Origin of the sequence: Caenimonas koreensis DSM 17982, from assembly GCF_009646335.1 — a bacterium.
Classification (GTDB): Bacteria; Pseudomonadota; Gammaproteobacteria; order Burkholderiales; family Burkholderiaceae_C; genus Ramlibacter; species Ramlibacter koreensis.
In genome coordinates this window covers 113,569-170,185 of sequence record NZ_WJBU01000001.1, presented here as the reverse complement: position 1 = coordinate 170,185, position 56,617 = coordinate 113,569, and the positions used below count along the sequence as shown (strand labels likewise).

The following is a 56,617-nucleotide window of genomic DNA, read 5'->3' as shown; positions in this document are numbered from 1 at the left end:
GTACGAAAACTATCTCGCCAACCCGACCAGCGTGCCCGAGACGTGGCGCGACTACTTCGATGCGCTGCAGCATGTGCCTGCCGTTGACGGCTCGGAGTCCAAGGACGTTCCCCACCTGCCTGTGATCAACGCTTTCGCCGAACGGGCGAAGCAGGGCGCAGGCCGCGTGCTGGTTGCCAGCGGCGCTGAGTCTGACCTCGGGCGCAAGCGCACTGCAGTGCAACAGCTCATTGCCGCGTACCGCAACGTGGGCTGCCGCTGGGCCGACCTCGATCCGCTCAAGCGCACCGAGCGCGAAAAGATTCCCGAACTTGAAGCCGGCTTCTATGGCTTCAACGACGCCGACCAGGAAGCGGTGTTCAACATCAGCAACACGTTCTTCGGCAAAGAGTCGATGTCGCTGCGCGAGCTGACGAACGCGCTGCGCGAGACGTACTGCGGCTCCATCGGCGCCGAATACATGTACATCAGCGACCAGCACCGCAAGCGCTGGTGGCAGCAAAAGCTCGAGTCGATCCGCAGCAAGCCGAACTTCTCTGCCGACCAGAAAAAGCACATCCTCGACCGCGTCACGGCCGCTGAAGGCCTTGAGCGCTTCCTGCACACCAAGTACGTCGGCCAAAAGCGGTTTTCGCTCGAAGGCGGCGAGAGCTTCATCGCCTCGATCGACGCCTTGATCCAGGGCGCGGGCAGCAAGGGCGTGCAGGAAATCGTGATTGGCATGGCCCACCGTGGCCGCCTGAATGTGCTCGTGAATGCACTGGGCAAGATGCCGGCCGACCTGTTCGCAGAGTTCGACCACACCGCCAAGGAAGACCTGCCCGCCGGCGATGTGAAGTACCACCAGGGCTTCAGCTCCGACGTGACCACCGCCGGTGGCCCGGTTCACCTGACGCTGGCGTTCAACCCCTCGCACCTTGAAATCGTGAACCCGGTGGTCGAAGGCTCGGTGCGCGCCCGCATGGACCGCCGCTCGGACCCGCATGGCAAGCAAGTGCTTCCGGTGCTGGTGCACGGCGACGCGGCCATTGCCGGCCAGGGCGTCGTGATGGAAACGCTGGCGCTGTCGGAAACGCGCGGCTACTTCACGGGCGGCACGGTCCACATCGTGATCAATAACCAGATCGGCTTCACGACCTCCGACCCGCGCGATGCACGCTCCACGCTGTATTGCACCGACATCGTCAAGATGATCGAAGCACCAGTGCTGCACGTGAACGGCGACGACCCTGAGGCCGTGGTGCTGGCCACGCAGCTCGCGCTCGAATACCGCATGGAATTCCAGCGCGATGTGGTTGTGGACATCGTCTGCTTCCGCAAGCTCGGCCACAACGAGCAGGACACGCCTGCGCTGACCCAGCCGCTGATGTACAAGAAGATTGCGCAGCACCCCGGCACGCGCAAGCTGTACGCCGACAAACTCGCTGCACAAGGCCTGGGCGATACGCTGGGCGACGACATGGTCAAGGCCTACCGCGCCGCAATGGATGCGGGCAAGCACACGCACGACCCGGTGCTGACCAACTTCAAGAGCAAGTACGCGGTGGACTGGCAGCCGTTCCTCGGGCGCAAATGGACTGACCACGCAGACACCGCCATTCCCACTGCAGAGTGGAAGCGCCTGGCCGAAAAAATCACAACGCTGCCTGCCGACTTCACGCCGCATCCGCTCGTCAAGAAGGTGCTCGACGATCGCGCGGCCATGGGCCGGGGCGAAGTGAATGTGGATTGGGGCATGGGCGAGCACATGGCATTTGCATCGCTCGTCGCGAGCGGCTACCCGGTCCGCCTGTCGGGCGAAGACTGCGGCCGCGGCACGTTCACACACCGCCATGCTGTGTTGCATGACCAGAACCGTGAGAAGTGGGACACGGGCACGTTCACGCCGCTGAGCCACGTCGCCGAGAACCAGGCGCCGTTCGTGGTGATCGACTCCATCCTCTCTGAAGAGGCCGTGCTCGGTTTTGAATACGGCTATGCGTCGAACGACCCGAACACGCTCGTCATCTGGGAGGCGCAATTCGGCGACTTCGTCAACGGCGCTCAGGTTGTGATCGACCAGTTCATCGCGTCCGGTGAAGTGAAGTGGGGCCGCGTCAACGGCATCACGCTCATGCTGCCGCACGGCTACGAGGGCCAGGGCCCGGAGCACAGCTCGGCACGCCTGGAGCGCTTCATGCAGCTGGCCGCCGACACCAACATGCAGATCGTCCAGCCGACGACAGCCAGCCAGATCTTCCATGTGCTGCGCCGCCAGATGGTGCGTAACCTGCGCAAGCCGCTGGTCATCATGACGCCCAAGTCGCTGCTGCGTAACAAAGACGCCGGCTCGCCGCTCGTCGAGTTCACCAAGGGTGCGTTCCAGACGATCATTCCCGAGCACAAGGACTTGAAGGCCGACAAGGTCAAGCGCGTGATCATGTGTTCCGGCAAGGTGTATTACGACCTTGCCAAGAAGCGTGAGGAGCGCGGCACCGATGAATCAGCCATCCTGCGCGTGGAGCAGCTTTATCCGTTCCCGCACAAGGCGTTTGCCGCCGAGCTGAAGAAGTACCCCAACGTCACCGAAATCGTGTGGTGCCAGGACGAGCCGCAGAACCAGGGCGCCTGGTTCTTCGTGCAGCACTACATCCACGAGAACATGGTCGAAGGCCAAAAGCTCGCTTATGCGGGCCGGCCGTCGTCGGCTTCACCAGCTGTGGGCTACGCGCACTTGCACCAGGAGCAGCAGAAGGCGCTCGTGGACGCGGCGTTCGGCAAGCTCAAGGGATTCATCCTCACTAAATAAGGTTCAGCGTTGGGCGTTCAGCGTTGGGCGTGAACTCGCTCCAACCCTCGCTCAACGCTCAACGCTCAACCCTCAACCTGGAAATCAAATGGCTATCGTTGAAGTGAAGGTTCCGCAGCTGTCGGAATCAGTGGCAGAAGCAACCCTTTTGCAGTGGAAGAAGAAGGCAGGCGACATGGTCGCGATCGATGAAATCCTGATCGAGATCGAGACGGACAAGGTCGTGCTGGAAGTGCCGGCCCCGTCCGCAGGTGTTCTTGCCGAGATCCTGCAGGCCGACGGCGCGACTGTCGCAGCCGACCAGGTGATCGCAAAGATCGATAGCGAAGGCAAGGGCGCAGCGGCTGCCCCGGCTGCTGCTGCGACGGCTGCTGCGCCTGCGCCGGCGGCACCTGCACCAGCTGCTGCAGCGACCGGCGGCTCGAAGTCCGACATCGCTATGCCGGCTGCCGCCAAGCTCATGGCCGACAACAACCTGGCAGCTGGCTCTGTCGCCGGTACGGGCAAAGATGGCCGCGTGACCAAGGGCGATGTGCTAGGTGCCGTGGCTGGCGGCGCATCCAAACCGTCTGTGGCGCCTGTGGCAGCACCTGCGGCACCCGCGCGCGCTGCACTGCCGCAAGTGAACTCGTCGGTGGCAACGCCTGACCTGGGCGAGCGCCCCGAGCAGCGCGTGCCGATGTCGCGCCTGCGTGCGCGCGTGGCCGAGCGCCTGCTGCAATCGCAATCGACCAACGCCATCCTCACGACGTTCAATGAAGTGAACATGGCGCCTGTGATGGAAATGCGCAAGCGCTTCCAGGAAAAGTTCGAGAAGGAACACGGCGTGAAGATCGGCTTCATGTCGTTCTTCGTGAAGGCTGCTGTCCACGCGCTGAAGAAGTACCCGGTGCTCAATGCGTCGGTTGACGGCACCGACATCGTCTATCACGGCTACTTCGACATCGGCATTGCCGTGGGCTCGCCGCGCGGCCTGGTCGTGCCTATCCTGCGCAATGCCGACCAGATGTCGTTTGCCGACATCGAAAAGAAGATTGCTGAATACGGCGCGAAGGCGCGCGACGGCAAGCTCGGCATCGAAGAGATGACTGGCGGCACGTTCTCGATTTCCAATGGCGGTGTGTTCGGCTCGATGCTGTCGACGCCGATCATCAACCCGCCGCAGTCGGCCATCCTGGGCGTGCACGCCACGAAGGATCGCGCTGTGGTTGAGAACGGCCAGATCGTCATCCGCCCGATGAACTACCTCGCCATGAGCTACGACCACCGCATCATCGACGGCCGCGAAGCCGTGCTGGGCCTGGTCGCCATGAAGGAAGCGCTGGAAGATCCGGCTCGCCTGCTGTTCGATATTTGACCCACCCCCGAAGCGGCCTTTGGCCGCCTCCCCCTCAAGGGGGCGACACCAGCGGCCCGGCAATGCCGGTTCCGCGGTGCCTCCCGAAAATGCACCAATTGATGGGCGCTGGACTTTGATATGACTAAACAATTTGACGTGATCGTCATCGGCGGCGGTCCCGGTGGCTACATTGCCGCCATTCGCGCGGCGCAACTGGGCTTCAACGTCGCCTGTATCGACGAGTGGAAGAACAAGGACGGCAAGCCCGCACCGGGTGGCACCTGCACAAACGTGGGTTGCATTCCATCGAAGGCGCTGCTGCAGTCGTCTGAGCACTTCGAGCACGCGGGCAAGCACTTTGTCGATCACGGCATCAACGTGAAGGGCCTGGAGCTGGACCTCGCAAAGATGCTGTCTCGCAAAGACACCGTCGTGAAGCAGAACAACGACGGCATCTTGTTCCTGTTCAAGAAGAACAAGGTCGCGTTCTTCCATGGCCGCGGCTCCTTCGTGAAGGCCGATGCTGCGGGCTACGAGATCAAGGTCTCCGGCGCGGCGGAAGAAACGCTCACGGGCAAGCACATCATCGTGGCGACGGGTTCCAATCCGCGCGCCTTGCCTGGCGCTCCTTTCGATGAAGAGAACATCCTGTCGAACGACGGTGCGCTGCGCATTCCTGCAGTGCCGAAGAAGCTGGGCCTGATCGGCTCCGGCGTGATCGGGCTTGAGATGGGATCTGTCTGGCGCAGGCTGGGCGCGGAAGTCACGGTGCTGGAAGCGCTGCCGACGTTCCTGGGCGCGGTGGACGAGCAGATCGCCAAGGAAGCGAAGAAGGCCTTCGACAAGCAGGGCCTGAAGATCGAGCTGGGCGTGAAGGTCGGCGAGATCAAGAACTCGAAGAAGGGCGTGTCCGTTGCCTGGACAAACGCCAAGGGCGAGGCGCAACTGCTCGAGGTCGACAAGCTCATCGTGTCGATTGGCCGTGTGCCCAACACGATTGGCCTCGGCCACGAAGCGGTTGGCCTGAAACTCGACGAGCGCGGCGCCATTGCGGTGGACGACCAATGCAAGACCAACCTGCCGAACGTGTGGGCAATTGGTGACGCCGTGCGCGGCCCGATGCTCGCGCACAAGGCGGAAGAAGAGGGCGTTGCAGTGGCCGAGCGCATCGCGGGCCAGCATGGCCACGTCAACTTCAACACGATTCCGTGGGTGATCTACACCAGCCCCGAGATCGCGTGGGTGGGCCAGACCGAGCAGCAGCTCAAGGCGGCTGGCGTGCAATACAAGGCAGGCACATTCCCGTTCATGGCCAATGGCCGTGCGCGCGCATTGGGCGACACGACGGGCATGGTCAAGTTTCTTGCCGATGCCAAGACGGACGAGATCCTTGGCGTGCATATCGTCGGGCCGATGGCCAGCGAGCTGATCGCTGAGGCCGTGGTCGCCATGGAATTCCGCGCATCCTCGGAAGACATCGCACGCATCTGCCACGCGCATCCGTCCTTGTCCGAGGCGACGAAGGAAGCGGCGCTGGCCGTTGACAAGCGCACGCTGAACTTCTGACCGCACGCCGTTGTCCGTTCGGCAAGCCTACGACCTCGAGCTGGCAGCGCGCGGCTACCAGAGCGACCCTGCACAGCTGCGCGCCGTGCAGGCCCTGGACCGCTGCGCGCGCGAGTGGGCCGACTTCAAGGAGCAGCGCACGGGCTTTGTGCGCAGGCTGATCAACCACCCTGACATTCCCCGCGGGGTGTACATGTACGGCGGCGTGGGGCGCGGCAAGAGCTTCCTGATGGACTGCTTTTTCAACGCTGTGCCGCTCGTGCGCAAGACGCGCCTGCACTTCCACGAGTTCATGCGTGAAGTGCATCGCGAGTTGTCGGAGCTGCAGGGCACCGTGAACCCGCTCGATGTGCTGGGCGAGCGCATCGCCAAGCGCTATCGGCTGATCTGTTTTGACGAGTTTCATGTGGCGGACATCACCGACGCAATGATCCTGCATCGCTTGCTCAATGCGCTGTTCGAAAACGGCGTGGGCTTTGTGACGACATCGAATTTCAAGCCCGACGATCTGTACCCCGACGGCTTGCATCGCGATCGCATCCTGCCGGCGATCGAGCTGCTCAAGGAAAACCTGGAAGTGGTCAACGTGGACAACGGCGTGGACTACAGAAGCCGCGTGATGGAGCAGGTCAAGCTCTACCACACGCCGCTCGGCCCCGAGGCGGACGAAGAGATGAACGAGGCGTTCAACAGCCTCGCCGTCGGCCGCGACGAAGACCCGGTGCTGCACATCGAGGCGCGGCAGATTCGCGCGGTGCGGCGCGCAGGCGGCATCGTGTGGTTCGACTTCCGCACCTTGTGCGGCGGTCCCCGATCGCAGAACGACTATCTGGAGATTGCCAGCCAGTTCAACACCGTGCTGTTGAGCAACGTGCCGCACATGCCGGTGCGCATGGCGTCGGAAGCGAGGCGCTTCACCTGGCTCATCGATGTGCTGTACGACAGGCACGTCAAGTTGATCATGTCGGCAGCGGTGGAGCCGGAGGCGTTGTATACCGAGGGGCCGTTGGCCCACGAATTTCCGCGCACCGTGTCGCGCCTGAACGAGATGCGGTCAGCGGAATATCTTGCAATGCCGCATCGAACTGTGGATACACGCTTGACATGAACCGCCTCATCGTTGCCGCCTGCCTGATCGTCCTGCCGCTCGCCGGCATTGCTGCCGATGAGGTGAATGTGGCAGGCGAGCGCGCGCGAATCGCCACGGAGCGCGCCGCCATCGAAGGCGAGTTCAAGACGTCCGAGAAAGCCTGCTACAAGACGTTTGCCGTCAACGACTGCCTCAACGATGCACGTTCCAGGCGCAGGGACGCACTGGGTCATTTGCGCCGCCAGGAACTGGCGATCAACGACGCCGAACGCAAACGCCGTGCTGCCGAGCGGGTGCGGGAGATCGAGGCGAAGTCATCGCCCGAGAAGGCCGCGGAGCAGGCGCGCAATCGTGACCAGGCCCTGGTGAATGATGCGGCGCGGCAGGAGCGGGGCAAGAAGAAGACGGGTGACCATGCGGCGCTTGCAGCCTCAGCACCCGCGAACGCTGCAGCCCGCACGGCCCGCGACGAAGAACGGCGCAGGTCAGCCGCCGCTGCCCAGGCGAGCCGCATCAAGGAGGCTGCGGACAACGTTCGCAGGCGAGAAGAAAAACTGGCCGAGGCCGCCCGGCAGAAGAAAGATCGCGACCGGCGCGTGGCCGAGCACATGAAAAAGCCCGCCTCGGGGCTGCCGACGCCGCCGTAGCCCAGGCGATCAGGAGTCGAGCGGTTCGAGCTTGACGATGGCCAGCGAGAGGTTGTCGCCACCGCCGTGACCGCGTGAACGGGCCTTCTCGATCAGGAATTCAGTGGCTTCGCGCGGCGACAGCGACGACAGCACCGAGCCGAGCTCGTTCGGGCTGAAGTAGTGCCATACGCCATCGCTGCAACACATCAACACATCGCCGGGCCGCAGCTGCTGGATGAAGTGGTGGTCAGCCGGTGGGTCTTCCTCGGCGCCGAGGCAGCCCATCAGGATGTTCGACTGGGGATGCACGTTCGCTTCTTCTTCCGTGATCTCCCCGCGATCGACCAGAGTCTGCACGTAGGAATGATCCATCGTGCGTTTGACGAGCTTGCTGCCGTGGAAGTGATAGATGCGGGAATCGCCGGCGTGGATCCAGTGGCAGTCGCCGCCCGGATTGATCAGGAAGGCGGCAAGGGTGCTGTGTGGCTCCTGCTCGGCCGAGATGGCGGTGAGCTTGATGACGATATGCGCCTCGGTCACCATTTGCTGCAACAGCGTGGAGGCGTCGTCGTGTTCGGGTGAGTAACGCTCGAACAGTTGTTTGGCCGTGAGCATCACCTGATCGGATGCTTTGCGCCCGCCGCTGCGGCCGCCCATTCCATCGGCCACGATGCCGAGCACGCAGCCGGGCAGACGCGGATGCGTGATCAGCGCGACCTGGTCCTGCTGGTATTCGCGGTCACCCTTGTGGATGCCGGTTGAAGCTGTGAGCCGATAGCCCTTGCTGGTTGCCATGAATCGAATGTCGCTGCGCGCGAATCTTGACCGAGAGAGCGATTATTGCCTGCGAAAGACGTATTATCGAATGAACGCGACTGTGGCTTTATTCTCACTGGGCCCAGGTAAGTATTGGAAACGAATCTCCACTCCCCCGAACGCCACCTGATCGAGCTGCGAATCGAGCACGCCGATCTTGACGCCATGATCGACCGCGCCAGCCTGGAACACCCCGTCGATGAGCTCATGATGCGGCGCCTCAAGAAGCGGCGGCTGGCGCTGCGCGACCAGATCGCGCGCCTTGAACTCGCGATCGATCCCAAAGAACCTGCCTGATGGTCAACGCTGGCGGCAGTGAGCCGGGTGAGCCCGGATATTCCCTTGAAGCTCCGGTGCGCGATGCGTTCGCGCCGGGCGGCGCCTTGTCGCGTGCAGCCGATCAGTTCATGCCCCGCGCCGGCCAGACCGAAATGGCACTGGCGGTGGCGCGCACGATCGCCCATGGTGGCGCGCTGGTGGTGGAAGCCGGCACGGGCGTTGGCAAGACCTACTCTTACCTCGTGCCTGCCTTGCTCAGCGGCGAGCGCGTGTTGCTCTCGACGGCCACCAAGACCCTGCAGGACCAGCTCTTCGGGCGCGATTTGCCGCGGCTGGTCGAAGCGCTCGGGCTGCCCGTGCGCACCGCGTTGCTCAAGGGCCGGGGCAGTTACCTCTGCCTGCACCGGATGGAGCTTGCGCGGCATGACGCCAACTTCCCGGACCGCGCAGCGTTGCGTTCGCTCGCCAAGATCGAGGAGTGGTCGCAGGTCACCCGCACGGGCGATCTCGCCGAGCTGCCGGGGCTGGACGAGCGCTCGCCGCTCATCCCGCTCGTGACGTCGACACGCGAGAACTGCCTGGGCTCCGACTGCCCGAAGTTTCGCTCGTGCCACGTCAACATTGCACGACGCGAAGCGCTGGCTGCCGATGTGGTGGTGATCAATCACCACCTGTTCTTCGCCGACATGGCTGTTCGCGAGTCGGGCATGGCGGAGCTCCTGCCCACCGTGCGCATTGCCATCTTCGATGAGGCGCACCAGCTCAACGAAACAGGCGTGCAGTTTCTGGGTGCCAACCTGACCACCGGCCAGCTGCTCGACTTCGCCCGCGACATGCTCGGCGCCGGACTGCAATTCGCGCGCGGTCTGGTCGACTGGCAAACCATCGTGTCGCAGGTCGAGCGCGCCGCCCGCGACTTGCGCCTGTCGGTCGGCAAGACGACCAGCAATGCACGCCTGCGCTGGGTCGATGAAGCGCCCGAAGGCGTGGAGCCGCGGGCATGGCGCGAAGCGCTCGATGAACTGCATCTCGCGTGCACCCATGCGATCGAGGGGCTCGCGACGGTCAGTGAGATGGCGCCCGATTTCCCGAGACTGCAAGAGCGCGCAACAGAACTTGCACAGCGTGTCGAGCGCTTCGGTGCGAAGTGCGAGCCTGCGGCTGTGCGCTGGATCGATGTCGGCATGCAGTTGCGCCTGGTCGAGTCGCCGCTTGACATTGCGAAGGCCGTGCAGGACAAGCTGCTCAAGACGGGCAGCGCCGAAGGCTCCAGCCGCTCATGGGTATTCACATCCGCCACTTTGGGCGATGACGCCCGCCTGTCGTGGTTCACTGAGCCGTGCGGGCTGGGCGAGGCAGAGATCCTTCGTGTGGACAGCCCCTTCGACTATCGCAACCAGGCCTGCGTTTACGTGCCGCGGGACATCGTCAAACCCAACGACGCCGCCCATAGCGGGCAGGTGGCGGCCATTGCTGCTGAAGGCGCACGCCGGCTGGGTGGCCGCACGATGGTCCTGACCACCACGCTGCGAGCGCTGCGTGCAATTGGTGAAGAACTGCAACGCCGCTTTGAGGGCGCCGGTGAGATTGAGGTGCTGGTGCAGGGCCAGCTACCCAAGCGCCGGCTGATGGAGCGTTTTCGCGAGGGCGGCACCCAGGGCCGTGCAGGCTGTGTGCTCGTTGCCTCCGCGTCGTTCTGGGAAGGCGTTGACCTGCCGGGCGACACGCTCCAGCTGGTCGTGATCGACAAGCTGCCATTCCCGCCGCCGGGCGATCCGCTCGTAGAGGCGCGGTCGCAGCGCCTGGAACTGCAGGGCCGCAGCTCTTTCAATGATTATTCGATTCCGGAGGCGGCCGTTGCACTCAAGCAGGGCGCTGGCCGATTGATACGGCGCGAGTCAGACCAGGGCGTGCTGGTGGTGTGCGACTCGCGCCTGGCAACGATGGGCTACGGCAGGCGCTTGATGGCGGCCTTGCCGCCCATGCTGAGACTGGAGTCGCGAGACGACTACCTGGCGGCGCTCACCAGAATTTCCACCACGAGTCCTGCGTGGACTTAGAGCCCTTCGTGAGGTATTCGCTGCTGGGGTAGGTCTTCTGCATCACGCGGCGGGCGTCGTCGCGCAGTTGCGCCATGCCGAGTTTGTCGTACGAATTCATGAGGATGAACAGCGCTTCTTCCAGGGCCGGCACGTCCTTGTAGTCGGTCAGGGCGTTCTGTGCGCGATTGGCTGCCGCTACGTAGGCACCGCGCGTGTAGTAGTAGCGGGCCACGTGCACTTCATACTGCGCGAGCGAGTTGACGATGTACGTCATGCGAGCGCGGGCATCGGGCGTGTAGCGCGATTCGGGAAAGCGCGTCACGAGTTCCTTGAAAGCTTCGAATGATTCCTTGGCAGCCTTCTGGTCACGCTCGGCAAGGTCCTGCTGGACGATGAAGCTCAGGAAGCCGAGGTTGTCGTTGAAGTTGACGATGCCCTTGAGGTACAGCGCGTAGTCGACGGCGGGGCTCGCCGGGTGGAGTTTGAGGAACCGGTCGATCGTGGCGAGCGCGGCGGCCTGTTCGTTCCCCTTGTATTGTGCGTAGGCTTTTTCGAGCTGGGCCTGCTGCGCCATCGGTGTGCCGGCGGCACGGCCTTCGAGCTTCTCGAACAGGGGAATGGCTTTGTCGTAAGAGCCATTGGCCGACTCGTCGCGCGCTTCTGAATACAGCTTGTTGACGCTCCAGTTTTCCGACCTGTCGTCGCGGCCTGCGGCGCAGCCGGCCAGCAGGGCGGAAGCGAGGGTGGCGATCACCAGCGCAGGGACCACGGATAATTTGGCTCGCAACATCACGCACACTTTCTTGAAACAGGGCACAACGATTATATCGACCGACCCCTCACAGCCGGCGACAGAAGACGTTCTTGAAGACGTTGCCGTCGCCGAAACACGCGCGTTCACCATCGGCGCCGAACACCATGGCGACCGGCTCGACCGTGCGCTGGCCGCGCTCGTGCCGGAGTTCTCGCGCAACTACCTGCAGCAGCTTGTCGGTGCGGGGGCCGTCATGCTCAACGGCGCGACGATCGGCAAGCCATCGCAGAAGGTGAAGGCGGGCGACACCGGCGCGATCGAGCTCAAGCCGACCGCGCAAAGCCAGGCGTTCAAGCCCGAGGCGATGGCGCTTGACGTCGTGTTTGAAGATGAGCATTTACTGGTCATCAACAAGCCTGCAGGGTTGGTGGTGCATCCGGCACCGGGCAACTGGAGCGGCACACTGCTCAATGGGCTTCTTGCGCGGGACGCGCATGCTGCGCATCTGCCGCGCGCAGGGATCGTGCACCGGCTCGACAAGGACACGAGCGGCCTCATGGTCGTGGCGCGCACTCGCAGCGCCATGGATGCACTGGTAGACATGATTGCGCAGCGCAGTGTCTCGCGTCAGTACGTGGCACTGGCGCATCGCCCATGGGGCAGCGTCCTGACGCGGCGTGTTGACGCACCTGTCGGGCGTGATCCGCGCAACCGCCTGCGCATGGCGGTGGTCGAGGGCGGCAAGCCGGCCATGACCGACTTCGAGCTGCTCGAAGATGCGGATGCAGGTTGCTGGGTTCGCGCCACGCTGCATACGGGGCGCACCCACCAGATCCGCGTGCACATGGCGCATATCGGGCACCCGCTGGTGGCTGACGAGGTGTATGGCGGCGCAGCCATCGCAGCGATCTCGCGCCAGGCGCTCCATGCTTTCCGCCTTGCCTTCGTGCATCCCGCGACCGGGCGGGCGCATGAATTTCGCGCGCCTTTGCCGCATGACATCCGGCAGGCACTTGCGCAGTGGGGGCTGCGCTACAATGAATCAGACTGGCACACCAGCGACGCCTCTCGATGAAGCAGGCGCACCGTGCGACAGCGCCGCGCGGCGTTCGATGCCCGCGGCCTTGAGTGCCCTGATACTGCCCCGACACTGGCCCGATACTGTTTCGATGAGCCCTTTGCTTTGATTTGCGCGCCGCAAGGCGCCTTTTCCGAAAACGGCAACACCATGAATACGACGGATGCAAAGCGCGTCCTCGAAACCGCCTTGATTTGCTCGCAGCAGCCGATGCCGGTGCGCGAGATGCGCGTGCTCTTCAATGACGAGCTCGGCGCCGACACCATCAAGTCTGTTCTCGCGGACCTGCAAAACGACTGGGCGCAGCGCGGCGTCGAACTCGTCCATGTGGCGAGCGGCTGGCGCTTCCAGAGCCGCCCGGCCATGCGCGAATACCTCGATCGCCTGCATCCCGAAAAGCCTCCGAAGTACACGCGCGCCGTGCTAGAAACACTGGCGATCATTGCGTATCGCCAGCCCGTCACGCGCGGCGACATGGAAGACATCCGCGGCGTGACGATCAACGCGCTCATCCTCAAGCAGCTCGAAGACCGCGGCTGGGTCGAAGTCATCGGCCATCGTGAGGCGCCCGGCCGGCCGGCGCTCTTTGCGACCACGCGGCAGTTCCTGGACGACCTGGGCATCGAGTCGCTGGACCAGCTGCCCATGCTTTCCAGCCCCGGCGAGCAGGCGAACATGCTGGCGTCGCTTGCCATGCCAACTGATTCCATGCAGCCTGAACTGGGCATTGAGCCCGACCTGACTATGCAGCCCGGGCTCGCCACGGAGCCCGAACTCGCTGCGCAGCCAGCACTCCCCCTGCAGCCCGAGGAGCCCGCAACGCCCGGAGAGCCCCACGAAGCGGTTGCAGCCGAGGCTCCCCCCAATTCCCTTCCACAAGAAAAAGCTGCCGACGACGAGGCAGAAGCTGTCGAGACCTGAACGCATGAACCAACCGCTGCCCGGCGCCGAGCAGGCCCCGCTAACCGACGACTCCCAAGAGATAGCAGCGGCTCCCGTGCCGCCGCAGCCTCCGGCGCAGCAGCGCAACAGCAACCGCAGCGATGACCGCAGCGAAGGTGACGATGCGGATCGTGACGAGGACGACGACGAATTCGACGAAGACGCCGAAGACGATGCCGACGGCAACTCCACCACCCGCCGGCACAAGCCCAGGGTCGCCGCCGAACCGGCGCCGCCGCCCGTCAGCTTTGCGGATGTGGTCTCCGGTGAATTCGATGTGCAGGCCGACGCGCCCGACGCAGTGCCCAAGCGCGTGCTGCTGCCCCAGGCGGACACACCAAAGCTGCACAAGGTGCTGGCGCAGGCGGGCCTTGGCTCGCGGCTCGAGATGGAGCAGCTCATCATGGAAGGGCGCATCTCGGTCAACAATGAGCCCGCGCACATCGGGCAGCGCATCCAGTTCGGCGATTCGATCAAGGTCAATGGCAAGCCGATCCGCGTGCGCATTGCACCGCCGCCTGCGCGGGTGATCGCGTATCACAAACCCACGGGCGAAGTCGTGACGAACGACGATCCGCAAAACCGCCCCACCGTGTTTCGAAAACTGCCCCGGCTTGCACAGGGCAAGTGGCAGTCGGTCGGGCGTCTTGACCTCAATACCGAGGGCCTGCTGCTTTTCACCAGTTCGGGCGAGTTGGCCAACAAACTGATGCATCCGCGATTCGGCCTGGAGCGCGAGTACGCCGTGCGTGTGCTCGGCGCGCTGAGCACTGACGAGAAGCAGCGGCTGCTCGACGGCATCGAGCTTGAAGATGGCCGCGCCCAGTTCGGCACGATCGAAGAAGGTGGTGGCGAGGGTGCCAACACGTGGTATCGCGTCACGATTTCCGAAGGGCGCAACCGTGAGGTGCGCCGGCTGTTCGAAGCACTGGGCCATGCCGTCAGCCGCCTCATCCGGATTCGATATGGCGCAATGATGTTGCCGCGCGGCTTGAAGCGCGGGGCGTTCATGGAGCTTGACGAGCGTGACATCCGCCAGCTCATGCAGGCTGTCGGCGCCACTGCGGAGCGAGGCGGTCGCGGCGAACGCGCGCCGGGCCAGGACGGCGAAGGGCCCGGGCAGGGCGGCGGCGGCGGGCGCAACCGGCGCAGGCGCGGTGGCGGCGGTGCCGGTGCCGGTGCAGGCGGTGGCAATCGCGGCCCGAACCAGGGCGGCCAGCAACGCAATGGGGGGCAGCGCGGCCAAGGCGGCCAGGGCGCAGGCCAGGGCCAGCAACGGCGCAATAAGGATCGCAGCAACAGTGACGAGCGCCCGAATGGCGTCCAGCCGGATCCGATGAAGACATCGCTGGGCTACATCGGCGCTGACAGCTTCACGCGCCAGCGGCAGGGCGGCGGAGGTGGCCAGGGCGGCCAGCGTCGTCGTGGAGGCGGGGGCGGTGGGGGCGGCGGCTTTGGCGGCGGTGGAGGTGGTGGTGGATTCGGCGGCGGTGGGCCAGGAGGCGGCGGAGGTGGCTCGCGCCGCGGTGGCCGCGGTCGTTGACAGACCTTTGCCGGTGAACAGTCACTGGCGCAAGCTAAAATTGCAGGCTTTGCCGAACTCTCTCGCATTGCGAGACCTTTTAAAAAACTTCAAGCTCAGGAACGAAACCAAATGGCCATCGAACGCACCCTCTCCATCATCAAGCCCGACGCCGTGGCAAAGAACGTCATCGGCCAGATCTACGCCCGCTTCGAGGCCGCTGGCCTGAAGGTCATTGCCGCTCGCATGGCGCACCTGTCGCGCGGCGAAGCCGAGCAGTTCTACGGCGTTCACAAGGAGCGCCCGTTCTTCAAGGACCTCGTTGAGTTCATGATTTCCGGCCCCGTCATGATCCAGGTGCTGGAAGGCGAAGGCGCCATCCTCAAGAACCGCGACCTGATGGGCGCGACCGACCCCAAGAAGGCAGCTGCCGGCACCATCCGTGCCGACTTTGCCGACAGCATCGACGCCAATGCCGTGCACGGCTCTGATGCGCCTGAAACTGCCAAGGGCGAGATCTCGTTCTTCTTCCCTGGCATGAACATCTACTCCCGCTAACGTATGTGGCCCCCACGCTCCACTGCGCTCCGCTGCCCCGCGAGGGGGCCACGGCGCGCTTGGGGCGGCCCGGCGCCGCGCCGGGCTGTGCAATGACGGTCAACCTGCTCGACTTCGACCTCGACGGTCTGGCCGCCTATTGCGAAAGCCTCGGCGAAAAGCGCTTCCGCGCCACGCAGCTGTTCCGCTGGATCCACCAGCGCGGCGCGCGCAACTTCGACGAGATGAGCGACCTGGCGAAGTCGCTGCGCGAAAACCTCAAAGGCACAGCCCGCATCGAAGGGCTTGCCATCCTCACCCAGCAAGAGTCTTCTGACGGCACGATCAAGTGGCTGTTCGACGTGGGCCATGGAGACGCCGTCGAGGCTGTTTTCATCCCTGAAGAAGACAGGGGCACGCTCTGCGTGTCATCGCAAGCAGGCTGCGCTGTTGGCTGCCGCTTCTGCTCGACCGGCCACCAGGGCTTTTCGCGCAACCTCACAGCTGGCGAGATCGTCGCGCAGCTCTGGTTCGCCGAGCATTTCCTGCGCAAGCACCTGCATCGCGATGACCGCGTGATCTCCAACGTGGTGATGATGGGCATGGGCGAGCCGCTGCAGAACTATTCGGCGCTCGTGCCCGCGCTGCGCGTGATGCTCGACGACCATGGCTATGGCTTGTCGCGCCGGCGCGTGACTGTGTCCACGTCCGGCGTGGTGCCGATGATGGACCGGCTGGGGCAAGACTGCCCGGTGGCGCTGGCCGTATCGCTGCACGCACCGAACGACGCGCTGCGCGACAACCTGGTGCCGCTGAATCGCAAATATCCTCTGGCTGAGTTGCTCGATGCGTGCAACCGGTATCTCGAACATGCGCCGCGCGACTTCATCACCTTCGAGTACTGCATGCTCGATGGTGTGAACGATCAGCCCGAGCATGCGCACCAGCTGGTGGAGCTGGTTCGCAAGCATGGCGGGCACGGTGTTTCATGCAAGATCAACCTGATCCCGTTCAACCCCTTTGAGCAATCGGGTCTGACGCGTTCGCCCCACAAACAGGTGATCGCGTTCGCGAAAATCCTGAGCGATGCTGGTATCGTCACCACTGTGCGAAAAACCAGAGGGGACGACATTGACGCAGCCTGCGGACAACTCGCAGGCGACGTCAAGGACCGCACCAAAGTCGGGGAGCGAATCGCCAGGCAACGAACGGTGATGCTCAAGCAGGTGCCGGTCGATGTACCCGCAGCCAAGGAGTAAATGACAACATGACGAGCATGGACAACATGGCGCGCATGGCCGCTGCGGCTTTGGGGACGAGGGCCTTGTCGGCCAGGGCCGGCCTGGCCTGGGTCGCAATCGCATGGGTCGTGCTGTCCGCGCTCTCCGGCTGTGCCAACCAGCGCACGCCCGGAACGGTTGGGAGCACGCAAGACATCCTCACCGAATCCGATGAGCCCGAAGTGCGCAAGCGCGCGCGCATCCGCATGGAGCTGGCTGTCGGGTATTTCGAGCAGGGCAAGACCAATATTGCGCTCGACGAACTCAAACAGGTCATCTCCTCCGACCCTACGTTCCCCGATGCCTACAGCCTGCGCGGCCTGATCTACATGCGGCTCAACGACCTGCAGCAGGCCGAGGACAGCTTCCGCCGCGCCGTTGCCCTCAATCCCCGCGACCCGGACGTCAACCACAACTTCGGCTGGCTGCTGTGCCAGCGCGGCCGCTACGCAGAGGCGCAGCAGGCGTTTGACGTGGTCATGGCCAACGGTGCGTACGCGGGCCGCTCCAAGACGCTCATGGCGCAAGGCCTTTGCGAGGCACGCGCGGGCAACATGGCGGCGGCCGAGAGAAGCCTGGCACGCTCGCTCGAGCTCGACGCAGCCAATCCCGTCACTGGTTACAACCTCTCCAACATTCTTTATCGGCGGGGCGACTACAAGCGCGCGCAGTTCTACATCCGCCGGTTGAACAACTCCGAAAGCGCCAACGCCGAGACGCTGTGGCTCGGCATCAAGGTCGAGCGCCGCCTTGAAGACCAGGTGGCCATGCGCCAGCTTGGCGAACAGCTCAAGAAGCGCTACGCCCAGTCGCGTGAAGCAAGCCTGTATGAACGGGGCGCGTTCGATGAGTGACGAGTGGGGCCAGCAGGGCGATGCTATCGTTGCGGCGCCGTCGGCAGGCCCGACGGCCGGTGCGCTCTTGCGGCAGGCACGCGAGTCGGCGGGTCTGCACATTGCGGCGCTCGCCGTGGCGCTCAAGGTACCGGTGCGCAAGCTGGAAGCCCTTGAAGACGACCGCTACGACCTGATGACCGATTCGGTCTTTGTGCGCGGCCTGGCCGCCAGCGTCTGTCGCACGCTGAAGATCGATCCGCAGCCCGTGCTCGAGCGCTTGCCGCAGCGAACCGCGCCGCGCCTGGTGCGTGACGACGACGGCATCAACACGCCGTTCCGCGCGCCCGGCGATGGCCCGCCTGCAAAGTGGACAGCACACCTGACGCGGCCTGTCTATATCGCTGTAGTGGCGCTGCTTCTGGGCGCGCTCGCCCTCGTGCTCTTTCCGGCGTCGATTCATGACGATTGGCTCAAAGACGCCGTGAAAGTCGAGGCGCCCGCTCCTGTATTCATCCCCGCACCTGCTGATCCTGCCCCCGTTTCAGGGCCTGTGGCTGTACCTGCACCTGCGCCTGCCGCAGTGGCGCCAGCGGTTGCAATCGCGCCAGCAGCTGCGCCGGAAGCTGCGCCAGCAGCTGCACCTGCACCTGCACCTGCACCTGCACCTGCACCTGCACCTGCACCCGCGCCTGCGTCTTCATCGGTGGCAGCATCGTCCCCTCCCGTCGCCACAGGCTTGCTGGTCATTCGCGCCACCGGACCTTCGTGGGTGGAGATCACCGACGCCAAGGGCGAGTCACCGGTTCGCAGGATGCTGGCGGCTGGCGAGAGCGCCGTCGCCAATGGCCCATTGCCCATTCACGTGATCGTCGGCCGCTCTGACCTCACCGAAGTGTCGGTGCGCGGCAAGCCCTTCGACATCAAGCCCTACGCGCGCGCCGACAACCTCGCGCGATTCGACGTTAAATAGGTCTTCGCGACATGGAACCCTGCCTGCCCATCGAACCCGCGTGGCCGAAGTCACGCAACACCCGCCAGGCGCGCGCCGCGTGGGGCAGCCGCGTGGTTACCATTGGCGGTGATGCGCCCGTGCGTGTGCAGTCCATGACCAACACCGACACGGTCGATGCGATCGGCACAGCGATCCAGGTCAAGGAGTTGGCAATCGCCGGCTCCGAGCTGGTCCGCATCACGGTCAACACGCCCGAGGCGGCGGCGCAGGTGCCCTACATCCGCGAACAGCTTGACCGCATGGGCATCGACGTGCCGCTCATCGGCGACTTCCACTACAACGGCCACCGCCTGCTCACGGACTTTCCCGATTGCGCGCAGGCACTGTCGAAGTACCGCATCAATCCCGGCAACGTGGGCAAGGGCGACAAACGCGACCGCCAGTTCGGCCAGATGATCGAAGCGGCGATGAAGTGGAACAAGGTCGTGCGCATCGGCGTGAACTGGGGCAGCCTCGACCAGGAACTGCTCGCCGGCATGATGGACGAGAACAGCAAGCGTGCGCAGCCCTGGGAAGCCAAGTCGGTGATGTATGAAGCTCTGGTCACCTCGGCGATCGAGTCTGCGAACCGCGCTGTCGAAATGGGCATGGATGCCAACCAGATCATCCTGTCGTGCAAGGTCAGCGGCGTGCAGGACCTCGTGTCTGTGTATCGCGAACTCGGCAGGCGCTGCAACTACGCATTGCACCTGGGCCTGACGGAAGCGGGCATGGGTACCAAAGGCACGGTCGCCTCGAGCGTGGCGCTGGGCATTCTTTTGCAAGAGGGCCTGGGCGACACGATTCGTGTATCGCTCACGCCTGCACCGGGCGAGGCCCGCACACAGGAAGTGGTGATCGCCTCTGAAATCCTGCAGTCGCTGGGTGTGCGCAGCTTTGTGCCGAGCGTGACGGCGTGCCCTGGCTGCGGGCGCACCACAAGCACCACATTCCAGGAACTGGCCAAGGACATCGACGATTACCTTCGTGCGCAGATGCCTGTGTGGAAAGCCAAGTACCCCGGCGTCGAGAAAATGAAAGTGGCCGTGATGGGCTGCATCGTCAACGGCCCCGGCGAGAGCAAGCATGCCGATATCGGCATCAGCCTGCCGGGCACCGGCGAGGCGCCTGCCGCGCCCGTCTTCATCGACGGCGAAAAGGCCCTTACCCTGCGCGGCGAGAACATCGCGCGCGAATTCCACCAGCTCGTCGAAGATTACGTCGAGAAGCGTTACGGCCACGCGCAAGCGACCGAACACGCCTGAACCTGCAATCCAATGGCTGAAAAACTCAGTGCCGTCAAAGGCATGAATGACATCTTGCCCGCGAGCGTGCCGCGCAAGGAAGTGCTGCCGCAGTCCGCAACGTGGCAATGGTTTGACGACGTCCTGCGGCGCGTGATGGCGCGCTATGGCTACCAGTACATCGTGACGCCAGTCGTCGAGCCCACTGCGCTGTTCGTGCGTGGCCTGGGCGAAGTGACCGACATCGTCGAGAAGGAGATGTATTCCTTCACCGACGCGATGAACGGCGACAAGCTCACGCTGCGCCCGGAAGCAACTGCCGGCATCGTGCGCGCCGTCGTCGAGCACAACGCGCTCTACAACGGGCCGCTGCGGGTGTGGACGGCCGGGCCGATGTTCCGCCACGAGCGGCCGCAAAAGGGCCGCTATCGCCAGTTCCACCAGCTCGATGTCGAGGCACTGGGCTTTGCCGGGCCTGATGTGGATGCCGAGCTCATCCTCATGGGCAGGGCGCTGTGGCGCGAGCTCGGCCTGGTTGAAGGCGAGCACTATCGCCTGGAGATCGGCACGCTGGGCCAGCCTGATGAACGCGTTGCACACCGCGCCGCACTCGTCGCTCACCTCGAAAAGCATATCGACGCGCTGGACGCTGAAGCGAAGAGCCGGCTGCACACGAATCCGCTGCGCATTCTCGACACCAAGAACCCGGCCATGCAGGAAGTGGTTGAGTCAGCGCCCAAGCTGATCGACTTTCTTGGCGACGAATCGCGCAAGCATTTCGACTCGCTGCGCCGCCTGCTCGATGCAGCAGGCCAGCCGTACACCATCAACACGCGCCTTGTGCGCGGCATGGATTACTACAACCTCACGGTGTTCGAGTGGACGACGGACCACCTTGGCTCGCAGGGCACGATCTGCGGCGGCGGGCGCTACGACGGGCTCATCGCGCAGATGGGCGGCAAGGCAGCACCGGCGATCGGCTTTGGCCTGGGTATCGAGCGGCTGCTGTTGCTCGTACAGGAACTGGGGCTGCAACGCGCGGACGACGCGCCACTTGCCTATGTCGTGGTGCCCTCGGATGCGGCACTGGTCGTGGCGATGCCTGCCGTCGAACTGCTGCGCAGCCAGGGCAGGGCGGTCACGATGCATTCGGGCGGCGGCTCGTTCAAGAGCCAGATGAAGAAGGCTGATGCCAGCGGCGCGAAGTTCGCGCTGATCTTCGGCGACGACGAAATCGCCAATGGAAACGTCACGATCAAGGCCCTGCGCGACGGCGCCGGCGAGCAGCAGCAATGCCCGCTCGCTGACCTTGCGAATCACCCGTGGCTGGCAACCGCTGGCCGCTAACTACAATCGCAGGCTGCACGCAGCATCAATAACTACACCATGGCCAAACACCTCGACCTCGAAGAACAGGAGCAGCTCGACCAGATCAAGCATTTCTGGAAAGAGTACGGCAACCTGATTTCCTGGCTCCTGATCGTCGTCTTCGGCGCCATCGCGGCGTGGAATGGCTGGCAATATTGGCAGCGCACCTCGGCCGCCCAGGCCGCGACGCTCTACGACGAAGTCGAGCGGGCCGCCACAGCGGGCGACATCACCCGTGTGGAGCGCGCCTTCGCCGACTTGAAGGACAAGTTCGGTCGCACCACCTATGCACAGCAGGCCGGCATGCTGGCTGCGAAAGCACTTGCCGACAAAGGCAACGTCGACGGCGCCAAGGCAGCGCTGGCCTGGGTGGCGGAGAAGTCCAGTGATGAAGGCTACGCGGCGCTCGCGCGGCTTCGCATGGCCAGCCTGCTGGTCGAGTCGAAGTCCTATGACGAAGCGCTCAAGCAACTCAGTGGCGACTTCCCCGACGCGTTCAAGGGCCTGGCTGCCGACCGGCGCGGCGATGTGCTGCAGGCGCAGGGCAAGCGCGAAGAGGCGCGGGCCGAATACATCAAGGCCTACAAGGCCCTGGACGATCGTTCAGAGTACAGGCGCCTGCTCGAAGTCAAGCTCAGTGCGCTGGGTACCGACCCCAAGCAACTCGTGCCTGCTCCCGCCAACGCCGCGTCAGCGTCTGCATCCGGAACCGCCAAATCATGACCTCAACTCTCGTCTCGGCCGGCGCACGCGCCGCCAGTGTGATCGCCCTGGCCGTCGGCCTCGCAGGTTGCTCTTACCTGCCTTCCATGCCGTCGATCCCATTCTTCGGCATGGGCACCGACAAGCCGAAGATGGCCGAACTCGCGCCCAATCCGTCGCTCATCGCCGTGAGCCAGGCCTGGACGTCGCGGGTGAGCAGCGTGGGTTTTCCGCTGTCGGTGCAGGTCAGCGGTACCAGCATTGCCGTTGCCGGCAGTGACGGCACCGTCGCCTTGATCGACGCCGTGTCCGGCCGCGACCTGTGGCGCGCCAGCGTTGGTGCTGCCATCTCCGCGGGTGTGGGCAGTGATGGCCGCACGGCAGCCGTGGTCACGCGAACCAATGAACTGGTTGTTTTGCAGGCGGGCAGGGAGCTGTGGCGGCAAAAGCTCACGGCAGGCAGCTACACCGCGCCGCTCGTGGCAGGCGCGCGCGTTTTCGTGATGACTGCCGACAGGGCTGTTTCTGCCTACGACGGGCAAACGGGCCGCAAGCTGTGGACGCAAACGCGCCCCGGCGAGCCGCTGGTTCTGAGCAATTCAGGCGTCTTGCTCGCGGTTGGCGACACGCTGGTCGCAGGCTTGTCGGGCCGGCTGGTGGGCATGAATCCGTTGTCGGGCGGCTCGCGCTGGGAAGCGCCGCTGGCATCGCCGCGCGGCGTCAATGACGTTGAGCGGCTGGTGGATCTTGTGGGTACCGTGAGCCGCGTCGGCGATTCAATCTGCGCCCGTGCCTTCCAGTCGAGCGTTGGCTGCGTCGATGCACAGCGCGGCGGCCTGGTCTGGACCAAGCCGGCCAATGGCGCCCAAGGCGTGGGCGGCGACGACCGCCTTGTTTTCGGCACGGAGTCGGATGGCAAAGTGGTGGCCTGGCGCCGCGACAACGGCGAGCGCGCGTGGTTCACCGAGCGGCTGCTCCATCGCGGCCTCACCGCGCCTCTCGCGCTGGGCCGCTCGGTCATCATTGGTGACAGCACGGGCTTGGTGCACCTGCTCTCGCGCGATGACGGCTCGCTGCTCACCCGTTTGGCAACAGATGGTTCCGAGATCGCTACAGCGCCCGTGGTGGCAGCCAACACGCTTGTCGTCGTCACAAAAAACGGCGGCATCTTTGGCTTCGTCCCCCAATAACACGAACCTCCGACGATGAAGCCCGTCCTGGCCCTCGTCGGCCGTCCCAACGTCGGTAAATCGACGCTTTTCAACCGCCTGACCAAGACGCGCGACGCCATCGTTGCCGACTTTGCGGGGCTGACGCGCGACCGGCATTACGGCAACGCGAAGCACGGCAAGCTCGAATTCATCGTGATCGATACCGGCGGCTTCGAGCCGACGGCCGAGAGCGGCATCTACATGGAGATGGCCAAGCAGACGCGGCAAGCGGTGGCAGAGGCGGATGTCGTTGTCTTTGTGGTCGACGCGCGCGGCGGGCTGACGGCGCAGGACCACGACATTGCGAAGTACCTTCGCAAGCTCGGCAAGCCCACGGTGCTCACGGCCAACAAGGCTGAAGGCATGACCGACGGCGTGCAGCTCACCGAGTTCTACGAGCTGGGGCTGGGCGAAGTGCATCCGGTCTCGGCGGCACACGGGCAGGGCATCCGCAGCCTGCTCGAAGTGGCGTTCGAATCGATCGGCATGTCCGAAGACGACGACACGGAAGAAGACCACGACCCCACCGTCATCAAGCTGGCCGTCGCCGGCCGGCCCAATGTCGGCAAGTCGACACTGATCAACACCTGGCTGGGTGAAGAGCGCCTTGTGGCTTTCGACCTGCCGGGCACGACCCGCGACGCGATCACCGTGCCGTTCGAGCGCGGGGGCCAGAAGTTCGAGCTGATCGACACCGCCGGTCTGCGCCGCAAGGGCAAGGTCTTTGAGGCGATCGAGAAGTTCTCGGTGGTCAAGACGCTTCAGGCCATCGAATCCGCGAATGTCGTTTTGCTGCTGCTCGACGCCACGCAGGGCGTGACCGACCAGGATGCCCATATTGCCGGCTACATCCTCGAGAGCGGCCGCGCAGTCGTGCTGGCGCTCAACAAGTGGGACGCCGTCGATGCCTACCAGCGCGAACAGCTGCAGCGCCAGATCGAGACGCGCCTGGCTTTCCTGAAATTTGCCAAGCTGCACTTCATCTCTGCCATCAAGCGTCAGGGCCTCGGGCCCGTGTGGGGGGCCATCGCCGAAGCGCACCGGTCGGCCACGGTGAAGATGTCCACCCCCGTGCTCACGCGCCTGTTGCTCGAAGCTGTGCAGTTCCAGCAGCCCAAGCGTGCGGGCATGTTCCGCCCGAAGCTGCGCTATGCGCACCAGGGCGGAATGAACCCGCCCGTGATCGTGGTGCACGGCAATTCGCTCGAGCACGTGACGGAGTCGTACAAGCGCTTTCTTGAAGGGCGCTTTCGCAAGGAGTTCAATCTGGTGGGCACGCCGCTGCGCATCGAGATGAAGACTTCCAAGAATCCGTACACCGACAAAGAGTGACGAGCCGGCACCTTGAATAGGCGGGCATCGCCCGCAATTGCAGCGGGTGAACAAAACGCCTGTTGCCTACTTGCGCGGCCTAAATGCTGTGGTAAGGTGCAGATTCCAACAACAATTTCCGCCTGCGGAACACGGAGAATATCGTGAGCAACAAAGGGCAGCTTCTGCAAGACCCCTTCCTGAACACTTTGCGTCGGGAACATGTGCCGGTCTCAATTTACCTGGTCAACGGCATCAAGCTGCAAGGCCAGATCGAATCTTTCGATCAATACGTCGTGCTGCTGCGCAATACCGTCACACAGATGGTTTACAAGCATGCCATTTCGACCATCGTGCCCGGTCGCGCTGTGAACTTCAGCACGGCGGAAAGCGCCGAGGGCCCCGCAGCCTGACGCACTGCCAACGAGGGCGCACGGCGCCTGTCTTTTGAGTTCCGCCGAAACGCCCGCTGCCAGCTCTGCCCTCACGATCCTCGTGGGTGTGGATCTGGGAGCACCCCACTTTGACGCCGGGCTTGAAGAGCTTGGCTTGCTCGCATTGACTGCCGGTTTGCAACCCGTTGCGCGCGTTACTTGCAAGCGCAAGGCGCCCGACGCAGCGCTTTTCATTGGCAGCGGCAAAGCCGACGAGATCAAGGCCCTGGCCGACGAGCTTGGCGCTACCGAGATCCTGTTCGACCAGGCTCTCAGCCCCGCGCAGCAACGCAACCTCGAACGTCACCTGGAGCGGCCGGTCAATGACCGCACGCTCCTCATCCTCGAAATCTTCGGCCAGCGCGCGCGCAGCCATGAGGGCAAGTTGCAAGTAGAGCTGGCGCGGCTTCAGTACGTGAGCACGCGGCTCGTGCGCCGCTGGTCGCACCTTGAGCGGCAAACAGGTGGTGCAGGCGTGCGCGGCGGCCCGGGTGAAAAGCAGATCGAGCTGGACAGGCGCATGGTGGGCGACGCCATCAAGCGCACGCGCGAGCGGCTCGAAAAGCTCAAGCGCCAGCGCAGCACGCAGCGCAGGCAGCGCGAGCGCCGTGGCGCGTTCAATATCTCGCTGGTCGGCTACACCAACGCGGGCAAGTCAACGCTTTTCAATGCACTGGTCAAGGCGCGCGCTTATGCGGCGGACCAGCTGTTCGCCACGCTCGACACCACAACGCGCCAGCTCTGGCTGGCTGACGCTGACGATGAAGCGCAGCACGGCGGCTCGGGTGCGAGTGGCCGTTCGGTGTCGCTGTCGGACACAGTCGGCTTCATCCGCGACCTGCCGCACGGCCTGATCGACGCGTTCCAGGCGACCCTGCAGGAAGCGGCAGACGCGGACCTGCTGCTGCACGTTGTGGATGCGGCCAATCCCGATCATCCGGAGCAGATTGCCCAGGTGCAGCAAGTCCTGCATGAGATCGGCGCAGGCGACGTGCCGCAGGTTCTCGTGTTCAACAAGACGGACATGTTGTCGCCTGAGCAGGTACCTGTTCGAACCAGCGACATGTTCGAGCTGGAAGGCCAGCTGGTGCCCCGGCTATTTGTCAGTGGCCGCACGTTGCAGGGCCTGCCGGAGCTTCGAAAGCGGCTTGCTGTTGAAGTGGCGCGACGCAGCGTGGCTGCCGCGCCGTCCCCGTTGTACCCCGATAACCCTGCTGTGCGCGAGACGTCGCCCTGATTGGGCACAATGCACGGCAAGAGCAAAACAGAGACTGAACCGAATGAACCTTCGCTTCCCTTGGGGCGTGCTACCAGGCCGGATCCGTGGCATGTTCAACCTGAACGACCCGCGGTGGGGCCGGGGCGACGACAACAAGCCTGCCGACAACCGGCCTGATGCGAACAAGCCGGAAGGCAATCGCAACCAGGGGCCCAACCAGGGCCCGCCTGATCTCGATGAGCTCTGGCGCGATTTCAATCGCAAGCTCGGCGGCCTGTTTGGCGGCAAGGGCCGGCGCGAAGGCGGCGGCTTTGGTGGCAATGGCGGTGGCTCAAACGGCGGCTTCCAGCCCGACATGCGCAGCGCCGGAATTGGCGTGGGCCTCGTCGCCGCCGTGGCAGCGTTGATCTGGCTGGGCACCGGATTCTTCATCGTGCAGGAAGGCCAGCAGGCCGTCATCACGCAGTTCGGGCGCTACAAGGCAACCGTCGGTGCCGGCTTCAACTGGCGCCTGCCGTACCCCGTGCAGCGTCATGAAATCATTGCCGTGACGCAGATCCGCTCGGTGGACGTCGGCCGCGACACGGTCATCAAGGCAACGGGCCTGCGTGAATCGTCGATGCTGACCGAAGACGAAAACATTCTCGACATCAAGTTCGCCGTGCAGTACCGCCTGAAGGACGCGCGTGCCTACCTGTTCGAGAGCAAGAACCCGTCTGAAGCCGTCGTGCAGGCCGCCGAGACGGCCGTGCGTGAGGTTGTGGGCAAGATGAAGATGGACGCCGCGCTTGGCGAAGAGCGCGACCAGATCGCGCCGCGCATCCGCACGGTCATGCAGACCATCCTTGATCGCTACAAGGTGGGCATTGAAGTCGTGACCATCAACTTGCAGCAAGGCGGTGTGCGTGCACCCGACCAGGTCCAGGCTGCATTCGACGACGTGAACAAGGCCGGTCAGGAGCGCGAGCGCTCCAAGAACGAAGGCCAGGCCTACGCCAACGACGTGATTCCCCGTGCTGCCGGCGCTGCCGCGCGCCTGAAGGCCGAGGCCGATGGCTACAAGTCGCGCGTTGTGGCGCAGGCCCAGGGTGATGCGCAGCGCTTCAAGTCGGTGTTGGCCGAATACCAGCGCGCGCCGCAAGTCACGCGAGACCGCATGTACATCGACTCGATGCAGCAGATCTACACCAACGTCACCAAAGTACTGGTTGATTCGCGCCAGGGCTCGCAGCTGCTGTACCTGCCGCTCGACAAGATCATGCAGCAGGTCGCCAGCGGCAACGTTGCACCTGCTTCGGTGGATGCCCCGGCGGTGTCGACCATTCCCACATCACCGCCCGTGCCAGCTGGCACGGCAACTGATGCGCGTAACCGCGACAACTCGCGCACGCGCGATCGTGAAGGCCGCTGATCATGAACCGCATGGGATTCATTGCCGCTCTTGGCTTTGTGGTGCTCGCATTGCTCAGCTCGATGCTGTTCGTTGTTGACCAGCGCCAGTTCGGCATCATCTACGGCCTCGGCCAGATCAAGGAAGTGATCACCGAGCCGGGCCTGAACTTCAAGATGCCGCCGCCCTTCCAGAGCGTCGCCTACATCGACAAGCGCCTGCTCACGCTCGACAGCACGGACCAGTCGGCCGTGCTGACGGCTGAGAAGCAGCCGGTGGTGATCGACTGGTACGTGCGCTGGCGCATCACCGACCCGACCCAATACATCCGTAACGTGGGCCTGGACGAAAGCACGGGCGCGAACCGCCTGGCTGGCGTGGTGCGCAGCGCGTTCAACCAGGAAATCAACAAGCGCACCGTGCGCGAACTGCTCTCCACCAAGCGCGACGCGCTCATGCAGGACGTGAAGGCCGAAGTGCTGGAGCAGGTGAAGGGTTCCAACCCGTGGGGCATTGATGTGGTCGACGTGCGCATCACCCGCGTGGACTACACCGAGGCCATCACCGAATCCGTCTACCGGCGCATGGAGGCAGAGCGCAAGCGCGTTGCCAACGAGCTGCGCTCGACCGGCGGTGCTGAGGGCGAGAAGATTCGCGCCGATGCCGACCGCCAGCGTGAAGTGATCGTTGCCAACGCGTATCGCGACGCCCAGAAGATCAAGGGCGAGGGCGATGCCGAGGCCGCATCCATCTACGCGGAAGCGTTCGGCCGGGACGCGCAGTTCGCCCAGTTCTACCGCAGCCTCGAAGCCTACAAGGCGAGCTTCAACAAGAAGAGCGATGTGATGGTGGTCGATCCATCGTCGTCGGACTTCTTCCGCGCCTTCCGTGGCGGCGGCGCCCCGGCGACCAACCCGAAAAAGTAAGGCTCGCTTGAGCAGCGAGGTCTTCTGGTCAGCATTGGCCCTGATGCTTGTCTTCGAGGGGCTGATGCCGTTTCTGGCGCCGCGCAGCTGGCGCAGCACCTTCCAGAAATTGCTGGTGCTTCAAGATGGGCAACTGCGCTTCTTCGGCTTGTGCAGCATCCTGATCGGCGCTGCGCTGTTGTGGGTGTTGTAGCCGGGCTCTGTCGGCCCGGTTCAAGCCCGGCGCAGCTGCTGCAGTTGCGCTGCCGTGTTGGCGTTAGTGAACGCGCTGCGGTCGCCGGGTCCGTCGAACGGCACTTGCACCGTATGGTGTGAGGCGGCCCAGTCCTGCACCTTGCGACCGCCCCCGTGCAAATACGCAGCCAGGCTCGCTCGCAGCCTCGCTCGCAGGAGGCAGAACACGGGTTGAACGCGCCAGTCGCTGTCGTGACTGCCTGCAGGAGCTTCTTCTTCGCGGGCCAGCACGACCGCCATGTCGGCATCCTGGGCTAGCGCAGCACGGCCCAGCCGCGCGACGTAGTCGGGCGGAAAGTCAGGCGAGTCGCAAGGCGCCGTGACTAGCCACGGCGTTTCGCAGTGGTCGAGTGCCGCCAGCATGCCCGCGAGCGGCCCGGGGTAGCCGTCGATGCCGTCGCGCCAGACGGGCACCCCGAACGATTCATAGACGTCCAGGTTGCGGTTGGCACTGATGCCCACAGGGCCGACTTGTGGCCGCAGGCGCAACAGCGCGTGCTGGGCGAGGGGAACGCCGTTGAAGTCCTGCAGCCCCTTGTCGACACCGCCCATGCGCTCACCCCGGCCGCCTGCCAGGACAACGCCAGTGATCGCCGATGCGTCGATCACGCGAGTCAGCCCCCGATGTAGCTCATCTCGACGCGGCGCTTGCCGTCCCCGGTGTCTGGCGCGAGTGTCGAGCGCAGTTCGGAGTAGCGATCGGTGCGGCCCTGCCAGATGTGGCCGATGGCCGAGGCGATGTCGGCGTCGCTCGCGTTACCGCGCAGCAGCGAGCGCAGATCGTGGCCCTGCGAGGCGAACAGGCACAGGTAGAGCTGGCCTTCGGTTGACAGGCGCGCGCGGTTGCATGAGCCGCAGAAGGCCTGCGTCACGCTGCTGATCACGCCGATCTCGCCGCTGCCGTCTGCATATGCCCAGCGCTGCGCTGTCTCGCCCGGTGCAGTGTGTGCGAGGGGCACCAGAGGCAGCTGCGCGCTGATGCGCTGCACCACGTCCGCCGACGGCAGCACTTCATCCATCCGCCAGCCGTTGGTCGCGCCGACGTCCATGTATTCGATAAACCGCAGCACGATGCCGGTGCCCTTGAAGTGGCGCGCCATCGGCAGGATTTCGTGGTCGTTCGTGCCCCGCTTGACGACCATGTTGACCTTGATTGGCCCCAACCCCGCATCGCGCGCGGCATCGATTCCGCGCAGCACATCGGCAACCGGGAAGTCAACGTCGTTCATGCCGCGGAACACGGCGTCGTCGAGCCCGTCGAGGCTGACGGTGACGCGTTGCAGTCCAGCGTCCTTCAAGGCCCGCGCCTTGCGCGCGAGCAGCGAGCCGTTGGTCGTGAGCGTGATGTCGAGTGGCTGGCCCTGTGCGGTGCGCAGCTGTGCGAGTTGCCCGATGAGGATTTCGATGTTCTTGCGCAGCAGGGGCTCACCGCCCGTGAGACGGACTTTCTGCACGCCATGCGCGACAAACTGACGCGCCAGCCGCGTGATCTCCTCGAAGCTCAGCAGCGATGCGTGCGGCAGGTACGGATAGTTCTTGTCGAACACTTCCTTGGGCATGCAGTAGCTGCAGCGGAAGTTGCAGCGGTCCGTCACGCTGATGCGCAAGTCGCGCAGGGGGCGACGAAGCGTATCGCGCAGCGTGCCACTGGCCGCGACCGGCTGCACAGGCACGTGCGCCGCGAGCACCGAGCTTCGCTCGTCGACCAGAGGGATCACACGTTCAGCCATGTGCCTATTGTCCGCCTTGCGCCAATCACCCTACACGCATCGCGCCCCGTCGACTTCGATGCAGACGCCTGAGATGAAGGCTGCTTCGTCGCTCGACAGGTAGAGCGCCGCATTCGCCACATCCAGCGACGTCGAGAAGCGCCCCAGCGGGATGGTCGCGAGAAATTTTGCGCGGCGTGCCTCATCGACGGGCCCGCCGGCGAACTCGGCGGACAGGCCCGTGTCGGGATTGAACACCGGGTTGATGCAGTTCACGCGAATGTTGTCGGGGCCGAACTCGGCAGCCAGAGACTTGCTCGTCGTGATCACCGCGCCCTTCGAGCCGTTGTACCAGGTCAGGCCCGGCCGTGGGCGCACGCCAGCTGTGGACGCGATGTTGATGAAGCTGCCGCCCTTGTTCGCGCGGAATGCGGGCACGGCGTGGATCGTGGAGAGATAGATGCTCTTCATGTTCACCGCGAAGCACTTGTCGAACTCTTCCTCGCTGACTTCGAGTGCCGGGCGATTGCGGTGCGTCCATCCGGCGTTGTTCACCATCACGTCGAGCTTGCCGTAGCGAGTGACGGCTGCATCCACCAGTGCCTTCACGTCCGCAGACTTGGTGACGTCGGCCGCGAAGAACGATGCATCGCCGCCTGCCGCGCGGATTTCAGACACGACCTTCTCGCCCATGGCCGAGTTGATGTCGTTGACGATGACGTGAGCGCCTTCGCCAGCCAGCCGCCTGGCAATGCCTTCGCCGATGCCGCCGCCCGAGCCGGTCACGATGATGGATTTGTTCTTCACGCGCATGTGTCTGGTCTCCTGTTGTCGATGCGGACATTGTTGCCGATGGGGCTGCAGGGTCAATGCCGCCTGGCCGATGAGCGTGGGTTTCCCATGCATGTGCAGGCCGTTGTGGATGAGCCTTGCTCCTAGAATCGAACGAGGAGGAAACCCATGTTGACAATGAAAGCGCACCTGGCGCGCTCGATGGTTCTCGCAGTCGCAACCGTCGTATTTTTTGCAGTACCCGCCGCGCACGCGCAGTCGCGCAACCTTGCTCCCGGCTTCGTCAATCGCCCCGTCGCGTCGAAGATCGTGGTCGTGCCGCCCGATATGGAGCTGTTCTCGATCAGCGCGGGCGGCGTGCAGGAGCCCAAGGCCGACTGGACGCAGGCGGCGCAGACCCATTTCAAGAGCGGCCTCGCTGCGCAGAGCAAGATGCTCGGGCAGACAGCCGCCGACCTGACCGAGCGCGACATGGATGAATTCGCGCAGATCAACGCCTTGCACGGCGCCGTTGCTGAATCGGTGTTCCTGCATCACATGCTGGGCAATGCGCTGAAGTTGCCCACCAAGAATGACCAGCTCGACTGGTCCATGGGCGATGCAGTCAAGCCGCTGCGCGACAAGACGGGCGCCGACTACGCCGTGTTCTTCTGGGTGCGCGACAGCTATGCGAGCTCGGAGCGAAAGGCCGCGATGGTCGCGCTTGCGCTTCTGGGCGTCGGCATTACCGGCGGAACGCAGATTGCCTATGCCTCGCTGGTGGACCTGCGCAATGGCCGCGTGGTCTGGTTCAACGTGCTGCGCCGCGCCTCGGGTGACCTGCGTGAGGCAGCGCCCGCGCTTGAAACCGTTGATGCGCTGCTCAAGGGCTTTCCGGCGCTGCAATGAGCCTGGTTCCAGCAATAGGGCGGCGCGGCTTTCTGCGCACAGCCTGCAAACACTGCGTGGGCTTGGGCGCAATGGGCACCTTGCTGCCGGCGTTCTCGCAGACAGAGCCAGAAGCGCTGCAGGTACCGGCACGGTTTTCGCGGCCCGCGATCGAAAGTGACGAGGGCGGCCTGTGGGCGTTGATGGACCGCGAAGAGACCAAGCTGCGCCGCGGCTCGTTCGTGATTCGCGATGACGCGCTGAACGCCTATGTTCGCGACGTGGTCTGCAATCTGGCGGGCGAACACTGCCCCGACGTGCGGGTGCACGTGGTTCGCACGCCGCTCTTCAACGCATCGATGGCGCCCAACGGAATGATGCAGGTGTGGTCCGGCCTGCTGTTGCGCGCAGAGAACGAAGCGCAGCTGGCAGCCGTGCTCGGCCACGAGCTGGGGCACTATCTGGAGCGGCACACGCTGCAGATGATGCAGGACATCAAGGGCAAGGCTGCGCTGGGCATGTTCTTCGCGGCATTCGGCCTGGTGGGCGCCATTGCGTCGATTGGTGTTTATGCATCTGCCTTTGCGTTTTCGCGCGAACAGGAAGAGCGTGCAGACCGCTTCGGCATGCACCTGCTCAAGCGCGCTGGCTACGACGGGACGCAAGCCGCGCAAGTCTGGGACAACCTGCTGGGCGAGTTGAAGGTGCGCGGCGGCGAGGATGTGGGCAAGCGCAGCATTCTCTTTGGCACGCACCCGCCGGTGGCCAACCGGCGCGACGCGTTGCTCAAGCTCGCGGGCGAGCCCGGCGGCAGGCTGGGCGCGCAGGAATACCAGAAGATGATCGCGCCGCACCGTCTTGAGTGGCTGCGCGACGAAGTGCGCCGCGGCCAGTATGAAGAGAGCCTGGCGCTTTTTGGCCGCATGCTGAAAGCGCGCCCTGACGACACCGAAGTGCTCTTCGCTCGCGGCGAGGCCTATCGCCTTCGTGACGCCGATGGCGACGTGCAGGCAGCATTGGATGACCTGATGCGCGCGACTGCGCTCGAAGCCGCGCCGGCAGATTCGTATCGCGCACTGGGCTACCTGCACCGCAAGCGCGCCGATGCTGCTTCGGCCAATACGGCCTTTGAAAAATACCTCACGCTCGCGCCGGACTCACCCGACGCCGGCATCATCAAAACCTATTTGACGCAAGCTAAGCCATGAAAAAATTTCTCGTTGTAGCCGCCCTCGCGGTTGTGCTGTCGGCCTGTACGACCATCAGCAAAGTCGAGGGCGACCAGGTCGTCAACGGGCGCATGGCCATCAAGGTCACCGAGGCCTGGAACAAGGTATCCATCCCGGGCGCGCAGCAGCCTTATGACATGTGGACGCAAGAGGGCATCACGCTCGACCACCTGCGCATCTGGGCTGGCATCAAGCCTGGCGAGGCCATGATGGTCGTGCCACCGGCACAGATGCAATCCGGCCAGAAGGCACCACGCGTGCCGACGTTCGTTGCCAACATGGCCACCGAACAGATCGTGACGATGTTCGAGACGATGTACGCCGTGGATGGCTCCATCGTGAAGATCAGCCGGGTGGAGCCGGCGGTGTTTGCGGGCGAGAGGGGCGTGCACTTCGAGTTCACGATTGCCCGCAAGCGCGACGACCTTCAGCTGCTCGGAACGGGCTGGGCGAGTGTGCGCAAGAACGAGCTGTTTGCAGCCACGTTTGTTGCCCCCAAGCTGACGTTCTTCCCGCGCCTGGCACCCAAGGCTGAGGCGATCGTGAAGACGGCGCAGATCAAGGGCTGACGCCTCCAGGGTGATGCTTCACCCGTGCTTGATGGCCACGGTTTTCAAGGTCGTGAAGCCGTACAGCGCTTCAAAGCCTTTCTCGCGGCCGTAGCCCGATGACTTGACGCCGCCGAACGGCAGCTCGACGCCGCCGCCGGCGCCGTAGTTGTTGATGAAAACCTGGCCGCTCTTCACGCGCCGGGCCATGCGCAGCTGGCGCGCGCCGTCGCGTGTCCACACGCCCGCAACGAGGCCAAACTTCGTGGCATTCGCCAGTTCCACGGCCTCGTCTTCATTGCGAAAACTCATCGACGCGAGCACGGGGCCGAAGACTTCCTCCTGCGCGAGCCGGTGGTGCACGGGCACGTCGCGCAGCAGCGTGGGAGCTTGATAGAAGCCCGTCTCGGGCGCTTCGTCGACGATCTGTCCCTGCGCCACCATGGCGATGTTGGCAACCTGTGCGTCAGAGAGAAAGTCCCACACGCGCTGCTGCTGCGACGCGCGGATCAGCGGGCCGACGTCAAGGTCCATCGCTGCGGGGCCGACACGCAGGTTCGAGAAGCTTTCGCCGAGCCTCGCGAGCAGTGCGTCGTAGATCGAGTGCTCGACCAGCAGGCGCGAGCCCGCTGAGCAGGTCTGCCCCGCGTTCTGCACGATCGCGTTGATCACCATCGGCAGTGCAGCGTCAAGGTCGGCGTCGGCAAAGATGATCTGCGGGCTCTTGCCGCCGAGCTCCAGCGTCACAGGGCAGTGCCGCTGCGCCGCGACCTGCTGGATGATCGTGCCCACCGTGGGGCTGCCGGTGAAGCTGATGTGGTCGATGCCCGGGTGCCGGGCGAGTGCGTCGCCGACTTCATGGCCGAACCCGGTGACGATGTTGATCGCGCCCGCAGGAAAGCCCACGCTGCGCGCGAGCTCCGCCACGCGCAGCAGCGACAGGCACGCGTCCTCCGATGGCTTGACGACGCACACGTTGCCGGCCGCCAGTGCGCCGCCCACGCTGCGCCCGAAGATCTGCATCGGGTAGTTCCACGGAATGATGTGCCCCGTAACGCCGTGCGCCTCACGCCACGTCAACACGCTGTAGCCATCGAGGTAGGGCAGGGTTTCGCCGTGCAGCTTGTCGCAGGCGCCGGCGTAGTACTCGAAGTAGCGCACGAGCGCCAGTGCATCGGCGCGCGCCTGCTTGGTGGGCTTGCCGCAATCGCGCTGTTCGATGAGCGCAAGCTCTTCCGTGTGTTCGGCAATCTTGTTCGACAGGCGCATCAGCAGGCGGCCGCGTTCGGCTGCGCTGAGCTTGCTCCACACGGTCTCATAGCAGTGCCGCGATGAATCGACAGCGGCGGCGATGTCGTCAGCCGTGCCGCGCTGGATCTGATCGAATACCTGACCGTCTGACGGATCGATCACTGGAATGTGCTGCCCCGATGTCGAGCGGTGCGCCTCGTTGCCGATGAAGTGATATTGCATGGTGTCATTCTGCACAACAATGCTTGCACGCTACGATGCGCCTCATGCTGAAGAAAGTTCTCCTCGCGCTGATGGTGATGGTGCTTGCCACTGCTGCTGCGCTCGCAGTGATCCTGAACAGTCATCCGGACATGGATGCCTACCAGGCCCTCAACTCACCGACAGCGCCGCCCGCGACGCCGCTGAAGGTCAGGTTCCTCGGCGTTGCAACGGTGGTGCTTGACGATGGCGAGACGGCGATCATGACGGACGGGTTTTTTTCGCGTCCCGGTAAATTGAAGTCGCTAGCAGGCCGTGTCGGACCCGACATGGATGGCATCACCCGGGGCCTCGCGCGCGCGGGCGTGACGAAGCTGGCTGCGGTGATCCCTGTGCATTCGCACTACGACCATGCGATGGATTCACCTGAGGTGGCCAAGCGCACGGGCGCGATGCTGGTTGGCTCAGCCTCGACGGCCAATATCGGTCGCGGCTGGAAGTTGCCCGAGTCGCAAATCCGAATCGCACGGCTGAATGAGCCGATGCAGTTTGGCCGCTTCACTGTCACGCTGTTAGCTTCACGCCATTCACCCACTGGCTTTACCGGCGGCACGATCGACAAGCCGCTGGTGCCGCCCGTGCGCGCGTTCGACTACAAGGAGGGGCAAAGCTTTGCCGTGCTGGTGCAGCATGAAGGGCGCTCGCTGTTGATCTACGGCAGCGCAGGCTTCGAGCCGGGTGCGCTCGCAGCGGTGTCGGCAGATGTGGTGATGCTGGGCGTCGGCGGCCTGGGGTCGCGCGACGCGGCCTTTCGCGACAGCTACTGGCGTGAGGTCGTGACTGCAGTCAAAGCCAAGCGAGTGATCCCGATTCACTGGGACGACTTCTGGGTGCCATCAACAGGGCCGATGAAGCCGATGCCGGCTCCGCTCGATCACTTCGATGTGACGATGACATTCTTGCGAGAGCGCGGCGCGAAGGAAGGCATCGACATCCGATTGCCCGCGCAATGGGATGCGATGGACCCCTGGCAGGGGCTTGGCGCGAAGTAGGGCGCCCGGCGAGTTGCCGAGTTACGCGGCAGCACCAACCGGCGTGTAGCGGTCGCGGTTGTCCACGAGCCACTTCTGCGAGAGCGTGCTGTCCTGCTGGTCCGGGTGGAAGTCGGCACGCAGGTATTCACGCCACGGCTTGTAGGTTTGGCGAATGAGGCCGCGCTCGCCGAACAGGAACGACGCAGCGCTCTTCCACGTGCTCCACTTCCACAGCGTGCCGTCATGCTGCAGGTTGTTCACCGTCTGGCGCAAGGTGTCACCCAGGAAGATGATCGTGACGCGGCGGAACCAGGTGATGCGCCACGCTTCGTTGCCGCCCAGCGCCTTGTAGAGATCGAACGCTGTGGTCTTGTGCTCGGACTCTTCCGAGCTGTGCCACAGCCACATGGTGGTGAGCCGTTCGTCGTCGCTGGCGACGCGGTCCGGGTTGCGGAGCATCCAGTCCGCGAGGATGGCCGTGAAGTGTTCGTTGGCCGCTGTGATGGCGAGCGCATGGCGCGGGTCAATGCCGTCGAGCAGCTTCATCCGCTCTTGCGCGCGTGGCGCCCAGTCATTGACGAGGCCGAGTTTTTCCAGGTGCGCGTTGTAGAGCGAATGCAGGCGGCGGTGCGTGGCCTCCTGGCCGATGAAGCCTTGCACTTCGTCTTTGTATTGCGCCTGCTTGTCTGCGGGCAGTTGCTTGTGGCCGTTGCGTACGGAGTCGATGAAGAACTGCTCTCCCACAGGAAAGCTCATCGAGAGTGCGTTGAAGAGGGCAGTGCGAAATGCATCACCTCCGCACCAGTGGCGCGCAATGGGTGCTTCCATATCGACAAGCAGGCGGCGGACGACGAGATCGGTCAGATAAAACTCCTTGGGTACGGTACAGTACCGTTTGTATGCATCATGCAGATTGACGCTGGAATGGTCAAGTACCTCGCTTTTCCGCGATCAGAATACGGCCCCATGACTGAACCTTTAGAAACAGAAACAGAAGTTCATGATCATAGGGGGCGCTTGCTGGAGGGCATGGCGCGGGCAGTAGCCGCAAAAGGTTACGCCGACACCACGATCAGCGACATCGTGCGAGAGGCCTGCGTGTCTCGCCGCACGTTCTACGAACACTTCAGCACCAAGGCAGAGCTCTTCACCGCGCTTTATGAAGCGGCAAGCCGCAACGCGTTGCGCGTGCTGGAGCAAGCGATCGATCCGACGCACGAATGGGAAACGCAGATCGAAAGCGCGTTGACGGCCTACCTCGCGTGCATGGCGCAAAACCCGGTGTTGATGCGCACGCTCTTTGTCGAAATCCTTGGGCTCGGCGCTGAGGGTCTGCAGGCGCGCAGGCGCGTGAACCAGGAGATCGTTGACTTCATGCTTCGCGTGATCAACGGGGCGAACGCGGGGCACACGCGCAAGTCGCCGCTGTCTGAAGGCATGGTGATGGCCGCGGTCGGCGGCATCAATGAACTGGTGCTGCAATACATCGAGCAGGATCGCGAGGCGCAGTTGCATGAACTGGTGGGGCCAGCGAGTCAGCTCGTGCGAGCGGTTACGCGAACTAAACCATAAAGAAGGGCCCGCAACAGCGGGCCCTTCTTGTTGCGCGTTGCGCTCTTACTTCGACGCAGGCGCAGCTGGCATCACGACGGCTGCAGGTGTCGCCACGTGGGGTGCAGCAGGCGCATCGCCAGCATGGAACTTCACCACCAGCGGCACGATCAGCAGTGCCACGATGTTGATGATCTTGATCAGCGGGTTCACGGCCGGGCCGGCGGTGTCCTTGTAAGGGTCGCCCACCGTATCGCCAGTCACGGCGGCCTTGTGGGCCTCAGAGCCCTTGCCACCATGGTTGCCGTCTTCGATGTACTTCTTGGCGTTGTCCCATGCGCCGCCACCGGTGCACATGGAGATCGCGACGAACAGGCCCGTCACGATCGTTCCCATCAGCAAGCCGCCGAGCGCCTTCGGGCCGAGGGCCAGGCCCACGACGATGGGTACCACCACAGGCAGCAGCGACGGGATCATCATTTCCTTGATTGCGGCCTTGGTCAGCATGTCAACGGCAACGCCGTATTCAGGCTTGGCGGTGCCTTCCATGATCCCCTTGATCTCGCGGAACTGGCGGCGCACTTCAACCACCACGGAACCAGCTGCGCGGCCCACGGCTTCCATCGCCATCGCGCCGAACAGGTACGGAATCAGGCCGCCAATGAACAGGCCCACGATCACCATCGGGTCGGACAGGTCGAACGTGATCGAGCGGCCATAGCTTTCGAGCTTGTGCGTGTAGTCGGCAAACAGCACGAGTGCTGCAAGACCGGCTGAACCGATGGCGTAGCCCTTGGTCACGGCCTTGGTCGTGTTGCCGACGGCGTCGAGCGGGTCGGTGATGTCGCGGACGCTGGACGGCAGGTCGGACATTTCGGCGATGCCGCCGGCGTTGTCGGTGATCGGGCCGTAGGCATCGAGCGCCACCACGATGCCGGCCATGCTCAGCATGGAGGTGGCAGCGACGGCAATGCCGTAGAGACCTGCCAGGCTGTAGGCAGCCAGGATGGCGATACACACGCAGATCACTGGCCATGCCGTGGAACGCATCGACACGCCCAGGCCGGCAATGATGTTCGTGCCGTGGCCGGTGGTCGATGCCTGGGCAATGTGGCGCACGGGTGCGTATTGCGTGCCCGTGTAGTACTCGGTGATCCACACGAGCGCGCCCGTCAGGATGAGGCCGACGGCGCACGCGCCGAACAGTCGCATCTGCGTGCCAGTCGCCGTCACGGCGTTGTCAGGCATGAGCTGCATCGTGACGAAGTAGAACGCGATCAGCGAGAGCACGCCCGCAACAGCCAGGCCCTTGTAGAGCGCAGGCATCACGTTGACCATGCCGGTCTTGGCCTTCACGAAGAAGCAGCCGATGATCGACGCGATGATCGACACGGCGCCCAGCGCCAGCGGATACATCACGGCAGCAGCGCCGGCGTTCTTGATGAGGAGGGCGCCGAGCACCATCGTCGCGATCAGCGTCACGGCGTAGGTCTCGAACAGGTCAGCGGCCATGCCGGCGCAGTCGCCGACGTTGTCGCCCACGTTGTCGGCAATCACGGCGGGGTTGCGCGGATCGTCTTCCGGAATGCCGGCTTCAACTTTGCCCACCAGGTCGGCGCCGACGTCAGCGCCTTTGGTGAAGATGCCGCCGCCCAGTCGCGCGAAGATGGAGATGAGCGAGGAGCCGAAGGCGAAGCCGATCAGCGGATTCAGGATGGCTGCCAGGTTGCGGTCTGCCGTCATTTCGCCGCTGCCGGCGAGATACCAGTAGAAACCGGCGACGCCCAGCAGGCCAAGACCCACAACCAGCATGCCCGTGATGGCGCCACCGCGGAAGGCGACGTCGAGCGCCGGGCCAATGCCCTTGGTCGCTGCTTGTGCCGTGCGAACGTTCGCACGCACCGACACGTTCATGCCGATGAAGCCGCAGGCGCCGGAGAGCACGGCACCGATGATGAAGCCGATGGCCGTCTGCATGTCGAGAAAGAGGCCGATCAGCACTGCCAGCACCACGCCGACCATGGCGATGGTCTTGTACTGCCGGGCCAGGTATGCAGCCGCGCCAGCCTGGATGGCTGCCGCGATTTCCTGCATGCGGGGGTTGCCTGCGTCCTGCGAGAGGATCCAGCTGCGGGCCCAGAAGCCGTAAGCCACGGCCGCGAGGCCGCAGACGAGCGCCAGAATCAGCGCCGAGTTGCCTGTCATGAGTTTCTCCTGTCTTCGATTAGTACGTTGCTAAGGGGCGCCACGCTAGCGGTGCCCCCGCTGCGTTGCTTCCTCTTGGCTTTCCAAACGAAGTGGAATCCAGATTGGCCAACGGGGGGAATATATAGGCAATGTGATGACGGATTTGCTGCAGCGCAGAGAAAGCAAGGCTGGCGAAAGTAAAATCAGGGTTAATCCTAGGCATCATCACCGCGCAGTTTTTCATTTTTCCTTCAATCACAACAACCATGTCCCTCGACAAAGTCTCCCCCGGCAAGCATGTCCCCGACGCATTCAACGTGATCATCGAAATCCCGATGAATGCCGACCCCGTGAAGTACGAAGTGGACAAGGAGTCGGGCGCGATTTTTGTCGACCGGTTCATGAGCACGTCGATGCACTACCCGACGAACTACGGCTACGTGCCCAAGACGATCAGCGGCGACGGCGATCCGGTCGATGTGCTGGTGATCACGCCGGTGCCACTGATTCCGGGTGTGGTCGTCACCTGCCGCCCGATCGGCATCCTGAAAATGGAAGATGAAGCGGGGCAAGACGGCAAGGTGCTGGCCGTGCCCACCGACAAGATCCTGTCGATCTACACCCAGTGGCAAAAGCCCGAAGACCTGAACCCGATGCGCCTGAACACCATTGCGCATTTCTTCGAGCACTACAAAGACCTCGAGCCAGGCAAGTGGGTCAAGGTGCTCGGCTGGGAAGGCCCGGAGGCCGCGAAGAAGGAAATCCTGGACGGTATCGCCAGCTACAACCGCCAGCGGGTCGAACAGAATCCCTGAATGCCAGGTTCTGCGCTGAGCGTTCGGCGTTGGGCGGAAATTCAAACGCCGATCGCCAACCGCTCAACGTCTTTCGGGATCTGGGTAGATAAAGCTCTTCAGCCCGAACATGCCGGTGCGGTCGAAAGGCCGCCAGCGGCCTTCTTCCTGCGCCAGCCGGTCGGCCACGGCCCACCAGGCGCTGGGGTTCAGGCCCAGGCCAATGTGGCTGGCCACCACTTCGATGTTTTCGAGATTCGGGTTGGTGCTCGACGGCTTCTGGATGCTGCCTTGCCAGGCGACGATGCCATCGGTGCGCGAGAAGATGCTGGTAGTGGGCACCTTCGGTGGTGCGGCCAGATCGAAGTTGCCGTGTTCGTGGTGAATGTCGCGCCCGCTCGTCAGCTCGAACACGCGCCATGCATTGGTTGACTTCGGCGGGCCGGCGAAGGGTGTGCCCAGCGTGATCACGCCGCGCACCATATCCGGCATTTCCTTGGCGAGCTCGCGCGCATACACGCCGCCCAGGCTCCAGCCGATCAGTGTCACCTTGCGTTTTGATTGCTCGCAGGCTTCAAGCAAGTCGTTCCTGGCGGCTTCGAGCACGCCGGCGCGCGGGCCGAAGTTGAAGCCCTGCGCCCAGCCCTGACTCTGGTAGCCGAGCATGCTGAGATAGCTGCGAAGGGGAATGGTGGTGGCGTCGCTCGCCGACAGCCCGGGAAATACGAGCACGGTATGCCCGTCGCCACGAGGTGCGCGTGACAGCGCCGGCCAGGCTGGCAGCACCGCGCCAAATTCGAACGGTGCGCGAAATTCAAGCGCCAGCAGGCCCGCGTGGGGCGGTTTCAGGTCGTGATTGGCTGACTTCTTTGTTGCCATGTGCGTTGCGTCTCTTGATTGTTGTTCTGACCGTCGTAACGCTAGCAGCGATTGGGCTGTGCGTGCGTCACCAAGGCGCGCCAATTCTAGGGAGCCGCATCGCAATGGGCTAGGGGAAACTACGGGCGGTGCACAGGCGCGCATCTCCGCCGTTCTCCCGCAGGAAGGCTACGTACTCCTCGGCCATCTCGCGCGCGTTCGCGTCATCGGCTGCTTCGGGCGCGCGAAGCGTAGCCGTGCTTGCCAGCCAGTTTGCGGCGCAGAGCGACTTGTCAGCCGGTGACCGCGCGCAGTCGGTGTAGGCGTTGAACGCCGCTCGCCACGACAGGAATTGCGCACGATCCATGATGCCGCCATGGCCTGGAATCACGCGCGTGAAGGGCGTCGCAGTGATTTCGTCCAGCGCCGTGCGCCAGCCTTTGACGCATGCGGTGTCCAGGAAGGGCACGGGCAGCGTCACAAGATCGCCCACCGCAGCAATGCGGCTGCGTGGCTCGTACACCCACACGTCGCCGCCTGTCGCCGCGTTGCCTGCCAGTCGCACATCGAATATCACGCCGTCGATGGGGTAGGCACCCGAGGCGATGACGGGCATATCCGGGCGCAGCGCTTGCGGGTTCTTGCGCGTTTCGATGTCGCCGCGAACGTCCGCCGCGGCAACCGGCGACAGGTTGCCAGCATCGAGTGTGGCTTGCGATCGCACCAGGCTTTGCGGCCACACGTCGCGAATCATTTTCTCGACTGCGGTGCCGGTGTAGAGAAGTGCATTCGGATAGAGCCGCTTGATGTCTGCGTTGCCGCTGGTGTGGTCGAGGTGCCAGTGGCTGTTGATCAATGCTGCGATGGGGCGCTTGTTCGACTGGGCGAAGTCGACGATCGCCTGGCGATGCCAGGTGTGGCGGCCTGTGTCCATCACGACCAGGCCGCTCGTGCCCTCGAAGATGATCGTGTTGCCGTCGGGTTGCCGCTCGCCTTCAAAGCTGCCGGGGATCAGCCAGATGCCTTCCGTCACGCGCAGTGGCGTCGGTGGCAGCGGGTCGGCAGCGAAGGCCGCGCCAGGTGATGCGAGCGAGAGAGCGCAAGCGAATGCGCCAACGTGTGTGGAAGCAAGTGCAAGGAGGCGCTGCATGGTATGGCTCCTGGGCTGTGCGCGAACTGGCGTTACGAGTGCGGCCCCGGCTTGCGAAAGGGCGAGCGCTCGTCGAGGTGTTCAAGGTAATTGTCGATGCCTCGCCCTTCCTTTTCGAGGAAGCGCTCGACGGCGTCGGCAAAGGCCGGCTCGGCAAGCCAGTGTGCGCTGCTGGTCCGCGTGGGCATCAGGGCGCGTGCCATCTTGTGTTCGCCCTGCGCGCCACCTTCAAAGCGGTCGAACCCGTTCTCGACGCACCATTGCAGCGGCTGGTAGTAGCAAGCCTCGAAGTGCAGGCAATCGACGCGTTCGATCGCGCCCCAGTAGCGGCCATAAGCGACCTTCGCGCCAGCCTGCTCGTCGATGGCGATCAGGCTGGTGGCAAGCGGCTGGCCGCTGCGCTCTGCGACGAAGAGCAGCCAGTTGTCCGGCATGTCCTGCGCCATGCGCCGGAAGAAGTCGCGCGTGAGGTAAGGCGCGTTGCCGTGCTCGTAGTAGGTGCGCTCGTAGCAGCTGTAGAAGAAGTCCCAGTCGGCAGGTGTGATCGCGTTGCCGCGCGCATGTCGAAACGCGACGCCTGCATCGGCGACCTTGCGGCGCTCCTGGCGGATCTTCTTGCGCTTTTCCTGCGCGAGGCTGGCGAGGAACGCATCGAACGTCGGCCAGCCTTCGTTCGTCCAGTGAAATTGCACAGTGTGGCGCAGCATCATTCCTGCTTCGGCGGCCGTGGCGATATCGTCTGGCGCGCCGAAGAGCAGGTGCAACGATGAGATCTTTTCCTGGCGGCACCACGCGATCGCACCCTGGATCAGCAAGGAGCGCGCATCGGCATCGCGTGCAACCAGTCTCGTGCCGGGTACGGGCGTGAAGGGCACCGCGATGATGGCTTTGGGGTAGTACGCAAGGCCGTGCTGCTCGTATGCATTGGCCCACGCCCAGTCGAAAACGTATTCGCCATACGAGTGGTCCTTCAGGTAGAGCGCGCAGCCGCCAAGCAATTCGTCGCCGTCATGCAGCGTGAGGATGCGTGCCGTCCAGCCGGTAGCGGGCGTGGCGCTCTTGCTCTTGTGCATGGCCGACAGGTACTCGTGCCGCATGAAAGGCGATGGCAGCGGCTGCTGTGCGAGCAGTGCGTTCCATTGAACCGCATCAACCTCAGCCAGCGAGGGCGAAACCCGGATGACATAATCGTTCGAGTCTTTTTTCACTCGTGCCATGACCCTCAAAATCTGTATTGCCCAGCTGAATTTTCTCGTCGGCGACACAGCGGGCAATGCGCAAAAAATCATCGATGCTGCTCGCGCTGCCTATGCGCAGGGTGCGCGCCTCGTCCTCACGCCCGAGCTGTCGATCTGCGGCTATGCGGCCGAGGATCTCTTCCTGCGTCCCGCGTTTGTCGCTGCCTGCGATGATGCCGTGAAAACCGTCGCCCGCGAGCTGGCCGGGTTAAAAGGCCTGCACGTGGTCATTGGCCATCCGACCGGTGGCGATGTGCGCAGCAAGTCGGTTGCGGTGCAAAGGCGCTACAACGCAGCCAGCGTTGTGACGCAGGGCCGCATTCTGGAGACCTACGCCAAGCGCGAGTTGCCGAACTACCAGGTGTTCGACGAGCGCCGCTATTTCACGCCAGGGCAGGGCACATGTGTGTTCCAGGTCGAAGGCATCAGCGTTGGCTTGCTGATCTGCGAGGACGCATGGTTCGACGAGCCTGGCCTGCTGGCGAAAGAAGCTGGCGCCGAGGTCATCGCGGTCATCAACGCGTCTCCATTTCATGTGGGCAAGGGTGGTGAGCGGGCAGCGCGCATGGCTGAGCGCGCGCGCGCACTCGAAGTGCCAGTGATCTATGCGCATCTCGTGGGCGGGCAGGACGAGGTCGTTTTCGATGGCGCGTCGTTCGCCGTGGGTGCGTCGGGTGCGATGGTGGCGCGCGCACCTTCGTTCGCCGAAGACTTGTTCTATCTTGAAGCTGACCGACGCGGTGCAATCGTGGAACTCGACGGCAAGATCGCTGCCGACCGCACGTCTGAGGCAGACCTGTGGGATGCACTGGTGCTCGGCGTTCGCGACTACGTTGGCAAGAACGGTTTTCCGGGTGTGTTGCTCGGTTTGTCGGGCGGCGTTGACTCGGCACTGGTGCTGGCAATCGCCGTCGATGCGTTGGGCCGCGACAAAGTGCGTTCGGTGATGATGCCTTCGCCGTACACAGCCGATATTTCGTGGATCGACGCGCGCGAAATGGCATCGCGCCTGGGTGTGCGCTACGACGAGATTTCCATCATCCCCGAGTTCGAGGCGTTCAAGGCGTCGCTGGCACATGAATTCGAAGGGCGCGCTGAGGACACGACCGAGGAAAATATTCAGGCACGTATTCGCGGTGTACTGCTCATGGCCTTGTCGAACAAGTTCGGCAGCATCGTGTTGACCACGGGCAACAAGAGCGAGATGGCCACCGGCTATTGCACACTGTATGGAGACATGGCGGGCGGCTTTGCCGTGATCAAGGATGTGCTCAAGACGAGCGTCTTTCGGCTTGCGCAGTGGCGCAACCTGCATGATCCGTACGGCACGGGCGCGAACCCGATCCCCGAGCGAATCATCACCCGTCCGCCCAGTGCAGAACTGCGCCCGGACCAGCGCGACCAGGACAGCCTGCCGCCCTACGAAATACTCGATGCGATCCTGGAGCGCTACATGGAAGACGACCAGGGCGTGGAGCAGATCATCGCGGAAGGCTTCGAGCGTGCCGTTGTGGAGCGTGTCGCGCGCCTGATCCGGCTGAATGAATACAAGCGCAGGCAATCGCCGGTGGGCATACGCGTTACCCATCGAAGCTTCGGCAAGGATTGGCGCTATCCTATTACCGGAAAGTTCAGGGCGTGACCCTGGCGACGACCCACTATTCGAGACACCAAGAGGCCTTCGATGAAACAAATCACCGCGATCGTGAAACCCTTCAAGCTGGAAGAAGTGCGCGAGGCACTGGCGGATTGTGGCGTCACCGGACTGACCGTGACCGAGGTCAAGGGCTTTGGCCGCCAGAAGGGTCACACGGAGTTGTATCGCGGCGCTGAATACGTCGTCGACTTCCTGCCGAAAGTGAAGGTGGAAGTGGTGGTCAAGGACGTCGACGCCGACCGCTGTGTTGACGCGATCGTCAAGGCCGCGCGAACGGGCAAGATCGGTGACGGAAAGATCTTCATCACCAGCGTCGAGCGGGTCGTGCGCATCCGCACGGGCGAAGTGGACGAATCGGCGGTCTGAGCTGCGAACTTCAGATCTGCGTCAGCACGCTGGGCAATACCGAGGCGCGAGCGGCAGCGGCCAGTTCAGCAAGCAGCTCGCCGGCATCGGTGTGTACGCGGACCAGGTCCATCAATGACGCACTCATGAAACCTCGCGACACGCTGGTGCGCAGGAAAGCCAGCAGGTCAGCGTAGTAGCCATCGGCATCGAGCAAGCCAATGGGTTTGTCGTGATAGCCGAGCTGGCGCCACGTCCAGACTTCAAAAAATTCTTCGAGCGTGCCAATACCGCCAGGCAGGGCGAGGAATGCATCGGCGCGCTCGCCCATCAACCGCTTGCGGTCGTGCATCGTGTCGACGACATGCAGTTCGGTGCAGTCGAGCTTGGCCCACTCTTTCTCCACAAGCGCATGCGGGATCACGCCGACGACACGACCGCCAGCTGTGAGCGTTGCTTCTGCCATCACGCCCATCAAGCCGTTGTTGCCGCCGCCGTAGACGAGCTGGCCGCCGTGCTCGCCGATCCAGCGGCCAACGGTGCGGGCAGTTTCAATAAAAACCGGCTCACCAAACCGTGAGCCACAAAAGACGCAAAGCGAGAACGACGGGGTCATGCGAGGAACCTTTGCGAGAGCGCTGCTGCCCAGACGCCGGCGCAAAGCAAAAGGCTGAGCAGCACTGCGGCACTGCCCATGTCTTTGGCGCGTTTGGACAGGGCGTGCCATTCGGGGCCGATGCGATCGATACACGTCTCGATGGCGGTATTCAGCAACTCGACCGCCATCACGATAAGGACGGTGCCTGCAAGAAGTGCGACCTCCACCCAACTGCGACCGAGCCAGAAAGCGGCTGGCAGCAAAACGATGGCGGCAATGGCTTCCTGGCGAAAGGCCGTCTCGCCCCAACCGGCCTTCAGGCCCGCGAGCGAGAAGCCCGCTGCGTGCCAGACGCGGGCAAAGCCGGATCGAAGTTTTTGCGGATTGACGGGAGCAAGGGAGTCTGGCGATGGCATGCACGGATTGTCGCGCAGGCGCGTGACGTCTTCAGGTGCGCTTTGGCGCCGGCTCGGTCTCGATGAGGCGTGTGCCCGCAAGGGCGTCGTGCCAGAACTGCTTTCGCGGATGCAAGTGGGCCAGATAGGCCCAGATGATGATCCATGCCGCGGTGGCGACAGCGCTTACCGTGATAGCGGAAGTGAATGCATTGACGTAGGGGTGAAATGCCGCAACCACAGCGAGCGGCGGGACGACCCACACCCATCCAAGGACAAATCGCAGGCATGCCTGCCCGAGCTTCGGCGGATTGCCGAACTGGTCGGCCAGGCGGATTCGCCAGGCGCGCATGGCCAGCGTCTGCCCGTGGCGCCAGGAGTAAACGAAATACCCGGCGAGTGCCATGAAGCAAAGGGCGATGAGCGCAGGTCGCTGAAGGCCCATGGCGGGGAAGGCGACGGTGAAGAAGGAGTACAGGGCAACGACGACCAGGATGACGGCCACGACCACCAGCGCTTCATACAGCAGGCTCGCTAGCCTGCGCAACACTGTCGGCGTCAATTCAGTTGGATGGGTTGGCTGCGGCCGGCGGCTGCGAGCCGTGTTCGCCCGGATTGGGCGCCACTACGATGCGTGGCGCTTTGGTCTCCTGCTTCGGCGGGGACTTGGGCACCACAACGAGTTTTTCGGGGGCAATGGGCTTGACGGCGGCTGCAGTCGCCGGCGGCTTGGTGGCCCCAGCGCGCAGTTTGCTCTTTTCCTCGGGCGGGAGTGCCTGGTAGGCCTCCCATTTGGCCTTCTTGTCGTCGGGCGCCATCTGTTTGGTCTCGCCGAAGTTCAGGCGCGCCTGGGTGCGTTGAGATGGGCTGAGCGCAACCCATTCGGTCATCCGGCTGTGCATCTTGGCTTGCTCAGCCGGCGGCAGCTTCGGGAAATTCTCGGAAAGGGCGAGCCATTTGCGCTTTTGCGCTTCGCTCACTGTGGCCCAGGTGGCCGAGAGTGGTGCCAGCGCCAGACGCTGGTCAGGTGTGAGCTCCGCCCAGGACGGTTTGGTTTCCCTCCTGGCTGCGACAACTTTGCTGGCCGCAGCGGCAGGCTTGGCCGATGCGGGCTTGCTTGCCGTTGAGGCTGGAGCAAGGCTGGCAGGAGGCCGTGCCTGCACAGCATGCGCGGCGATTGCGAAGACCGCCACGCAAAAGAAGAGAGAGAGCTTCGCGCGGAGAAGGCCAGTCTGTGCCATCAGGTCCGGCTTCAGTTTCCGCCTGCCTTGAGGAACTGGATGAAGCCAGGGTCCGCGTAGGCGGCCGGGGGCAGATCGTCAGTCAGCAGCGCTGCGTCCACTTCAGCGACCTCGCTTGCCCGGCGATCGTTTTCGATGGTGTGAATCAGGACCAGGCCACAGGCCAGCGCAATGATGGGCAACGCGGAAGCAATACGGTTCCAGAAGCTTTGGCCGTCGTCGCCGAATGTCAGCGCGGCAGTGCTGCCCTGCACCGACACGGCACTCGCGACCTGGACCTTGACGCCCTTGCGGCGAGCAACAGCCTGCATACGGGCCGCTCGCAGCCGCTCGCTCACGGGATACGACAATTCGGAAGTGCCTGCTGCCAGCCGTGCAGCGACCTGAGCGCCAAAGCGGTCTTGTGGGGACAGGGCAGTTTGATGGATCGTCATAGTGTTATTCCCTTTGCCTTCAGTGCTTTACTGAGGGCCTGAACCGCGCGTGAACAGTGCGTTTTGACACTGCCTTCCGAGCAGCCCATGGCCGCTGCCGTTTCGGCGACGTCCATGTCCTCCCAGTAACGCATCAGGAAGGCTTCGCGTTGACGTCCCGGTAACTCCTGTATCTCCGTCTCGATCTCTCGCAAGATTTGCGCCCGGCGCGTCGTGTCTTCAGCGCTCTCCGCCTGCTGAGAGCCCTCCTGGAAGGTAAAAGTTTCAAGCAGATCGAAATCGCCATCATCGCTGGCGGATTCGAAGTCGCTCATGTTCGAGAACAGGGCCTTGCGGGTCTTCTGTCGACGAAACCAGTCGAGGGTGCAGTTCGAGAGGATGCGCTGGAAGAGCATCGGCAGCTCGTTGGCAGGCTTGTCACCGTAATGCTCGGCCAGCTTCATCATGCTGTCCTGGACGATGTCGAGTGCTGCCTCCTCGTCGCGGACGTGGTACACCGAACGTTTGAAGGCGCGCTTTTCCACGCCTTTGAGAAAGTCGGAGAGTTCTTGTTCGGTTGCCAAGGAATCGGGGCCTGAATGTCTCTTTTTTTCGGGGGCAGAGTGCCGTGCCGGTGACTGCAGCAGCAAATTATCGCATCGCGAATCACGTAACCCTCTCGTCTGGCTGTGTTGCAGTGCGATAATGTCGCCTGCAATTCAAAAGGCAAACGAGCCCTGATCCGGCGATGCGATACGCGCGCCCATGGTCCGTGGTTCTAAGTCCCGTACCGGCCCCACAAGGGTACGCGAGGGGCACCCAAGGTTTTTCGTCAGAGAAAATCGCAAAGGTTGATCATGGAAATCTCCAAGGCCGAAATCACTTCGGCAGCGGCTGCAGCATCTGCATCGGCAGCCCACAATTCAAATTCACCCGAGCTTCGTGGCGCGGAAATACTCGTCAAGGCCCTGCAGGCCGAGAACGTCAAGTACGTTTGGGGGTATCCCGGCGGCGCTGTGTTGCACATCTACGACGCGTTCTACAAGCAGGACACCATCCAGCATGTGCTGGTGCGCCATGAGCAGGCCGCCGTTCACGCCGCCGACGGCTACGCGCGAGCAACTGGAGATGTCGGTGTTGCTCTCGTCACGTCGGGGCCCGGTGTCACAAACGCAGTCACCGGCATTGCGACGGCGTACATGGATTCGATTCCCATGGTGATCATCACTGGCCAGGTGCCGGTGCCCGCCATTGGCCTCGATGCGTTCCAGGAATGCGACACGGTCGGCATCACCCGCCCCATCGTCAAGCACAACTTCCTCGTCAAGGATGTCCGCCATATGGCCGACGTCCTGAAAAAGGCCTTTCACATTGCGCGCAGCGGCAGGCCCGGGCCCGTCGTGGTCGATATCCCGAAGGACGTCTCTTTCAACAAGACGCCGTATCACGGCTATCCCGACAAGGTCGAGATGCGCTCGTACAACCCGGTGCGCAAGGGCCACGGTGGCCAGATCCGCAAGGCGTTGCAGCTTTTGCTCGCAGCCAAGCGTCCCTATATTTACACCGGCGGTGGCGTGATCCTGGGCAATGCGACCAGCGAGCTGCGGCACCTGGTCGACATGCTCGGCTTCCCCTGCACGAACACGTTGATGGGCCTGGGCGCTTATCCGGCGACAGACCCCAAGTTCCTCGGCATGCTGGGCATGCACGGCACGATCGAGGCAAACAACGCGATGCAGAACTGCGACGTTTTGTTGGCTGTTGGCGCGCGCTTCGATGACCGTGTGATCGGCAACCCGAAGCACTTTGCGCAGAACGAGCGCAAGATCATCCATATCGATATCGACCCTTCGTCGATTTCCAAGCGCGTGAAGGTCGATATCCCGATCGTCGGTGACGTGAAAGACGTGCTGACCGAGTTGATCGCCATGGTCAATGAATCGAGTGCACGCCCTGACCCTGCGTCGCTCGCCGAATGGTGGAAGACGATCGAAGCGTGGCGCGGCAAGGAATGCCTCAAATACGACCGTGGCAACAAGGACGTGATCAAGCCGCAGCATGTCGTCGAAACGCTCTACGAGATGACCAAGGACGCTGACGCGTACATCACGTCCGACGTGGGTCAGCACCAGATGTGGGCTGCCCAGTACTACAAGTTCAACGAGCCGCGTCGCTGGATCAATTCCGGCGGGCTCGGCACGATGGGCGTCGGCATTCCCTATGCCATGGGCATCAAGCTCGCCAAGCCCGACAGTGAAGTGTTCTGCGTGACAGGCGAGGGCTCGGTGCAGATGTGCATCCAGGAGCTGTCGACCTGCCTGCAATACAACACACCGATCAAGATCGTGTCGCTGAACAACCGCTATCTGGGCATGGTGCGCCAGTGGCAGGAAATCGACTATGAAGGCCGCTACAGCAGCAGTTACATGGACGCGCTGCCCAACTTCGTGAAGCTTGCTGAAGCCTACGGCCATGTCGGCATGCTGATCGAGCATCCGAAGGACGTTGAGCCGGCACTGCGCGAGGCGCGCAAGCTCAAGGACCGGACGGTCTTCATGGACTTCCGGACCGACCCGACTGAAAACGTCTTCCCGATGGTGAAGGCGGGCAAGGGCATCACCGAGATGCTGCTGGGGTCCGAAGACCTTTAAGAGGTTGAGCGTTACGCGTTGAGGGTTTTGCGTGAAGTCCACGCTGAACGCCCAACGCTTGTCGCCCGACCATACCCTTGACGAATCTATTGGCTTGCCAAGCCGCCCGGTTACCGCCGGGCGGGGAGGGCACCGAAAAGAGGAATCGAAACTATGAAACACATCATTGCTGTCCTGCTGGAGAACGAGCCCGGTGCTCTCTCCCGCGTCGTGGGCCTTTTCTCGGCGCGCGGCTACAACATCGAATCGCTCACCGTTGCGCCAACGGAGGATGCATCGCTCTCGCGCATGACGATCCAGACGACTGGCTCCGACGACGTTATCGAGCAAATCACCAAACACCTGAATCGCCTGATTGAAGTGGTGAAGGTCGTTGACCTTACCGAAGGCGCGTACACCGAGCGCGAGCTCATGATGGTGAAGGTGCGTGCGGTGGGCAAGGAGCGCGAAGAGATGAAGCGGATGGCAGACATCTTCCGCGGCCGCATCATCGACGTGACTGAGAAGAGCTACACCATCGAGCTGACTGGCGACCAAAGCAAAAACGACGCTTTTCTGGAGGCAATCGACCGCGGCGCTATCCTCGAGACGGTGCGCACCGGCTCGAGCGGTATCGGTCGTGGCGAGCGGATCCTGAGAGTATGACCCACCCCCGAAGCGCCTTCGGCGCCTCCCACTCAAGGGGGCGCCACCTGCGGTCCGGCAACGCCGCTTCCGCGGTGGCCCCACTTATTTGATTGACTGTTTTTTTTGGAGAGTGACATGAAGGTTTTTTACGACAAGGACTGCGACCTGAGCCTGATCAAGGGCAAGACCGTGGCGATCATTGGTTACGGCTCGCAGGGCCATGCGCACGCGCAGAACCTGAACGACAGCGGCGTCAAAGTCGTAGTCGGCTTGCGCAAGGGCGGTGCATCCTGGCCCAAGGTCGAGAAGGCCGGCCTGAAGGTCGCCGAAGTGGCGGACGCAGTGAAGTCGGCCGACGTCGTCATGATCCTGTTGCCGGACGAGCAGATCGCGCAGGTCTACAAGAGCGATGTGGAGCCGAACATCAAGTCCGGCGCTTCACTGGTCTTTGCGCACGGCTTCAATGTGCACTATGGCTTCGTGACGCCACGTGCCGATCTCGACGTGTGGATGGTCGCTCCTAAGGCACCGGGCCACACCGTTCGCGGCACGTACACCCAAGGTGGCGGCGTACCTCACCTGGTCGCCATCCATCAGGACAAGAGTGGCAAAGCGCGCGACCTGGCGCTCTCGTATGCGATGGCCAATGGCGGCGGCAAGGCCGGCATCATTGAAACGAATTTCCGTGAGGAAACCGAGACGGACCTCTTTGGCGAGCAGGCCGTGCTGTGCGGCGGCACCGTGGAACTGATCAAGGCTGGCTTCGAGACGCTGGTGGAAGCTGGCTATGCGCCGGAGATGGCGTACTTCGAATGCCTGCACGAGCTCAAGCTCATCGTCGACATGATTTATGAAGGCGGCATTGCCAACATGAACTACTCGATCTCGAACAACGCGGAATACGGTGAATACGTCACCGGCCCCAGGATCGTGACCGAAGAGACCAAACGCGCCATGAAGCAATGCCTGAAGGACATCCAGACAGGCGAGTATGCGAAGAGCTTCATCCTTGAAAATCGCGCAGGCGCGCCGACGCTGCTGTCGCGCCGCCGCCTGATGGCAGAGCACCAGATCGAGACTGTTGGAGAGACTCTGCGCGCCATGATGCCCTGGATCAAGAAGAACAAGCTCGTCGACCAGACGCGCAACTGATCCGCCTGGACTACAAGCCCATGCTGCCGCCTTCGGGCGGCTTTTTTTCGCCTTACACTTTCAGGCATGCATGACGGTAACGATTCCCCGGACAACAACTCCCATGAGGGCGTTGTGGTGCGCAAGCGGCGCAAGGGCATCTACATCCTGCCAAACCTCTTCACGCTTGCCGCGCTCTTCGGTGGTTTCTACGGCATCGTCATGGCCATGGACGGCCGCTTCGACCAGGCTGCGGTCGGTGTGTTCTGCGCCATGGTGCTCGACAGCCTCGATGGCCGCGTTGCCCGAATGACCAACACGCAAAGTGCGTTCGGCGAGCAGATGGACTCGTTGTCGGACATGGTGTCCTTCGGTGCCGCGCCCGCGCTGATCGCCTACACCTGGTCGTTGAAGGACCTTGGCCGTTGGGGATGGATTGCGGCGTTCGTTTATTGCGCATGCGCGGCTTTGCGACTGGCACGTTTCAACGTCAATACGGGTGTCGTCGACAAAAGGTATTTTCAAGGTCTGCCTTCCCCGGCAGCCGCCGCACTCGTCGCAGGCTTCATCTGGGTCCTGAACGACCAGGGCATCGATGGCCGGCGAGTCGCCTGGATCATGTTTGCCGTCGCGCTGTACGCCGGGCTCACGATGGTGACGAATGTGCCGTTCTACAGCTTCAAGGACGTGCAGATGAAAAAGAGCGTGCCGTTTGCCGTGATCGTGCTGATCGCGCTCGGTATCGCCGTGATCAACATCCACCCGCCTATCGTGCTGTTCGGCCTCTTCATCGTCTATGGCTTGTCCGGCTACGTTGTCTACCTGTATCGCCGGGCAAAGGGGCAGCGCGCGAGCGTTATCAGCACGTCGAAGGACGAGCCCGAAGAGGCTGGACTGCATCGCTGATCCTGTGCTACATTGAATCCATGAACCGCATTTCGCTGGCACTACTGCTAATCCCCTACGGGCGGAGACGGTAGCGCACGCGCTGACACCCCATCTCGACGGCCCGTTTGCACCAGCAGCGGGCCGTTTGCAATTGGGCTGCTGGTTTTCACGAAACAGGAAAGACTCTGATCATGTTGAAGCAACCCGCCAGCAAATACCGCGCTTTCGCACCGGTGCACCTCTCGGACCGTACCTGGCCCGACGCGCAGCTGACACGTCCGCCCATCTGGTGCAGTGTTGACCTGCGGGACGGCAATCAGGCACTGATCGAGCCGATGGATATTGCGCGCAAGTTGCGCATGTTCCAGAAACTGGTGGAAATCGGGTTCAAGCAGATCGAAGTGGGTTTTCCTTCGGCTTCCCAGGTCGAGTTCGACTTTGTCCGCAAGCTGATCGACGAAAACCTCGTGCCTGACGACGTGACGATCCAGGTGCTGACCCAGGCGCGCGAGCCCCTCATCCGCCGCACATTCGAGTCGTTGCAGGGCGCGAAGAACGTCATCGTGCACCTCTACAACGCAACCGCACCCGTGATGCGGCGCGTCGTGCTCGGTCTTGACGAAGACGGCATCGTCGAACTCGCTACCGGCCAGGCCCAGCTCTTTGTCGACATCGCGGCGCAGTACCCGCAAACGAACTGGACCTTCCAGTATTCGCCGGAGATGTTCTCGGGAACCGAGCTTGCATTTTCCAAGCGCGTCGTTGATGCGGTAACAGCCGTCTGGCAGCCGACACCGCAACACAAGTGCATCATCAATCTGCCTTCGACGGTGGAGCACTCCACACCTAACATCTTCGCCGACATGATCGAGTGGATGCACCGTAACCTGGCGCGTCGTGATTCGATCGTTCTGTCCGTGCATCCCCACAACGACCGCGGCACTGGCACTGCTGCAGGTGAATTCGCTGTGATGGCAGGCGCTGACAGGCTCGAGGGCTGCCTCTTTGGCAATGGCGAGCGCACCGGCAATCTCGACCTCGTCAACGTCGCTTTGAACCTCTATTCACAAGGTGTCGATCCGGGGCTGGATTTCTCGGATATCGATGAAGTTCGCCGCACGGTCGAGCACTGCAATCAGTTGCCCGTCCACCCGCGTCATCCCTACGCAGGCGACCTCGTCTACACATCGTTCTCCGGCTCCCACCAGGATGCCATCAAGAAGGCGTTCGCGGCGCGCAAGGAGGGCGATATCTGGGACATGCCCTATTTGCCCCTCGACCCGAAGGACCTGGGCCGCAGCTACGAAGCCGTGATTCGTGTGAACAGCCAGTCGGGCAAGGGCGGCATTTCCTATCTGCTGGAGGCGGAGTACGGACTGGAACTGCCGCGGCGCCTGCAGATTGAATTCAGCCAGGTGGTGCAGACAGTCATGGACGCGACGGGCAAAGAGCTCACCGCACACGACATCTTCGACTTGTTCGAGCGCGAATATGGCGTGAACGGCATTCCTGCGCCCAGCCACATGGTTCTGGAAGAAACACCGACTGCCACGGGCAAGCTCGTCAACCTGTCTGCCAACATCCAGATTGCGGGTCAGCAAGCCGCAGTCAAAGGCAAGGGCAATGGTCCGATCGATGCGTTTGTCGATGCCATTTCGTCAGTGTCGGGTGAGTCGATTCGGGTGCTGGACTATCACGAGCACGCGATCGGCTCTGGAGCCAACGCGCAGGCCGTGGCTTACCTCGAATTGCGAATCGGCGAGCGAACTCTCTTTGGCGTCGGCAAAGATTCCGATATCGTGGCGGCTTCTTTGAAAGCCATTGTGTCGGGACTGCAACGCGCTACCGCAGGCCGAAAGGCCGTCGAGCAGCAAGGCGGTTAACAACGGATGGCGCTGGCCGGGCGTTTTCGCCAGCGCCATCAATGGTTTACCGAGTAAAGCTGATCATCGGGCTGCGCAGCAGGGGGAGCAGTCCCTATAATTGACAACCTGAATTAATAAAGTTACATAAGTCATTGTTGGCGTGTAACTTTTCTTCCCGTTTGTTCAAAAAAAACGGGGCTGGTTGTAGCGCAATGGGAGACCACTTGATGTATTCAGAGGCCACGCACGCGATGATGAGACGACTGACAACGGGGCGATTGATTCAAATCCTCGCTGTCGCAACCGTTGTGGCTGGACTCCTTCCGGCCGCTGCCGAGGCCGCTCCTCGCAAAGGCACGGTCGCTGCAAAGCAAGGCGTTGCCAGCAAGCGCGTCTCTCGAACATTTGTCGCTGGCAAACGCCACGCACGGCCAGTGGTCGCCGTGGTTCCCTCGAAGCCTTCGTTTGGCATGCTCGCTGGCCTGCACGCCTCGAACGACCCACTCGACCTCAAGTCCAGCGTTGCCCTGGTAATTGACCAGGACACGCGCGAGGTATTGCTGAGCAAGAACGATTCCGCCGTCCTGCCGATTGCATCGCTGACCAAGCTGATGACAGGCACGCTCATCAGCGAAGCCAGGCTTCCGATGGACGAGCAAATCACCATCACCCAGGACGACGTCGATACCGAAAAAGGCAGCCGTTCGCGTTTGAAAGTCGGCACGACGCTCTCGCGCGGTGAATTGCTGCATCTCGCGCTGATGTCCAGTGAAAACCGTGCTGCACATGCCTTGGGTCGCACCTATCCCGGCGGCCTGGCTACCTTCGTTTCCTTGATGAATGCAAAAGCCAAGGCGCTTGGCATGAAG

General features: G+C 63.2%; 55 protein-coding genes (2 of these 55 running past the window's edge). 38 read left to right on the top strand and 17 right to left on the bottom strand.

Translation table 11 applies throughout. The annotated features are described in order from the left end of the window. The 5 genes from GHT07_RS00780 to GHT07_RS00760 all read left to right on the top strand — a co-directional run. Positions 1–2,788: the 3' portion of a 2-oxoglutarate dehydrogenase E1 component gene (locus GHT07_RS00780; protein ID WP_153583144.1), read on the top strand. Its footprint begins 83 nt before the window's first position; 2,788 of the gene's 2,871 nt are visible here — the last part of the coding sequence; its start codon lies off the left edge, out of view; the stop codon is at positions 2,786–2,788. A gap of 88 nt (positions 2,789–2,876) precedes the next feature. After that, positions 2,877–4,145: a 2-oxoglutarate dehydrogenase complex dihydrolipoyllysine-residue succinyltransferase gene (odhB, locus tag GHT07_RS00775; RefSeq protein WP_153583143.1), complete on the top strand. Its 1,269-nt coding sequence runs from the start codon at positions 2,877–2,879 to the stop codon at positions 4,143–4,145. A 120-nt stretch (positions 4,146–4,265) separates the two neighbouring features. Continuing rightward, positions 4,266–5,693 carry a dihydrolipoyl dehydrogenase gene (lpdA, locus tag GHT07_RS00770; RefSeq protein WP_153583142.1) on the top strand — a complete coding sequence of 476 codons (1,428 nt, stop codon included), beginning with the start codon at positions 4,266–4,268 and terminating at the stop codon, positions 5,691–5,693. Between the two features lie 10 nt (positions 5,694–5,703). Then, entirely contained in the window at positions 5,704–6,801 is a 1,098-nt protein-coding gene (zapE, locus tag GHT07_RS00765) for a cell division protein ZapE (protein ID WP_153583141.1), read from the top strand. Continuing rightward, positions 6,798–7,430: a hypothetical protein gene (locus tag GHT07_RS00760; RefSeq protein WP_153583140.1), complete on the top strand. Its 633-nt coding sequence runs from the start codon at positions 6,798–6,800 to the stop codon at positions 7,428–7,430. The genes zapE and GHT07_RS00760 overlap by 4 nt, the downstream gene beginning before the upstream one ends. 9 nt (positions 7,431–7,439) lie before the next feature. Here the strand turns inward: GHT07_RS00760 and GHT07_RS00755 are convergent, their stop codons facing one another. After that, positions 7,440–8,207 (bottom strand): PP2C family protein-serine/threonine phosphatase, encoded by a 768-nt coding sequence (locus GHT07_RS00755; RefSeq protein WP_153583139.1) that lies wholly within the window; start codon positions 8,205–8,207, stop codon positions 7,440–7,442. A 114-nt stretch (positions 8,208–8,321) separates the two neighbouring features. On the opposite strand from GHT07_RS00755, the gene GHT07_RS00750 reads away from it, so the two are divergent. Beyond that, positions 8,322–8,525: a YdcH family protein gene (locus tag GHT07_RS00750; protein ID WP_153583138.1), complete on the top strand. Its 204-nt coding sequence runs from the start codon at positions 8,322–8,324 to the stop codon at positions 8,523–8,525. After that, positions 8,525–10,567, top strand: coding sequence for an ATP-dependent DNA helicase (locus GHT07_RS00745; protein ID WP_153583137.1), 2,043 nt, complete (start codon positions 8,525–8,527; stop codon positions 10,565–10,567). Before GHT07_RS00750 ends, GHT07_RS00745 begins: the two co-directional genes overlap by 1 nt. Here the strand turns inward: GHT07_RS00745 and GHT07_RS00740 are convergent. After that, positions 10,530–11,339: an outer membrane protein assembly factor BamD gene (locus GHT07_RS00740; protein WP_153583136.1), complete on the bottom strand. Its 810-nt coding sequence runs from the start codon at positions 11,337–11,339 to the stop codon at positions 10,530–10,532. The two genes, GHT07_RS00745 and GHT07_RS00740, sit on opposite strands and share 38 nt — an antisense overlap. A gap of 13 nt (positions 11,340–11,352) precedes the next feature. On the opposite strand from GHT07_RS00740, the gene GHT07_RS00735 reads away from it, so the two are divergent. The 17 genes from GHT07_RS00735 to GHT07_RS00655 all read left to right on the top strand — a co-directional run bounded on the left by GHT07_RS00735 (position 11,353) and on the right by GHT07_RS00655 (position 28,487). Beyond that, positions 11,353–12,378: an RluA family pseudouridine synthase gene (locus GHT07_RS00735; RefSeq protein ID WP_153583135.1), complete on the top strand. Its 1,026-nt coding sequence runs from the start codon at positions 11,353–11,355 to the stop codon at positions 12,376–12,378. A gap of 153 nt (positions 12,379–12,531) precedes the next feature. Beyond that, positions 12,532–13,302: an SMC-Scp complex subunit ScpB gene (gene scpB / locus GHT07_RS00730; RefSeq protein ID WP_153583134.1), complete on the top strand. Its 771-nt coding sequence runs from the start codon at positions 12,532–12,534 to the stop codon at positions 13,300–13,302. 4 nt (positions 13,303–13,306) lie between these two features. After that, a complete protein-coding gene (locus tag GHT07_RS00725; RefSeq protein WP_153583133.1) occupies positions 13,307–14,866 on the top strand; it encodes a pseudouridine synthase in 1,560 nt (519 codons plus the stop codon). Between the two features lie 111 nt (positions 14,867–14,977). Then, positions 14,978–15,403 (top strand): nucleoside-diphosphate kinase, encoded by a 426-nt coding sequence (ndk, locus tag GHT07_RS00720; protein WP_153583132.1) that lies wholly within the window; start codon positions 14,978–14,980, stop codon positions 15,401–15,403. Between the two features lie 92 nt (positions 15,404–15,495). Further along, positions 15,496–16,641 (top strand): 23S rRNA (adenine(2503)-C(2))-methyltransferase RlmN, encoded by a 1,146-nt coding sequence (rlmN, locus tag GHT07_RS00715; protein ID WP_153583131.1) that lies wholly within the window; start codon positions 15,496–15,498, stop codon positions 16,639–16,641. Positions 16,642–16,658: 17 nt separating this feature from the next. Next, on the top strand, positions 16,659–17,516 hold the full coding sequence (gene pilW, locus GHT07_RS00710; RefSeq protein WP_228488128.1) for a type IV pilus biogenesis/stability protein PilW: 858 nt from the start codon (positions 16,659–16,661) through the stop codon (positions 17,514–17,516). Beyond that, entirely contained in the window at positions 17,509–18,468 is a 960-nt protein-coding gene (locus tag GHT07_RS00705) for a helix-turn-helix domain-containing protein (RefSeq protein ID WP_153583130.1), read from the top strand. Before pilW ends, GHT07_RS00705 begins: the two co-directional genes overlap by 8 nt. 11 nt (positions 18,469–18,479) lie before the next feature. Then, the gene (ispG, locus tag GHT07_RS00700) at positions 18,480–19,754 is read left to right on the top strand and encodes a flavodoxin-dependent (E)-4-hydroxy-3-methylbut-2-enyl-diphosphate synthase (protein WP_153583129.1); all 1,275 of its coding nucleotides are present in this window, start codon (positions 18,480–18,482) and stop codon (positions 19,752–19,754) included. Positions 19,755–19,766: 12 nt separating this feature from the next. Then, the gene (gene hisS, locus GHT07_RS00695) at positions 19,767–21,080 is read left to right on the top strand and encodes a histidine--tRNA ligase (protein WP_153583128.1); all 1,314 of its coding nucleotides are present in this window, start codon (positions 19,767–19,769) and stop codon (positions 21,078–21,080) included. 39 nt (positions 21,081–21,119) lie between these two features. Beyond that, complete coding sequence (locus tag GHT07_RS00690; protein ID WP_153583127.1) at positions 21,120–21,824, top strand: YfgM family protein; 705 nt, start codon at positions 21,120–21,122, stop codon at positions 21,822–21,824. After that, positions 21,821–22,993, top strand: a complete 1,173-nt coding sequence (gene bamB, locus GHT07_RS00685; protein WP_153583126.1) for an outer membrane protein assembly factor BamB — start codon at positions 21,821–21,823, stop codon at positions 22,991–22,993. Before GHT07_RS00690 ends, bamB begins: the two co-directional genes overlap by 4 nt. Before the next feature lie 15 nt (positions 22,994–23,008). Continuing rightward, positions 23,009–24,346 carry a ribosome biogenesis GTPase Der gene (der, locus tag GHT07_RS00680; RefSeq protein WP_153583125.1) on the top strand — a complete coding sequence of 446 codons (1,338 nt, stop codon included), beginning with the start codon at positions 23,009–23,011 and terminating at the stop codon, positions 24,344–24,346. A 143-nt stretch (positions 24,347–24,489) separates the two neighbouring features. Then, on the top strand, positions 24,490–24,738 hold the full coding sequence (gene hfq / locus GHT07_RS00675; RefSeq protein WP_407062674.1) for an RNA chaperone Hfq: 249 nt from the start codon (positions 24,490–24,492) through the stop codon (positions 24,736–24,738). A gap of 34 nt (positions 24,739–24,772) precedes the next feature. Next, positions 24,773–25,996 (top strand): GTPase HflX, encoded by a 1,224-nt coding sequence (gene hflX, locus GHT07_RS00670; protein ID WP_153583123.1) that lies wholly within the window; start codon positions 24,773–24,775, stop codon positions 25,994–25,996. A 43-nt stretch (positions 25,997–26,039) separates the two neighbouring features. Further along, positions 26,040–27,389: an FtsH protease activity modulator HflK gene (hflK, locus tag GHT07_RS00665; protein WP_228488108.1), complete on the top strand. Its 1,350-nt coding sequence runs from the start codon at positions 26,040–26,042 to the stop codon at positions 27,387–27,389. A 2-nt stretch (positions 27,390–27,391) separates the two neighbouring features. Further along, the gene (gene hflC, locus GHT07_RS00660; RefSeq protein ID WP_153583121.1) at positions 27,392–28,294 is read left to right on the top strand and encodes a protease modulator HflC; all 903 of its coding nucleotides are present in this window, start codon (positions 27,392–27,394) and stop codon (positions 28,292–28,294) included. Continuing rightward, complete coding sequence (locus GHT07_RS00655; protein ID WP_395688423.1) at positions 28,257–28,487, top strand: DUF2065 domain-containing protein; 231 nt, start codon at positions 28,257–28,259, stop codon at positions 28,485–28,487. Before hflC ends, GHT07_RS00655 begins: the two co-directional genes overlap by 38 nt. A gap of 20 nt (positions 28,488–28,507) precedes the next feature. Here GHT07_RS00655 and mobA read toward each other — a convergent pair whose 3' ends face one another. From mobA to GHT07_RS00640, 3 genes are read right to left on the bottom strand one after another with little or no spacing between them, the layout of a single operon-like run. After that, positions 28,508–29,137, bottom strand: coding sequence for a molybdenum cofactor guanylyltransferase MobA (gene mobA / locus GHT07_RS00650; protein WP_323740721.1), 630 nt, complete (start codon positions 29,135–29,137; stop codon positions 28,508–28,510). Positions 29,138–29,142: 5 nt separating this feature from the next. Further along, positions 29,143–30,258 (bottom strand): GTP 3',8-cyclase MoaA, encoded by a 1,116-nt coding sequence (moaA, locus tag GHT07_RS00645; protein WP_153583118.1) that lies wholly within the window; start codon positions 30,256–30,258, stop codon positions 29,143–29,145. A gap of 30 nt (positions 30,259–30,288) precedes the next feature. Next, a complete protein-coding gene (locus tag GHT07_RS00640; RefSeq protein ID WP_153583117.1) occupies positions 30,289–31,050 on the bottom strand; it encodes an SDR family oxidoreductase in 762 nt (253 codons plus the stop codon). Positions 31,051–31,197: 147 nt separating this feature from the next. On the opposite strand from GHT07_RS00640, the gene GHT07_RS00635 reads away from it, so the two are divergent. From GHT07_RS00635 to GHT07_RS00625, 3 genes are read left to right on the top strand one after another with little or no spacing between them, the layout of a single operon-like run. Next, on the top strand, positions 31,198–31,917 hold the full coding sequence (locus tag GHT07_RS00635) for a hypothetical protein (RefSeq protein WP_153583116.1): 720 nt from the start codon (positions 31,198–31,200) through the stop codon (positions 31,915–31,917). 56 nt (positions 31,918–31,973) lie between these two features. Next, on the top strand, positions 31,974–33,104 hold the full coding sequence (locus GHT07_RS00630; RefSeq protein ID WP_194792783.1) for a M48 family metalloprotease: 1,131 nt from the start codon (positions 31,974–31,976) through the stop codon (positions 33,102–33,104). Further along, positions 33,101–33,694: a hypothetical protein gene (locus GHT07_RS00625; RefSeq protein ID WP_153583114.1), complete on the top strand. Its 594-nt coding sequence runs from the start codon at positions 33,101–33,103 to the stop codon at positions 33,692–33,694. The genes GHT07_RS00630 and GHT07_RS00625 overlap by 4 nt, the downstream gene beginning before the upstream one ends. 18 nt (positions 33,695–33,712) lie before the next feature. On the opposite strand, the gene GHT07_RS00620 is transcribed toward GHT07_RS00625, so the two are convergent. After that, a complete protein-coding gene (locus GHT07_RS00620) occupies positions 33,713–35,146 on the bottom strand; it encodes an aldehyde dehydrogenase family protein (RefSeq protein WP_153583113.1) in 1,434 nt (477 codons plus the stop codon). A gap of 44 nt (positions 35,147–35,190) precedes the next feature. On the opposite strand from GHT07_RS00620, the gene GHT07_RS00615 reads away from it, so the two are divergent. Continuing rightward, positions 35,191–36,177 carry an MBL fold metallo-hydrolase gene (locus GHT07_RS00615; protein ID WP_194792782.1) on the top strand — a complete coding sequence of 329 codons (987 nt, stop codon included), beginning with the start codon at positions 35,191–35,193 and terminating at the stop codon, positions 36,175–36,177. A gap of 21 nt (positions 36,178–36,198) precedes the next feature. Here GHT07_RS00615 and GHT07_RS00610 read toward each other — a convergent pair whose 3' ends face one another. Then, complete coding sequence (locus tag GHT07_RS00610; protein WP_153583111.1) at positions 36,199–37,023, bottom strand: metal-dependent hydrolase; 825 nt, start codon at positions 37,021–37,023, stop codon at positions 36,199–36,201. Between the two features lie 165 nt (positions 37,024–37,188). On the opposite strand from GHT07_RS00610, the gene GHT07_RS00605 reads away from it, so the two are divergent. Beyond that, on the top strand, positions 37,189–37,731 hold the full coding sequence (locus GHT07_RS00605; protein ID WP_153583110.1) for a TetR/AcrR family transcriptional regulator: 543 nt from the start codon (positions 37,189–37,191) through the stop codon (positions 37,729–37,731). Positions 37,732–37,776: 45 nt separating this feature from the next. Here GHT07_RS00605 and GHT07_RS00600 read toward each other — a convergent pair whose 3' ends face one another. Then, positions 37,777–39,915: a sodium-translocating pyrophosphatase gene (locus tag GHT07_RS00600; RefSeq protein ID WP_153583109.1), complete on the bottom strand. Its 2,139-nt coding sequence runs from the start codon at positions 39,913–39,915 to the stop codon at positions 37,777–37,779. A gap of 248 nt (positions 39,916–40,163) precedes the next feature. On the opposite strand from GHT07_RS00600, the gene ppa reads away from it, so the two are divergent. Next, positions 40,164–40,712 carry an inorganic diphosphatase gene (gene ppa, locus GHT07_RS00595; protein WP_153583108.1) on the top strand — a complete coding sequence of 183 codons (549 nt, stop codon included), beginning with the start codon at positions 40,164–40,166 and terminating at the stop codon, positions 40,710–40,712. Between the two features lie 63 nt (positions 40,713–40,775). Here ppa and GHT07_RS00590 read toward each other — a convergent pair whose 3' ends face one another. From GHT07_RS00590 to GHT07_RS00580, 3 genes are all read right to left on the bottom strand, one after another. Then, entirely contained in the window at positions 40,776–41,570 is a 795-nt protein-coding gene (locus GHT07_RS00590; protein WP_153583107.1) for an esterase/lipase family protein, read from the bottom strand. Positions 41,571–41,679: 109 nt separating this feature from the next. Continuing rightward, positions 41,680–42,699, bottom strand: a complete 1,020-nt coding sequence (locus GHT07_RS00585) for an MBL fold metallo-hydrolase (RefSeq protein WP_153583106.1) — start codon at positions 42,697–42,699, stop codon at positions 41,680–41,682. Between the two features lie 32 nt (positions 42,700–42,731). Beyond that, positions 42,732–43,916 (bottom strand): GNAT family N-acetyltransferase, encoded by a 1,185-nt coding sequence (locus tag GHT07_RS00580; RefSeq protein WP_153583105.1) that lies wholly within the window; start codon positions 43,914–43,916, stop codon positions 42,732–42,734. Between GHT07_RS00580 and GHT07_RS00575 the strand changes: the two genes are divergently transcribed. Both GHT07_RS00575 and GHT07_RS00570 read left to right on the top strand, forming a co-directional pair. Then, entirely contained in the window at positions 43,915–45,579 is a 1,665-nt protein-coding gene (locus tag GHT07_RS00575; RefSeq protein ID WP_153583104.1) for an NAD+ synthase, read from the top strand. The two genes, GHT07_RS00580 and GHT07_RS00575, sit on opposite strands and share 2 nt — an antisense overlap. Before the next feature lie 42 nt (positions 45,580–45,621). Beyond that, a complete protein-coding gene (locus tag GHT07_RS00570; protein ID WP_153583103.1) occupies positions 45,622–45,960 on the top strand; it encodes a P-II family nitrogen regulator in 339 nt (112 codons plus the stop codon). A 10-nt stretch (positions 45,961–45,970) separates the two neighbouring features. Here GHT07_RS00570 and GHT07_RS00565 read toward each other — a convergent pair whose 3' ends face one another. Genes GHT07_RS00565 through GHT07_RS00540 form a run of 6 tightly spaced genes read right to left on the bottom strand, consistent with a single transcriptional unit; the run spans position 45,971 to position 49,170 of the window. Further along, a complete protein-coding gene (locus tag GHT07_RS00565; protein ID WP_153583102.1) occupies positions 45,971–46,555 on the bottom strand; it encodes an LOG family protein in 585 nt (194 codons plus the stop codon). Continuing rightward, positions 46,552–46,953: a diacylglycerol kinase gene (locus tag GHT07_RS00560; RefSeq protein WP_153583101.1), complete on the bottom strand. Its 402-nt coding sequence runs from the start codon at positions 46,951–46,953 to the stop codon at positions 46,552–46,554. The genes GHT07_RS00565 and GHT07_RS00560 overlap by 4 nt, the downstream gene beginning before the upstream one ends. Positions 46,954–46,984: 31 nt before the next feature. Then, positions 46,985–47,482, bottom strand: coding sequence for an RDD family protein (locus GHT07_RS00555; protein WP_194792780.1), 498 nt, complete (start codon positions 47,480–47,482; stop codon positions 46,985–46,987). 13 nt (positions 47,483–47,495) lie between these two features. Continuing rightward, a complete protein-coding gene (locus tag GHT07_RS00550) occupies positions 47,496–48,125 on the bottom strand; it encodes a DUF3106 domain-containing protein (RefSeq protein WP_323740719.1) in 630 nt (209 codons plus the stop codon). Positions 48,126–48,184: 59 nt separating this feature from the next. Continuing rightward, complete coding sequence (locus GHT07_RS00545) at positions 48,185–48,607, bottom strand: DUF3619 family protein (protein ID WP_153583098.1); 423 nt, start codon at positions 48,605–48,607, stop codon at positions 48,185–48,187. Continuing rightward, entirely contained in the window at positions 48,604–49,170 is a 567-nt protein-coding gene (locus tag GHT07_RS00540; RefSeq protein ID WP_153583097.1) for an RNA polymerase sigma factor, read from the bottom strand. Before GHT07_RS00540 ends, GHT07_RS00545 begins: the two co-directional genes overlap by 4 nt. 273 nt (positions 49,171–49,443) lie before the next feature. Between GHT07_RS00540 and GHT07_RS00535 the strand changes: the two genes are divergently transcribed. From GHT07_RS00535 to pbpG, 6 genes are all read left to right on the top strand, one after another. Then, positions 49,444–51,237 carry an acetolactate synthase 3 catalytic subunit gene (locus GHT07_RS00535; protein WP_153583096.1) on the top strand — a complete coding sequence of 598 codons (1,794 nt, stop codon included), beginning with the start codon at positions 49,444–49,446 and terminating at the stop codon, positions 51,235–51,237. Positions 51,238–51,390: 153 nt separating this feature from the next. Continuing rightward, positions 51,391–51,882, top strand: coding sequence for an acetolactate synthase small subunit (gene ilvN / locus GHT07_RS00530; RefSeq protein WP_153583095.1), 492 nt, complete (start codon positions 51,391–51,393; stop codon positions 51,880–51,882). A 117-nt stretch (positions 51,883–51,999) separates the two neighbouring features. After that, positions 52,000–53,016, top strand: coding sequence for a ketol-acid reductoisomerase (ilvC, locus tag GHT07_RS00525; RefSeq protein ID WP_153583094.1), 1,017 nt, complete (start codon positions 52,000–52,002; stop codon positions 53,014–53,016). 66 nt (positions 53,017–53,082) lie between these two features. Next, a complete protein-coding gene (gene pssA / locus GHT07_RS00520; protein ID WP_153583093.1) occupies positions 53,083–53,901 on the top strand; it encodes a CDP-diacylglycerol--serine O-phosphatidyltransferase in 819 nt (272 codons plus the stop codon). 173 nt (positions 53,902–54,074) lie between these two features. Then, the gene (leuA, locus tag GHT07_RS00515) at positions 54,075–55,766 is read left to right on the top strand and encodes a 2-isopropylmalate synthase (RefSeq protein ID WP_153583092.1); all 1,692 of its coding nucleotides are present in this window, start codon (positions 54,075–54,077) and stop codon (positions 55,764–55,766) included. A gap of 209 nt (positions 55,767–55,975) precedes the next feature. Then, positions 55,976–56,617: the 5' portion of a D-alanyl-D-alanine endopeptidase gene (gene pbpG / locus GHT07_RS00510; RefSeq protein ID WP_395688397.1), read on the top strand. The gene runs 405 nt beyond the window's last position; the window shows 642 of its 1,047 coding nt (coding positions 1–642); it begins with the start codon at positions 55,976–55,978; its stop codon lies beyond the right edge, outside the window.

Coding starts and splice junctions, on each gene's coding strand:
- GHT07_RS00740 (WP_153583136.1), bottom strand. CDS start 11,339: ATGTTGCGAGCCAAATTATCCGTGGTCCCTGCGCTGGTGATCGCCACC.
- GHT07_RS00640 (WP_153583117.1), bottom strand. CDS start 31,050: ATGCGCGTGAAGAACAAATCCATCATCGTGACCGGCTCGGGCGGCGGC.
- GHT07_RS00690 (WP_153583127.1), top strand. CDS start 21,120: ATGGCCAAACACCTCGACCTCGAAGAACAGGAGCAGCTCGACCAGATC.
- ilvN (WP_153583095.1), top strand. CDS start 51,391: ATGAAACACATCATTGCTGTCCTGCTGGAGAACGAGCCCGGTGCTCTC.
- GHT07_RS00755 (WP_153583139.1), bottom strand. CDS start 8,207: ATGGCAACCAGCAAGGGCTATCGGCTCACAGCTTCAACCGGCATCCAC.
- GHT07_RS00625 (WP_153583114.1), top strand. CDS start 33,101: ATGAAAAAATTTCTCGTTGTAGCCGCCCTCGCGGTTGTGCTGTCGGCC.
- ndk (WP_153583132.1), top strand. CDS start 14,978: ATGGCCATCGAACGCACCCTCTCCATCATCAAGCCCGACGCCGTGGCA.
- moaA (WP_153583118.1), bottom strand. CDS start 30,258: ATGGCTGAACGTGTGATCCCTCTGGTCGACGAGCGAAGCTCGGTGCTC.
- GHT07_RS00620 (WP_153583113.1), bottom strand. CDS start 35,146: ATGCAATATCACTTCATCGGCAACGAGGCGCACCGCTCGACATCGGGG.
- GHT07_RS00745 (WP_153583137.1), top strand. CDS start 8,525: ATGGTCAACGCTGGCGGCAGTGAGCCGGGTGAGCCCGGATATTCCCTT.
- GHT07_RS00565 (WP_153583102.1), bottom strand. CDS start 46,555: ATGACCCCGTCGTTCTCGCTTTGCGTCTTTTGTGGCTCACGGTTTGGT.
- bamB (WP_153583126.1), top strand. CDS start 21,821: ATGACCTCAACTCTCGTCTCGGCCGGCGCACGCGCCGCCAGTGTGATC.
- GHT07_RS00570 (WP_153583103.1), top strand. CDS start 45,622: ATGAAACAAATCACCGCGATCGTGAAACCCTTCAAGCTGGAAGAAGTG.
- GHT07_RS00600 (WP_153583109.1), bottom strand. CDS start 39,915: ATGACAGGCAACTCGGCGCTGATTCTGGCGCTCGTCTGCGGCCTCGCG.
- GHT07_RS00535 (WP_153583096.1), top strand. CDS start 49,444: ATGGAAATCTCCAAGGCCGAAATCACTTCGGCAGCGGCTGCAGCATCT.
- GHT07_RS00590 (WP_153583107.1), bottom strand. CDS start 41,570: ATGGCAACAAAGAAGTCAGCCAATCACGACCTGAAACCGCCCCACGCG.
- GHT07_RS00585 (WP_153583106.1), bottom strand. CDS start 42,699: ATGCAGCGCCTCCTTGCACTTGCTTCCACACACGTTGGCGCATTCGCT.
- GHT07_RS00580 (WP_153583105.1), bottom strand. CDS start 43,916: ATGGCACGAGTGAAAAAAGACTCGAACGATTATGTCATCCGGGTTTCG.
- GHT07_RS00560 (WP_153583101.1), bottom strand. CDS start 46,953: ATGCCATCGCCAGACTCCCTTGCTCCCGTCAATCCGCAAAAACTTCGA.
- GHT07_RS00615 (WP_194792782.1), top strand. CDS start 35,191: ATGCTGAAGAAAGTTCTCCTCGCGCTGATGGTGATGGTGCTTGCCACT.
- scpB (WP_153583134.1), top strand. CDS start 12,532: ATGAATACGACGGATGCAAAGCGCGTCCTCGAAACCGCCTTGATTTGC.
- der (WP_153583125.1), top strand. CDS start 23,009: ATGAAGCCCGTCCTGGCCCTCGTCGGCCGTCCCAACGTCGGTAAATCG.
- ispG (WP_153583129.1), top strand. CDS start 18,480: ATGGAACCCTGCCTGCCCATCGAACCCGCGTGGCCGAAGTCACGCAAC.
- GHT07_RS00760 (WP_153583140.1), top strand. CDS start 6,798: ATGAACCGCCTCATCGTTGCCGCCTGCCTGATCGTCCTGCCGCTCGCC.
- GHT07_RS00635 (WP_153583116.1), top strand. CDS start 31,198: ATGTTGACAATGAAAGCGCACCTGGCGCGCTCGATGGTTCTCGCAGTC.
- hflK (WP_228488108.1), top strand. CDS start 26,040: ATGAACCTTCGCTTCCCTTGGGGCGTGCTACCAGGCCGGATCCGTGGC.
- leuA (WP_153583092.1), top strand. CDS start 54,075: ATGTTGAAGCAACCCGCCAGCAAATACCGCGCTTTCGCACCGGTGCAC.
- GHT07_RS00605 (WP_153583110.1), top strand. CDS start 37,189: ATGGCGCGGGCAGTAGCCGCAAAAGGTTACGCCGACACCACGATCAGC.
- ilvC (WP_153583094.1), top strand. CDS start 52,000: ATGAAGGTTTTTTACGACAAGGACTGCGACCTGAGCCTGATCAAGGGC.
- GHT07_RS00545 (WP_153583098.1), bottom strand. CDS start 48,607: ATGACGATCCATCAAACTGCCCTGTCCCCACAAGACCGCTTTGGCGCT.
- pilW (WP_228488128.1), top strand. CDS start 16,659: ATGGACAACATGGCGCGCATGGCCGCTGCGGCTTTGGGGACGAGGGCC.
- GHT07_RS00575 (WP_153583104.1), top strand. CDS start 43,915: ATGACCCTCAAAATCTGTATTGCCCAGCTGAATTTTCTCGTCGGCGAC.
- hflC (WP_153583121.1), top strand. CDS start 27,392: ATGAACCGCATGGGATTCATTGCCGCTCTTGGCTTTGTGGTGCTCGCA.
- ppa (WP_153583108.1), top strand. CDS start 40,164: ATGTCCCTCGACAAAGTCTCCCCCGGCAAGCATGTCCCCGACGCATTC.
- hisS (WP_153583128.1), top strand. CDS start 19,767: ATGGCTGAAAAACTCAGTGCCGTCAAAGGCATGAATGACATCTTGCCC.
- GHT07_RS00725 (WP_153583133.1), top strand. CDS start 13,307: ATGAACCAACCGCTGCCCGGCGCCGAGCAGGCCCCGCTAACCGACGAC.
- lpdA (WP_153583142.1), top strand. CDS start 4,266: ATGACTAAACAATTTGACGTGATCGTCATCGGCGGCGGTCCCGGTGGC.
- rlmN (WP_153583131.1), top strand. CDS start 15,496: ATGACGGTCAACCTGCTCGACTTCGACCTCGACGGTCTGGCCGCCTAT.
- pssA (WP_153583093.1), top strand. CDS start 53,083: ATGCATGACGGTAACGATTCCCCGGACAACAACTCCCATGAGGGCGTT.
- GHT07_RS00705 (WP_153583130.1), top strand. CDS start 17,509: ATGAGTGACGAGTGGGGCCAGCAGGGCGATGCTATCGTTGCGGCGCCG.
- odhB (WP_153583143.1), top strand. CDS start 2,877: ATGGCTATCGTTGAAGTGAAGGTTCCGCAGCTGTCGGAATCAGTGGCA.